Here is a 54,861-nt window from a genome sequence, read left to right on the forward strand (position 1 = left end):
CGGTCTCCTTTATGCTATGCCCGTACCTTTCAGCATGCCTTTCTTCTAGTTCGGTTTGGATGATAACATCTCGGTTTTTGCCTATCATTCTTGCGGAACCTTTGATGACAGGGTACTCGAAACCTTCGACATCGATCTTAATGTAGTCAATTTTCCCGATCTCAAAACGGTCGATCATTGCGTCTAAAGTGCTTAATTCGACTTCTATCGTTGCAGAGCTTTTCTTCGATATGCAGGTCTCGCCCGGATTGCTTTCATTGAACTGGATATCTACGGAGCCGAGCTGGCTACCGAGGGCGATGTTTACGGCTGTGGTGTTGATTACGTGGTTTTTTTCAAGGTTCCTTTGCAGATAGCGAAAGGTCGTTGGGTGAGCTTCGAAGGATATAACTCGCCCTGTCGGTCCTACGAGTTTAGAGGCTGGCAGGGTGTAAGTGCCTATATTAGCACCAGCATCGACGAAAACGCTGCCTGGTTTAAGATTTTTGCTGATGAATCGCCAAATGTCCGGGTCTCTAGCGCCAGCGACGCAGGTAACGAACGAGCTGTAGTTATTCGGCATACTGACGTACGATAGGCCATCTGGAGACGTGAACTCGATATCGCGTCCTCTCATTTCTGAATGCAGAAAACTTAAAGCGCGCTTCCACCTTTCTGTTTTTTTCTCATTGAAAAGGTCTGACTCATTTATCAAACGATATTTTGAGTATAGAGCTAGCAATCTGGAAGGCACGAATGGGGTAATTTTTTTCTTGAGGGAGCGCTCTGAGTCTACGGTGTTGGACTGCTTCTCATGCATCTAGGATACATCCGGGTAGCCACACGAGCATGCATCATGCACAATCAAATAAATTGACGCAATAAGGCTCAGAGAACGCCGAATTAAACCGGAACGCAACCTTCAGACCGCGCGGGCTCCGGTAAAGCCTCCTTTTGAATGCGAAGGTGCTCCGAACCGGCGCGCGAGGGCGCGAAGGAAAGCGAGCGCATGGCTACCGACAACCGTTCGTCCCGGTGGCGATCCGGCGGACTTTGCGATCCGGCCGCCGGGGGTCGTCAAGTGTCCAAGGTAAAAGACGTCGGTTTCCTGCTCTCGAAGCGCCACTCGGGAGCGGCAACGTCGGCTGTCCTGTCGTCACCCGCTGCCTTCGCGCAGGCCCCCGTGGGACTGACCGCCTCGACAGTCTCGTCATAGACCGTTTCCCCTGGTCATCGGCGACCGTGTTCCTGAACCTCAGTGTCTCAGGCTCATCCACGCAGGCAACCCGTGGGGACCAAACCCGGCTCGCCCAAAACGCCATTCCCGGCCATCCCGGCCGTGAACCAACGCAAACGCCTCATGTCCTCCGGGCACCCCATCACGGTCGCCGGCATCACCACGACGCTCGACCACGACACCGGCACCGCAACGGCGGTCGACGCGTCCACGACGCCGGTCTCGGGCAAAAGCTGGCAGACCATCACCATGACGCTGCCGGACCTCGCCGCGAACCTTCTCGGCCTCGTGCTGAACCCTACCTTCGCCGCCGCGAGCAGCCGAACGTCCAGCAGGCCGTCCTCACCATCAAGGCGGTGTCGACCGCGCTCGTCTGCGACGTTTCGGCCGGCTCGACACTCGCCAAGAGCATCGAAGCTCAGGTCGATGCCCACCAGGGCGTGACGAACCTGATCGACGTCTCGTCCACGACCGTCTGCGCCGCACCGCGCCGGCGCGCCGCGCACGGGAGGGGAATGACCATGCCCGACACCGAGATCAACGTCGTCAACCGGCCCGAGCGCGTGATCCGCACGGTCCTGAAGCTGTGGCCGATCGCGGCGGCCGTCGTGCTAACGGTCGTCACCGGCGCGCTCTGGCTCGTGCACCTCGAGGGGAAGGGCGGACACCAACACGTCCGACATCACCCGCGTGCAGGCCGCATTCGCCGTGAGCGACGTGCGCTGGAGCGCGGACCAGGCGGCGCAGAACGCCCGCGTCGACCGCATCGAAGAAGGGCGCACCGTCGGGCTGCGACGGCTGAGCGCGGTCGAGGAGGCCGTGAAGGGCCAGAAGGATATCCTCTGTGACATCAACGCCAAGCTCGATCAGGCGCGCATGGGCAGGCGGGCGCGCTGACGATCGTTTGGAACCGACGAGGGCGAAGGCCGTCCTCGTCCAACGAAGCCAAGCCGAAGCAAAGGCTTGACCTCGATTTTTTATCAGGGGGTCGCGGGTTCGATCCCTGCAACCGGCACCAACACCAACAGTGTCTTCGCATTGCCGTCTTGGCCGGTACTGCGGTCCGGGTGTGGGTTGTGGGAGCGGATGGGAAGCAGAGCCGCCGCGGACTGCCGCCGAAATGATTTTCTGCGGCAGCCCCAGCGCGTCGACGAACATTGCCGCATCGCTGCCGTTACCTCGCGGAGCCAGAGGGGCGCCTCGGCTCAGACGGCCGCGACGCGAGTCCCTCAGAGCGATCTCGTCGCGGCCGTTCACCATACTCCACCCGACCGTCGGATGACCGACCGTGTCGGTGCGTCCTCAGCCTTGGGGCCGAGGGGCGCGGCCGTCTCTCGCCCGGCTCTGCTCGGGGAACCGAGCGAGCCCCGGCCCGATTGCCTTCCGACAAGGAGGCACCCATGCCGTTGAACCCGCGACCGCTCCACCCCGACGATCAACCTGGCGCCGATCAGGAGCCGCGAGGCTTTCGGGAATGGTCCCACAAGGTCGGCGACGGCCCATCAGGTGTCGGCCAAGACCAGGTCCCTTTCGTCTCCATCGCCGACCTCCGCCACCCCTTCGTCAAGTTGGCTGCGGTTGCCTTCATCGGCTACACGCTGGCCAAGCTCATTCACGGTCGCCACTGACGGAGGGGCGGCACGCTTCCGAGCCCGCCTTGCAGTCGCCGCCGTCACCGTTCCGCGTCCTCCTGCGGCCGGTCGGCTCGCCGGGCCCGTCGGTGAAGGCGACCGCGACCAGGGTCGGGCTGGCGAACACGAGGACGACGGCGGCCCGGGTGAGGCGCCTCACGAGACGTCGCCGATCCTTCCCGTCGTCGGATCCACGATCTCGTCTCCGCGGTGGCCGGTGATCCCGGCCATGGCGGGTCGGACGACGGGAGCGGCAGCCGCACGGGTGGCGTGGGGCGGGGCACGTCGGGCCGTTCCCAGGCCCAACGGCCGGTCGGGCCGGGGTCGGGGCGCGGTGGCGGGGCAGAGTTCCGCCCGCCAGGCTCCTGTATCCCGACGAAGCTCCGGACCATCGTCACGGATCGGCCGCGCCGATCGGGTCACGCCGAAAGGGTTCAGCTGGCAGTCACGTACCGCGACAGAATGTCAGGCCAACAAGGGCGAACCGTGGAGGCAGACATGGCCGGCAAGCACAGCGACAAGGGCGAGACCGCCAAGCAGGCAGCGCAGAGCGCCGCGAAGGTCGTGTTGGCCAAGCACCCTGCCGTGGTGGCCGGGTCGGTCCAGCCGACCACGGTCCGGCAGGATGTCGCCTCTGCCGCGGTGCTCGATGTCGGCACCCGGAATATCGGTCGGGGGCTGAAGCGGTAAATCCGCCGATTCCTCACCGCCATCGCACGGACCGAAGATGGCGCGAGGCCCCGAGAGAACCGACCGGCGGCTCTCTCGGGAGCCGCCCGGGGTCGGGCGACGCGGGCGGCGAACTCGCGCCCGACGGTGGCGAGGGTGGGGCGCCGTGAATCCCGCTGTGCCATCGGCATGGGTGTCCTCTGGACGCCGACAGCCGTCGTCGACCTCCGAACGTTCCGTGAGGGTCGGGGCCGGTGCAAGGAGGGTAGCCTTGCCTTGGCCCGGTTTTTCCAACATCGTCAGTCCATGACGGGACCCATGGGCGACAGTGACAACAAGCGCGATCGAGGGCGACCCGCGACCGCTGCGACGCCGATCCTGGTGCAAGTGATGCCGTCCGACGTTGCTGGTCTCGATGCCTATATCGCAGCCCAGCCCGACCCGAAGCCGTCCCGTCCCGAGGCCATCGGCCTCGCGCTCCGCGGCTGGCTGACGGGGCTGGGCCACCTTTCGGCCGGCGAGGGTGCAGACGCGCCGCCCGACGTATCACGGGACGGTCCGGCGCCTGACCGCTACGCCGATGCCGACCCGAACGAGGGCGTCATGGTGACCGGCGTGGGCCCGATGACGCTGCGCCGCGCTGTCCGCAAGCTGCCGGACTGGCGCGAACATCATGGGCTCGGCCTGATCAACGTCTATCGTGGGGCCAACAAGCGACCGGGCCTGTTCGACGAGGCGGACTTGGGCAGGCTGGCGCAGATGGAGCAGTTCCGGTGAGCGAACCGTCGTCCTTCCGCCGCGAAGCCGTCCGCCGTGCCTTCGCCGACCACCTCGGCGTTGGGGGCTGCCGGCCGGCAGCCGCGCTACCCGGCGCCGGAGCATGAGCTCCAAGCCCGATCTCACCTTCGCCGTCCATCCCCGGCCGCCCGAAGCGATGCCGAAGTTGAGCGAGCCGGTGCTCGACCTGTCGCCTCCGGTCGGGCCGCCGCCGCCCGTGGCGGCCGTCGCGAACCCATCGGACGACCGCGACACCTTCCTGGCGAACCTTGCCTTTCTCGTGCGGTTCGCGTTCGGGCGGTACTGACGTGCTGAGCGGCTTCGGCGACCTCGCGGCCACCCGTGATCCTAAGGAGCGAACCGAATGGGCTGCCGACGCCGAGCCTCGCACCGCCAACCGTTCCTGAAGGTGACGGGGGCCGAGACGACCGCCGACATCGGCGCCCTCACCGATCGCCTGAGGCGTGCCCTCGGCGAGGCCGAGGTGCTGGGCCTGCAGGACATCAGGGGGCACCTCGACGAGGCGCTGAGACTCGCGGTTCGGCATGCCGCGAAGGACAGGGTGATCGCGGGAGAGGGCCCGGAAGCGCATTCCATCGGCCAGCACGAGCCGGCCGCGTGATGCGCGTCTACCGGGAGGTCCTGCTGGATGCTGCTCGCGCGCTCGCGGCCGATGGCGACCTCAACCTGCGCCTCAGCCGTGTCGCCTGCTGTCTGATCCAACTCGACGACAGCGATGTGCCGCCACGCGCCATGGAGGCTTTCGAGCGCGTGCGCGCCCCGCTGATCGACAAGCCGCTCGTCGTGCAGGGTCGGCTGGTGCCGCGTGATCTCGACGAGTTGAAGGGGAGATCGGTGGTGCGGGGTCTCGGTGATCTTGTGGTGGCGGAGCTGGGCGGGGCGTGAGGCGGCGCCACGGCTCACGAGACGGTCGCGATCTCGTGGATCGCCGCCTCGTGAGAAGCACGGCGTGTGGAACGCCGCGATGTCGGCGGGAACGACGGCCGTTCGGTGATCGCGTCCGACGTCCTTCATCGCGCGTCACCGACCCGACCTGCCCTCCGAGGATCGCCGACGAGGCGAGAACCCGCGGGTGCCGCCGGACCCACCTCCCGAGCGATGCGGCCCCGCGACCGGGAGCCCACGGCGCGCTGATCGCCGAAGGGGTCCGGCGATCGATGGCGAGGCCGCGATAGGCTGCCGCGAATCGGGAAGCGCTGCGCGACCTCGTCCGAGGTGAAGTGCACCGGGGAACCCTCACGATCTTCGGTCGGGTGCGGGCCACCGAGGTGGGCTGCCCGCCGGATGGAAGGCGACCGCCGCTCCACGCCGACGGCCTCGATCTTGCGGCGCGGCGCTCGCACAGCCGCAGGATCTGGCCGATGTCGACCACAATTGTTCCAGGACGAGACGCCGGCGAAGGGCAGGTGCACCACAGCTTCGCGGAAGCGCTCGTGTCGCACCCGACCACCGCCATCTCCCCGGCTGCCATGGCGTTGAGCGTCGTCGTGGCAGTCTGGGTGGAGAAGCTCGGCCAGCAGGTGGAGCTGAGGCGGACCACAACCGAACCCAAGCCGGCACGGCTGCCGCGGCGAGCACGGCCCTGACCCGCCGCCGGCCCGATGGGCCGCGACGGCTCGCCGACGCGCCCGCCAACGACGACGCCGAGGGCGCGATCACGCTGGACGACGTCCTGATCCTGGCATGCCTCGTCGTGATCTTCGTCGGCAGCCTGGGGCTGCTCGCCGACATGCTGCTCGACGGGTCGAGCGATGCGGTGGCGCTGCTGCGGCGGTGACGGGACAGGGGCGACGCGGTTTGAACCCGGTGCCACGGCCCTCGCGATGTACCGGCGGGGCAGGGGAGCGCCCGCCCGCTTGACGGGCAGGCCCGCGTCCTGCGATCGCAGGCCTCGCCATGTCGTTCTCCGCCCTCCTCCAGCTCGGCCTCGCCTGTGCCATCTTCGTCTCGGCCGCCGCCAGCGCCAAGGCCTGGGCTCTCGCGCCCGCCCTGTGGCGTCTGGCCCTGACGCTGGGGCTCTACACCGTCGGCAACCTCCTGATGCTGCGCCTCGTCGGCCTCATCGGCATGGCGACGGCCTTCAGCCTCTCGGCAGTGGTGCAACTCGTCGCCGTGAACCTCGTCGCCGTGCTGGTCTTCGGCGAGCGCGTCGGCCTCCTCGACGGGGCCGGCCTGGTCCTGGCCGTCGTGGCGGTGGCACTCATCACGCTCGGCCCCCGCCTCGGGGGATGACGGGCCGGGCCCGCCGGGTGCGCCCCGCGAACCTTGCGGGCGCCTCGCCCGGCCTTTATGCTGCGCCCGGTCGCGACGGTCCGAAGGGGCCGCGCCGATGGGGCGTAGCCAAGTGGTAAGGCAGCGGATTTTGATTCCGCCATTCGGAGGTTCGAACCCTCCCGCCCCAGCCATCGTTTTGGCGTTGGATTGCTCCTTTCGAGAGCGCTGCGGATCCGGTTTCTACAGCGTCTGTGCGGCCGGTTTTACAGGCCGTTACGCGGCCTCCCCGCAGGGGTTCCGGCCGTCCCTTCCAAGGCCGACACTGCCGTTCGGTCGACGCGCCGGACGGATCTCGCCGACCACGATGTCCATCGTCGCCGCGGCAACGACCTCCAGCATGTGGGCGATTCTGTCGACGCCGGCCTCCCACAGGTGCTCGTCGCGATGAAGGAAGGTCTTGTCCAGGATGCCCTGCAGATCGCCCACGCTGTGGCCCGCCATGGCGGCGATCTCAAAAACGCCCGTACCCGCCATGGCGAACAGCGTGGCCGCGGTGCCACGGACGTCATGGAACGTCCGGTTGACGACGCTGGCTTCGGACCTCACCTGGCCCATCGGTTCCGGAAGCCGTATTCCTTCCAAGCGCCGCCACCGCGAGCGATGACGAGGATGTCATCCTCATCGGCCGGCTCGCGCGGCAGCTAGCGCGGCGCGCGCCTTGTCGAGGGCAGCTTTTGCCGGCGCTGCCAGCTCCACGCTCACACGAGGTTTTGTCCCCCCTGTCTGCGCTCGACACGTGCGTCGGATCACTTCCAGCGCAGCACGGGCAAATCGCCTCGTCGCTGCCCGGAGTAGGGCGCGAGCGACGGCGGTTGTGAGGACGGTGCGTGATAGTCGGCTTGGCGAGCGCTGTCGACTCCGAACGCGTTGCACCAGTCCAGAAGGATCGCGCGGACACCCGTTCGTCGAGGATGCTGAACCGTTAGAGCAACATCGGCTTTTTCGGAAACGCCAAGGCGATTCCGATCCGACGAATTTATTCTCGATTCAAAGCTGGGGCGAATTGGCGGAAGGCGGAAGCGCACAAGATTTTTGGCAAAAAATGGTGCGCAGGCTGTCAAGCTTCATGCCGAGCTGACGCCCTCCTTCAGCTTACGTCCGATAACGACAACAGCCTCGCGCAGATGCAGACTACTGCAAATGCAATGTCGGGTGCAAGGCAGGTCGGACATGGATCCCGTCAGCGCTCCTTCGGATCGAAGGCTCCGCCAAGCGATCGGGGCGCCGATACTGGACCTGCAGCCCGACCGCCGCCGGCGTCCGGCCGCGTCGGGCCTGGAACCGCGACGGACGCCTTTCGGCGGTCAGCGGGTTGGGATAGGCCCATGATGGGCGGCCCCGCCCGTCCGAGAGCGTCATGACACCCATCTACATCGACTACCTCAACGCGCTCGACGTCGCGGAACTCGCCCTCACCGATGCGGAGATCATCGAGGCCGTCGAGGCCGGGCTCGCCGCGCAGGGGCGCTCGGAGGCCGTCATCGAGCCCCGGGTCCACCTCGTGCCGGGCCTGTCGCGCGGGCATTTCAACGTGCTGCGCGGCGCCATCGCCCCCATGGACCTCGCCGGCGTCAAGGTGGTGGGAGACTTCGTCGACAATTACCGGCAGGGCCTGCCGAGCGAGTTCGGCGTGCTCACGCTGTTCGATCCCCGCACCGGCGCGCCCCGGGCCATCCTCGACGCCACCGCCATCACGGAGATGCGCACCGGTGCCGTCACGGCGGTCGGCGCCAAGCATCTCGCGCCGCCGAAGCCACGCGTCCTCGGCCACATCGGCGCGCGGGGCACCGCCTATTGGAACGTCCGCCTGCTCGACCGCCTGTTCGATTTCGACGAGATCCGCGTCCATTCCCGCAGGCCCGAAAGCCGCGATCCCTTCGCGGCCCGGCTTTCGGCCGACCTCGGCAAGCCGGTGCGCGCCGTCGACAGCTGGGAAGCCTGCGTGCGCGGGGCCGACATCGTGGTCGAGGCGTCGCGGCTCGACGCGCCCGAACCGCTGCTCAGGACCGAGTGGGTCAAGCCGGGCGCGCTCGTCGTCCCCTATGGCACGATGAGCGCCGTCGAGCTTTCGCTCACGGACATCATGGGCAAGGTGGTGGTGGACGACTGGGGGCAGTGCCGCCAGGGACCCTTCGGGGCGCTGCGGGCCCATGTCGAGGCGGGGCTGCTGACCGAGGCGACGCTCCACGCCGAGCTCGGGCAGATCGTGGCGGGGCTGAAGCCCGGCCGCACCGCGCCGGACGAGACGGTCCTGTTCTGGCACCGGGGCCTGTCGCTCAGCGACATCGCGCTCGGCCACGCCATGCTGGAGAAGGGCCGGCGCCTCGGCATCGGCCAGCGGCTGCGCTTCGCATGAGCCCCGTCGTCCTCGGGGGCGGGACCGCGCTGTCGGTCGAGGACGTCGAGCGCGTGGCGCGGCACGGCGCCGCCGTGGCGGTCGCCCCCGAGGTCGCGCCCCGGCTCGCGCGGGCCCGGGCCGCGCTCGACGGGGCCGCCGCCGCCGGGCAGGCGATCTACGGCTACAACACAGGGCTCGGCGCCAAGAGCGGCACGCCGGTCGACGGCGACGCCGCGGCCTTCCAGCTCATGTTCCTCGACGGGCGGTCGGTCGCCATGGGCGAAGCCTTGCCCCGCGCCGTGGTGCGGGCCGCCATGCTGGCCCGGGCCGCCGGGCTGGCGCGCGGCGGATCGGGCCTGTCGCCGCCGCTCTTCGATGCCCTGGTGGCGGCGCTGAACGCGGGCGTCCACCCCGTCATGCCGGGGCTCGGCTCCATCGGCGCCGCCGATCTCGGCCTCATGGCCCCGCTGGGCCAGATGCTGGTCGGCCGGGGCGAGGCCGAGTTCCGCGGCGCCGTCATGCCGGCCGCCGCGGCGCTGCGGGCGGCCGGACTCGCGCCCGCGGTCCTCTGCCCCAAGGACGGGCTGTCGTTGATCAGCGCCGCCGCGGTGTCGATCGGCCACGGCGCCCTCGTGGCGGCCGAGGCGCGCCGGCTCGCCGAACGCCAGCTCGATGCCGCCGCCCTGACGCTCGAGGGGCTCGGCGGCAACCCCGCCGTCTTCGATCCCCGCATCCAGGAGGCCCGCCCGGCGCCGGGCCAGCGCGAGGCCGCGGCCGGCATGCGGGCGCGGCTCGCCGGCAGTGCCCTGCATGGCGCGGCCGTGCCGTTGCAGGACCCGTTGAGCCTGCGTTGCGTGGCGTCGATCCACGGCGCCCTCGTGTCGGCGGTGGCGGCGGCCGCGACGGCCGTGGAGCTCGAACTCGCCGCCGCGGCCGACAACCCGCTCGTGGTGGCCGAGGACGGCTTCGTGGCCTCGACGGGGAATTTCCACGGCCCCGCCCTGGCCCTGGCCTTCGAGGGGCTGGGCCTCGGCGTGGGCCAGGCGGCGGTGGCCTGCGCGGCGCGCTTCACCCAGCTCACCGGGCCGGGGCGCAACGGCCTGCCGCGCAACTTGTCGCGACGGGGCGGGGCTTCGGCGGGTTTCGTGTCGCTGCAGAAGACCGCCGCCGCTCTGCTGGCCGGCATCCGCCACGCCGCCCATCCCGTGGTGCTCGACGTCGTGCCGGTGTCGGAAGGGGTGGAGGACCATGCCACCCAGGCGCCTCTGGCCGTCGCCAAGGCTGCCGTCATCCTCGACCTGTGGCGCCGGCTCATCGCCCTCGAGACCATGGCGGCGGCCGAGGCCGTGGACTGCCGCGGCGCTTCCCGCCTCGGCACCGGCACGGCGGCCGTGCAGGCCTGGGTGCGGAGCCTCGTCGCCCCGCTCGATGCCGATCGGCCGCTCGGGCCCGAGGCCGAGCGGCTCGCCGCCGCCCTCGCTGCCGCGGGCGGCTGAGCACGGCCGAGGTCAGGGCGCGGCGAGCCGCGGCCCGGTGTCCTGCGGGCGCCGCCGCGGCTCCCGCTTCATCACCGTGCACAGCACCGACGGGTCGATGCCGGTCAGGTGCCGCGTCGCGATCGCGAGGCCGATCGCCACCGGCCCGTTGACGCCGGCCCACGCGGCCGCGACGCCGAGGGCGCCGAAGCGCGGTGCCGCCCAGGCGATGAGCGCCACCCGCACCAGCAGGGCGACGAACAGCACCCGCGAATACAGCCGCTCGTGCCCGGTCACCAGCAGCAGGCTGTTGGCGGGGCCGGCGAGCGCGGCGGCGAAGCTGCCCAGCGCCAGGGCCGCCAACACGGGGGCGCCCCCGGAATAATGCGGGCCGAACACCGCCAGGATGTGGCCGCCGCCGAGCAGTACGACGGCGAGGAGCGGCACCGTGATCAGGGCGGCGACGGCCATGACGGAGCGGAACACGTTCTGCAGCGCCGTCATCTGGCCGGTGAAGAACAGGTTGGCGGCATGGGACGACGTGTAGCCATGCAGTCCCGACCCCACCATACCGAAGATGCCGGCGATGCGGGCCGCCAGGAAGTACAGACCGGCGACGTCGGGCGAAACCAGCAGGCCGAGCATCAGCACCTCGGCATATTGCTGGGCGGCTTCGAGGATCGCCGACACCCACATGCCGCCGGCGCGCGACGCCCATTGCCGCGGCAGCACCGCGCTCTCGGCCGCCCCCACCGCGGCCGGGAAGCGGCGCCGCACCACGGCGAGCTGGATCGCGACGGCGAGGGCGAGACCGGCGGCGGCGGCGGCGTAGAAGGCCGTCAGGTCCAGCCCCAGCCACAGCCCGGCGAAGACGACGGGCAGCACCACGAGCCGCCAGGTCAGCTCCCGGTTGGTCTCCGACACCAGGAAGTTCAGGATCACCCGCGTGGTCTGGGCGGTGAACAGCAGCAGCACCTGCATGGCGAGGAAGGCGGCCGCCGCCGCCGCTTCGCCGGGCGGGACGCGCAGGAAGGGGTTGAGCACCGCGACCGCGAAGGTCAGCGCCGCGAAGCCCAGGGCCGAGACCACGACCACGCTCCCGCTGAAGCGGTAGGCGCCAAGCGCGAGGCCATGCGCGCCGGTGGTGGCGTATTCGCCCCAGCACCGCACCATCAGCAGGTCCTGGCCCAGCACGGCCACGACGGCCAGGAAGGACAGGGCGTTGAACGACACGGCGAGGTGGCCGAAGCCCATGGGCGACATGGACCGGGCGGCGAGGAAGAAGATGCCCATCATCAGCACGGTGCCGGCCACCTTCAGGCTCAGCGCGGCCAGCGAGCCGACGGCGGCACGCCGCTTGCCGATCTGCTCCGCCAGCAGCCGGCGCCAGCGGCCGGGCGCCGCATCTGTCCGGGGCGGGACGGCCGTCAACGCAGGCTCCTCAGCATCACCAGCAGAGCGTGTGGGTTGGTGACGAGGTAGCGCAGAAACAGGCGACGCGGCTCGAGCGACAGCCTGAACAACCATTCAAGCCCGGCCCTCTGCAGCGCCACCGGGGCGCGCCGCTTCGCCCCGGCGAGGAAGTCGAAGAGCCCGCCGGCCGTCTTGATGATGCCGACGCCGGCGAGGTCGGCGCGGTGGCGCCGGCAGAAGAGCTGCTCGCGCGGGGCGCCGAGCGCCACCCACAGGATGTCGGGCTTCAGCCGGGCGATCTCGGCCACGACGTCCCGTTCAGCGTCCGGCGACAGGTAGCCGTGCCGGGCTCCGACGATTTGGAGCCCCGGATGCGCGGCGCGGCTCCGCGCCACGGCCGCGGCATTGACGGCGGGGGTGGCGCCCAAGAGGTAGAAGGTGACGCCGCGCTCGGCGGCGAGGGCCGCCACCGCGGGATACAGGTCGGTCGTGGCGACCCGCTCCGGGATCCTCTGCCGGCCCATCAGGCGCGACAGCATCACCAGCGGCTGCCCATCGCAGTGGATGATGTCGGCCTCGGCGAAGAGCGACCGCACCTCCGGGTCGCCGGCGCAGAGGGAGATCACCTGACCGTTGACCGACGTCGACGTCACCGGCAGAGCGCGGCGCGGCCCGGCGCTGCAATAGTCGACCATGTCGGCGGCCGCGTCTCGCAGTGTCGAAGCCGTGACGGGGAGTCCGCAGACCTCGACGAGAGGCCAGCGACGAAGTCCGACGGCGATGGTTCGATCCAGCATGCTCACCAGAGTTCCGATCCGTGCAGGCTCCCACTCAACGGCGTCACCGTGAATGAAAGCTGAAGTCGATCTCGCATTTGGGAGCAGTGGGGTGATTTGCGCGGGCGTTACCACCGAGACCTTGCGTTAACCTCAACGGACGGTCGTGGTCAGAATGCGACGCGGGGGCGCGATGTGGCGTGCCGGGGCCGCAGCCGCGCCGCCATCCAGGGTCGCAGGATCGGCAGGCGGGGCATGAAGGCCGAGCCGTCGATGCATTCGAGCGGGCCCGCGCGGTTCAGCGTGTGGATGCGCCGCCCCGGCCAGGCCGGGCCCGCCTCGATGCGGGTCGTGACGGTTTCCTCGTAGTGGTCGGGGTCGAGCCGGTCGATGCGGGCCAGACCGAGTGCCCGCCCGTAGCCGCCCGTGCAGTCCTGGAAGGGGCGCCACAGCGCGCCGTCGCGTTCCACCACGGTGCCGCCGGGCCGCGCCGTCGCGATGTCCACCATGACGGGCCGCAGCCCGTGCTCCTCCCAGGGGCCGAGAAGGCGCGGCGCGTGCCAAAGCCGCAGCGTGTCGGAGAACCCGCCCGCCCCGTCACGCGTCACCGCCATCATCCAGTGGCGGCCGCCATGGCGGAACAGGGTGGCATCGGCCGCCTCGACGCCGCGGATGAGCGTGGCGCAGCGCTCCCACCGGGTCGGAAAATCGATGCAGCGGTAGAGCGGCACCTCGCCCGACAGCGACGCTTCCGGCACCATGTAGAGCGTCCCGTCCTCCACGAGCAGGAAGGGATAGGACAGGTGCCAGGCCTCCTCCAGCACCGGCACGACCGGGCCCGCCTGCCCCTCGGCGATCTCGCAGACCGACACGACCGCCTTGCCGATGCGGTGATCGAAGTCCTCGACGAACATCGCCATGCGCCCCTGCCAGACGATCGGGAAGGGGTCGGCGAAGAAGCGGTGGCCGGGGTCGGGCAGGGTTCGCCAGGCGGGACCCTCGAGGTCGTGCCGCTCGAGCACGCCCGGGCCCTCGTGCAGCCGCCATCCGACGCGCCAGTGCGGCGTATACATGCACAGCTTGTAGGCCGCGTAGGCGGCGTCGCGGGCGAGGGCGCGGGCCAGCACGGCGGCCGGCGCCCGGCCGGAATGGCGGCGCGACGCGTGGAAGGCGAGCGGCTTCGGGCGGCGGGGGGCCGCGATGAGGCTCTCGACGAGCACCAGGGTTCGCGACAGCACGGCATCGAGCCCGCCGGTGAGGCCGCCGCCGTTCTCCGGAGAGGGCTGGCCCGCCGCGAGGGGTTGCCTCGTGAGCCCGTCGAGGATGGCGATCTCCGGCATGGCGCCGGCCAGGAGCGCCGCCACCAGCGCCGCCTCGGAAGGGTCGCCGTCGAACACGGGCCGCAGCACGGCCGGGCCGCCGACGGCCCCGGCGGGCTCGCCGCCCCCCGTCAGGTCGACCACCACGTCCACGGTGGCGCCGGCCGACCACCAGGCCTCGGCGCCGGGGACGACGCGGTCGAACAGCGCGCCGGTGCCAGGCCGCGCCAGGGCGCGCTCGACCATGAGGAGCGCGGCGACGCCGCGCGGCAGGGCGGAAGCCTCGGGGCCGGCGCGGAAACGGACCTCCGCGCCGGGGATCGCCGTCAATCGTTCACGGAGACGCTCCTGCCAGCGCCGAAGGGCATGCCCGCTGACGACGATCGCGATGCGCAAGACGTACCGTCCCCCACGAGTTCGTCGATGAGACGAGCGTAGTCGTCGATCATGGCGTCGACCGGATAGCGCTCGGAGAGGCGCCTGCCCCTGGCGCGCAAGTTGTCCGCCAGGACCGGGTCGGTCAAGATGCTATCGACGGTCCCCGCCAGGGCCTCGGGGTCTTGAACGTCGGCGAAGAGGGCGCAGGGTTCACCGCCGGTTTGCAGAACTTCGCGCAGCACCGGAATGTCGTTGCAGATCACCGGCACCCCGGCCTGGGCGGCTTCCACCGGCGCGAGGCCGAAGGTTTCGGCCGCGCTGGGATGGAGAAAGGCGTCGAGCCCGGCCAGGAACACGCCGATCTCGCCGGGATCGAGTTCGCCGACGAAATGCAGCCGCTCCGTCACGCCGAGCGTCGCGGCCAGCTGTTCCAGGCGATCCCGGTCGCTGCCCTGGCCGGCGATGGTGAGGTGGTAGGCCGGCCGGATGGCGAGCAGGCGGACGGCACAGTCGAGCTGCTTCATCGGGTGGAGCCGCGATGCGCAGCCCAGCAGCGGCACGTCCTGGGGCAGGTTCAGCGCCGCGCGGGCGTCCCGGGCCGGCACGGAGGCGGTCTTGTCCTCGAAGCCGTGGTCGATGTGGCGGATGAGGCGTCGGTACGCGCGGGTGTGGCCGCTGTAGGCCGCCGCGGTCTCGTCCGAGTTGATGACGATGCGGCCGTAGAAGCCGAGCGATCCCAGGACGGCATCGGCCCAGGACACCAGCGGGTGGACCACGGCGCCGGCCGACACCTGGTTGGCGACGACGAAGCGGCACCCGGCGGCCCGCGCCACCGGCGCCCCGATGACGTTGCCGTAGTGCTGGAACGTCAGCACCACGTCGGGGCGTGCCTCGCGCAGCATGCGCCGCAGCCGGACCAGGAAGCCGAGCACCGCCCAAGGCGAGGACGGCCTCGTCCGGCACACCACCCGCGCGTTCTCCACCGCGTCGAAGGAGGCGGTGCGCCGGAAGAAGAAGATCTGCCGCACGGCATGGCCCCGCGCTTCCAGCCCGCGGGCGAGGATGCGGGAAATCTCCTGGGCGCCCGCATTCTCGGCCTGGGTCTGGACGAGGGCGATGCGCAGGGGTCGTCGGGACATGCGGCGGACTCGCGAAAGGATGGGGGCAGGGCGGTCTCGACCCCGCGGCGACGACGGGCCACGGCGAGGCCCTCTATAGACCGGCGCCGCCGACCCGTGTTCGGCCAAGTGGCAGGGCAGTTAACGGCGCGGTCAGACCGCGGCGGTGAGGCGCGACACCAGGGCGGCGATGGCGGCGACCGAGCTGAAGTTCTGCAGCGTGATGTCGGCGGCGGGGATCGCGAGGTCGAACTCGGCCTCGACGCCGAGCATGAGCTCGACCATGTCGATCGACGTCATGCCGAGGCGGCCGAGTTCGGCTTCGGGTGCGATCTGGTGGACCACGTCGTGCTTGGCGAGGACGTCGGACACGACATTGCCGATCCGGGACACGGCCGAAGCCGGAATGCGTTCGAGCATCGTTGCAGTCTCCAAAGGAAGCGACGTGCCTGTCGCATCGCTGCTGCCATGGCGGGAACCTGGATTTGCCGATGTATTTTGTCAAATGCTTTGCATCGGGTCGGACAGGGTCGAAGAAAACTGGTTTATTCCGGTTTTATATTTACTATCGGATCGTAGGGTGCATGTAAAGATTTCGTTCATCACGGCGCCGGTACGCAATCCTTAAGCGTGATTGCGATCGGCGCATGCGTGGAACGGCGATTCATCGTAAAGCCGGGCGGGATTGCTGGGCTGGCTGAAAGGGCGACGCGATGACGATGTTGGACGCATGGCGCGACCAGGGCTCGGGTGCGGAACCGGCCCGGTTCGAGGGCGACATCGCGGGTCGCGGGTCCCTGGCGCAGCGCGCCGACGCCGCCGCGGCCGTCGCCGCCCAGCATGCCGCGGCCGTGGACCGCGACGGCCGCTTCCCGGCCGAGGCGCTGGCAGCCCTCAAGGAAGGGCGGCTGATGGGCATGGCGGTGCCGCGCGCCTTCGGGGGCGAGGGCGCCGACATCGCCGCCGTGGCGGATGCCTGCTTCAGGCTCGGCCGCAGCTGCTCGTCGTCGGCGCTGATCTTCGCCATGCACCAGATCAAGGTCGCCTGCGTGCTGCGCCACGGCGCGGGCTCGCCCTTCCACGATCAAGTCCTGGCCGACATCGCCGCGCATCAGTGGCTGCTGGCCTCGTCCACGACCGAAGGCCTCAACGGCGGCAACGTGCGCAACAGCGCCGCCGCCGTCGAGGCGCTGGAGGACGGCAGCATCGCCCTCGACCGCGATTCCACCGTCATCTCCTACGGGGCCCAGGCCGACGCCATCGTGACGACGGCTCGCCGGGCCGTCGACGCGGTGGGGTCCGACCAGGTGCTGGTGGTGCTGCTGCGCGACCATTACAGGCTCGACCCCGGCCAGAGCTGGGACACGCTCGGCATGCGGGGCACGTGCAGCCGCGGCTTCAAGCTCCACGCCCGCGGGACGGCCGCGCAGGTCCTGCCGGTCGGCTACGACGTGATCCATGCCCGGACCATGACGCCGGTCGCCCACGTGCTGTGGGGCGCGGTGTGGAGCGGCATCGCGACGGCGGCGGTCGAGCGCGCCCAGGGCTTCATCCGCGCCGCGGCCCGCCGGGCCAAGGGACAGCTGCCGCCCGGCGCCGTCCACTACACCCGCGCCCAGACGGCGCTGCGCAGCCTCCGCGCCATGGTGCGGGACGGCGCGACCCGCTACGAGGCGGCGCTCGCCGACGAGACGCTGTTCTCTTCGCTCGACTTCAACGTCGCCCTGAACCTGCTGAAGGTCGAGGCGTCCGAGACGGCGGTCTCCGCCGTGATGAGTTCGCTGCGGGCCTGCGGCCTTTCCGGCTATCGCAACGACGGCGAAAGCAGCATCGGCCGACACCTGCGGGACGTGCTGTCCTCGCCGCTGATGATCAACAACGACCGCATCCTGGCGAGCCTCGCCACGCCGGCCCTGATGAGTGCCGTGCCGACCGGACTCATGGACTGACGCCGGTCCCGACCGACCCCCTTTTTCGCGGAGCCACACCGACATGAACGCGCCATTCCGGACCGAAGCCTCGTTCCAGGAGGTCGACGACCGCCTGACCAGCCTGATGGACGCGCTCTTCCACCCCACCGGCGTGCCCGGCGTCTACGGCCGCAAGGGCGTCTACGAGGGCGTGGTGGAACGCCTCGCCGCCTTCATCTCCGAGGCCCGGGAGGACGGCACCGAGGTGCTGCGCTTCCCGCCCGTCATGAGCCGCCGCACGCTGGAGCGGTCCGGCTACCTCAAGAGCTTCCCCAATCTGCTGGGCTGCATGTGCGCGCTCGGGGGCTCGGACGACGACATCCGCGCCGCCGTCGACACGTTCGAGTCCGGCGGCGACTGGACCGAGGCGCTCGAGGCCGGCGACCTCGTCCTCACCCCGGCGGCCTGTTACCCGGTCTACCCGATCGCGGCGCGGCGCGGCCCCCTGCCGGCGGGCGGGCTGCGCTTCGACGTCGCCAGCGACTGCTTCCGCCGCGAGCCCTCCCACCACGCGGACCGCTTCCAGTCGTTCCGCATGCGCGAATACGTCTGCATCGGTTCGGCGGCCGATGTTTCGGCCTTCCGCGACCGCTGGATGGAGCGCGCCAAGGGCCTCGCCGACCGGCTCGGCCTCAGCTACACGGTGGACCAGGCCAACGACCCGTTCTTCGGCAAGGTCGGCGTGATGATGGCGGTCATGCAGAAGCGCGACGCCCTGAAGTTCGAGCTACTCGTGCCGGTGCGCTCCGCCGAGAAGCCCACCGCCTGCATGAGCTTCAACAACCACAAGGAACATTTCGGCGAGGTTTGGGGCCTGCGCGACGCGGAGGGCGAGGTCGCCCACACCGGTTGCGTGGCCTTCGGCATGGACCGGCTCGCCGTGGCGCTGTTCGCCACCCACGGCGTCGATCCCGCCGCCTGGCCGGCGGCCGTGCGCGACGCCCTGCGCCTCTGAGGCGCGGCCCGGCCGGTCGGTCGAGCGCGAGCCGCCCGCGGCCGTCCCGCCCCCGGCCGGGACGGGGCCGCCGCGGGTCTGGAGGTGAGGCACGACGGAGGCGGCGGAGCGCCCGGGGGCGACGGCCCGTGCCAAGCGAAATGCGACGTCGGGATCCGACGTCGCCATCCGGTCTCTTGGGGACGAAGCCGGACGGTCGCTATGCGGTGTTGCCGGCGTCCACGGTCAGCACCGTGCCGGTGATGTTGCGGGCGGCGTCGCTCATCAGGAAGCCGACGGCAGCGGCGACGTCCTCCACCTCGACCAGCCGCTTCATGGCGCTGCGCTTGGCGATCTGCTCGCGCTGGCCCTCGCCGAGCGTACCGGTGAGCTCCGTCTCGACGAAGCCCGGCGCCACCGCGTTCACCGTGATGCCGGCCCGCCCGACCTCGCGCGCCAGCGACTTGGTGAAGCCCACCAGCGACGCCTTGGTGGCGCCGTAGACCGACAGGCCGTTGTAGCCCGTCGAGGCGATGATCGACGACATGTTGACGACGCGTCCCCGGCCCTCCGCCAGCATGCCCCGGACGGCATATTTGCTCAGCACGATGGGCGACACCGTGTTGAGTCGGATCAGCGCCTCGATCTGCGAATTGTGCATGGTCGCCAGCATGCCCTCGGTGCCGATGCCGGCATTGTTGACGAGGCCGAAGAGCGGGCCGTGCCGGCGGCGCAGGTCCTGCACCATCTCCGGGATGGCGGCGATGTCGGCGAGGTCGAGCGGGACGAAGTGGATCTCGCCCCGGCCCTCCGCCGCTGCGGCCTCGGCCGCGGCCGACAGGGCCTCGCTCGGCCGCCGCGCCACCGCGAGCACGCGGTGGCCGCTGGCCGCGAGAGTCCTGGCGATCCCCAGGCCGAGCCCGCGGCTGCCGCCGGTGACGATGACGTTACGCATTGTGTCGGGCGAGCTTTCCGGCCGGCGTCACGGCCAGCGCATCGGCGAAGCGCAGCAGGACGGGCACTTTGTGGGCGGGCAGCGTGGCGCGGCACAGGTCCAGGATCTCGGCCTTGAGCCCGGCCTGGGCGCGGGCCGCGTCGGTGTCGGGAAAGGTCCGCTCGATCACCACGTCGGCCACCACGATGGCACCCGTGATGGGGTTGCTCTTCGCCTTGACCAGGGACATGCGCACGCCGGCATGCCGGTTGATCACCGCCTCGACCTCCTCCGGATGGACCTTCAGCCCGCCGACGTTGATGACGCCGCTGCGCCGGCCGACGAAATGCATCCGGTCCCCGCGGCGCTCGACGAGATCGTCGGTGTCGACGAAGCCGTCGCGGTCCGCCAGCGCCCGGGCCGTGCCGCCGACGTAGCGGCTGGCCGTGCGGGTCGAACGGATGCGGAGCGAGCCGTCCTCCACCTTCATGGCCACGGCCCCGTCGGCGTCGAGCAAGGCGGCGGGGAAGCCCTCCCGCCCGTCCGTCACCTCGAACCCGACGCCCGCTTCCGTCGACGCGTAGGCGTGGCCGACGGCCACCCCCGGAAAGGCGCGGCGCAGCGAATCCAGCACCGCCTGGTCGGCGATCTCGCCCGACAGCCGCACGACACGCGGGTCGATCGACGCCGTTTCGGGCGTCATGAGGGCGCGGCGCCAGTGGGACGGCGTGCCCGACAGGTGGGTGACGCCCGCGGCCGCGAGCCGCGCCATGTGGTCGGCCATCGGCTCGCCCGCCTGGGACAGCACCATGGAGCCGCCCCCGATGAGCGCCCGCAGCAGGATCTGCAGGCCGCCGTAGCGCCGGATGTCGTAGAAGGTGCCCCAGACCGGGGCCAGGGCGGAAGGGTCGATGGCGCCGATCAGCCCGGCCCGGCTGTGGGCCACCATCTTGGGCAGGCCCGTCGTGCCGGAGGTCAGCAGCACCCATTCGGTGTCACGGACTTCGGCCGCGGCGGCATCGGGCAGCGGCACGCGAGGCCCGGGCACGGCGATCAGCACGTCCGGGCCGAAACCGGGGTGATCCCCGTCGCACAGCACGGCGTCGATGCCGGCGCCCGCCATCACGGCCGGGATGTCGGTGGGCTTCAGGTCCGGCGGCGCCAGGACGATGCGGCGCGCGAGCCCGTCGAGCTCGACCAGGGCCTCGGCGGCCGCGAGCTGGCTTCCGGTGCTGACCAGCACGTTCCGGTCCGCCAGGGCGCCGCGGAGCGCGCCCAGGCCGGTGGTGTCGGCGAGCGCGTCGAGCGTCAGGCGGGTGCCCGGCGCCAGGAGCGCCCGACCCCGACCCCGCTCGGCCTCAAGCAGCCAGCGTCGGAGCGGCTTGGCTGCGTGCTGCATCGTCGTAGAACCGGATGAAATCGCCGAGCGTGACGGGGAAGTAGACGTCGTCCGACAGCGTGAAGGGGTCGAAGCCGACCTCGTCCTCGAGCCGCGTCACCAGGATGGCGAAGCACAGCGAGTCGAGCCCCGACTCCAGCAGCACGAGGTCGTCCGTCAAAGGCCTCAGCGTCTTGCCCTGTTCCGCCGCCACGGCCTCGATCGCCGCGGTGATGACCGACTGCATGTCCATCGGCTATAGTTCCCCCATATCGACAGCGGACAGGCTACCATGCGATGCCGTCCAAACAATGCGAACGGGTCGTCATGGTGAACGATGTGCAACCGCGGGTGCGACGTCGGGAAATCGTGGAGGCGGACCTTCCCGGGGTCGTCGATGCCCTGGTCCGGGGCTTCCCGGGGCGCGACCGGGGGCACTGGGAGCGCGGCCTGCGGCGCATGGGGCAGCGGCCGAGCCTGACGGGGTGCCCACGCTTCGGCTTCCTGCTCGAAGCCGGCTCCGGGCCGGTCGGCGTGTCGCTCATGCTGTATGACGGCGTCGCGGCGGGGGACACGCTCACGCTGCGCTGCAACCTGTCGAGCTGGACGGTGGACCCCGCCTTCCGCATGCAGGCGCCGCTGCTCGTGGCCTCCGCTTTGAAGCGGCGCGACGTGACCTATACCAACATCTCCCCGGCGCCCCACACCTGGGCCACCATCGAGGCCCAGGGGTTCTCGACCTATGCCGTCGGCCAATATGTGGTTCTGCCGCTGCTGGCCCGCGCCCGCGAGCGGGTCCGCGTCCGGCGCGACGCCGCGGCGTGGCGGGACCTGCCCGAGGCCGGGCTGCTCGCCGACCATGCGGGCTACGGCTGCCACGTCCTCACGGTCGAGGCCGCCGACGGGCTGCACCCCTTCGTGTTCCTGCCCTTCCAGGCCCGGTCGGGCCGCGTGCCGCTCCCCCTCATGCAGCTGATCTTCTGCCGCGACATCGCCGCCGTGTCGCGCTTCGCCGCCGCCCTCGGCGCCGCCCTGGCGACGCGCGGCAGCCTCGGGCTGGTGATGGACGCCCCGCCGGAGCCCGGCGGGCCGCCGGTCCTGCGCCACGTCCGGCGCGGGCGCCGCTACTTCCGCGGCCCCAACCCGCCGCGCCTCGGCGACCTCAGCTATACCGAGCGGGTGATCTTCGGCGCGTGAGCGTCCGGGGATAAAGGCACCGGTGCCCGAACCGACGAGAACGCTCGCAGTCCTGTCCGAGGGCATTCGGGCACAGGCTCGGCACATCTCCCCAATTCGAGGCTTCCATGACCAGCATCGGCATCCTCGAGACCGGCCTGCCGCCGACCGATCTCGCGGCGCGCTTCGGCCGCTACGACGCCATGGTGCGCCGCATGCTGGGCGACCGCTACCGCTACCGCACCTACACGGCCCGCAGCGGCGAACTCCCGACCCGGCCCGAGGACCACGACGCCTACCTCGTCACCGGCTCGTCGGCCGGCGCCTACGAGGCCCTGCCGTGGATCCCCCCGCTCGAAGCCTTCATCAGGTCCGCCCAGGGCCGCGCCCGGATGGTCGGCCTGTGCTTCGGTCACCAGATCATGGCGCAGGCCCTGGGCGGCCGCGTGGAGAAGAGCGACAAGGGCTGGGGCCTGGGACTGCACCGCTACGCCGTGACGCGCGCCGAGCCCTGGATGGCGGGCGATGCCGGTGACGCCGCCCGGGACCTCGCCGTCGCGGCCTCCCACCAGGACCAGGTGGTGGTGGCGCCGGACGGCGCCACCGTGCTCGCCGCCAGCGGCTTCACGCCCCATGCGGCGCTGCTCTACGCGGGCGGGCAGGCCCTGTCGTTCCAGTTCCATCCCGAGTTCGAACGCGGCATGGCGGAAGCCCTGGTGGAACTGCGGCGGCCCCACCTGCCGGACGGCGCGGCGGACCGCATGCTGGCGAGCCTCGCCGCGCCGAGCGACGCGCCGCGCGTCGCCGGCTGGATCCGGGCCTTCCTCGATCGGCCCTGAGACCTGGCGGATGAAGGTTCAAGCCATCCACCGATGCCGAGCCGTGCGGCCCGGGCCGTCTCGCCTCAGGCGTGGGCGAAGTCCCAGTAGAGCTGCCGCGCCCGCGCCGCGACGGGGCCGGGCTGGAGCATGCGGTCGTCGACGCGGGTGACGGGCACGACCTTCGAGAAGTTGCCCGAGGTGAAGACCTCGTCGGCGGCGGCGACGTCGGCATAGTCCATCGTGGCTTCCACCACGGTCAGCCCGGCGCCCCGCAGCAGGCCGATGACCCGTGCCCGCGTGATGCCGGCCAGGAAGGTGCCGTTGGGGGCGGGCGTGAAGACGGTGCCGTCCTTGACGGTGAAGAGGTTGGCGTTGGCGAGTTCGGCCACGTGGCCGAGCCCGTCGCGCATCACGCAATTGTCGAAGCCGCGCCGCTTGGCTTCCGCCAGCGCGCGGGCGCCGTTGGGGTAGAGGCAGCCCGCCTTGGCCTCGACCGGCGCCGTCTCGGGCGTCGGGCGCCGGAAGGGCGACAGCGTGATGGCGAGCCCGGCGGGCCGGGGCATGGGGGCCTCGTAGACGCTGAGGCACCAGCGCGTCGTGGCGGGGTCGAACAGCACGCCGCCGCCATAGCCGCCCTCGGCCCAGTACATGGGGCGGATGTAGAGCGCGGGCGTCGCCCCGAAGCGCGCCACCCCGGCACGGGCCAGCTCCGCCCAGGTCTCGGCCGGCACGACGGGGTCGAGCCCGAAGGCCTCGGCGGAGGCGTTGATGCGGCGGCAGTGGAGGTCGAGGTCCGGCGTCACGCCCTCGAAGGCGCGCGCGCCGTCGAAGACCGACGAGGCCATCCAGGCGCCGTGGGTCCGCACCCCCATCATGGGCACGTTGCCCTCGTGCCAGGTTCCGTCGAGGAAGGTCCAGGTTGGCGAATGCATTGGGCGGCTCCCGCGCGCGACCGAGGCCGGCAGCCTAGGGACGAAGCGTCACCGAAGCCTCAACCCCGGCCGGGCTCGATCTCGCTCAGCATCGGCTGGCGCCGCAGCACCGCGCCGCGGCCCCGCACCACGACCCGCCACAGCGCGAAGGCCGCGAGGGCGCCGTGCGTCACGGCATTCTGCACGAAGAGCGCCGCCGCGCCGTAGCGCGCCATTAGGGCGGAGGCCAGGACCGGCGCCAGGATCGCGCCGACGCAGTACAGGAACAGGATGCCCGACGAGACCGTGACGGCATGGGCCGGCCCCGCCCGGTCGTTGGCATGCGACACCGCCAGCGTGTAGAGCACCATGGTGGTGGCGCCCACCGCGAAGCCGAGCCCGCACACGAGGCCGTAGGGCAGCGTCGACCCCAGCGCCAGGGCCACCTCGGCGAGGGCCCCCACGGCCGAGAAACCGATCAGCACGAGGCGCCGGTCGGCGCGGTCGGAGAAGCGGCCCACCGGATAGAGGGCCAGTGCCGTCCCGATGATGACGGCCGTGATGAACCCCGCGACGCCGCCGGAAGCGAAGCCGAGGCTCAGGCCGTAGACCGGCGCCAGCGCCCAGAACGAGCCGTTGGCGCAGCCGATCGCGAAGGAGGCGACGGCGGCGACCGGGGCCGTCCGGATCAGCCAGGGCAGGCGCAGGCTGACGGTGCGGGGCTTGGGCGGCGGCTCGGCCTGGGTGAAGGCCATGGGCAGCATGGCCAGGGCGAAGAGGCCCGCCGTGATGGAGAACAGCGTCGCCGAATGGGGGTCGATGACGGCCAGCATCTCCTGCCCGGCGGCCGTCGCCCCGTAGGTGACGACCTGGTAGGTGGCGTAGATGCGCCCGCGGTTGGCGTTGTCGGACTTGTCGCTCAGCCACGCCTCGATCACGGCATAGAAGCCCGAGAAGACGAAGCCGAGCCCGTAGCGCAGCCCGACCCAGACGGCGGGGTGGACGGCCGCCGGGTAGATCAGCGTCAGGATCACGGCGCCGGCCACGAAGGCCGCGAAGGCCCTGATGTAGCCGGCGCGGGCGATGAGGCCCGGGGCCGCCAGCGTGCCCGCCAGCATGCCGGCGAAATAGGCCGAGCCGAGCAGGCCGAGGGCCAGGTCGGGGAACCCTTCCAGCTTGCCGCGCAACGGCACCAGCGTGTTGATGAGCCCGTTGCCGGCGATCAGCACCAGGACGGAGGACAGGAGGGCGGCGATGGAGGAGACGGCGGCGGACATCGGCCTGCTGGGGTCGGGGAGGCGCGGCCGCGTGGGGCCGGGGGCAGGGGCGAGGATCGCCCGGCCCGGCCCGTCTTGCGTCCTTCAAGGCGGCGGAAACATGTTGGTGGGCGAACGGATCGCGCCGCCCGCGGGCTTTTCCCCCAAGTGTGGATTCCGGGCCGCGGTCTGGGCGGCCCGGCGGGAAGCCGTGCAGGAGCCTGTGCGGGCGGGGCTGGCGCCGCGGCGTCAGGGCCCGTCACCGTCCCGCAGGTGCGCCCCGACGCCCTCCGACACCATGGCGGATCCCGCGTCGACGTCCGGGTCGAGGGCGTTGGGGCACGCGCCCTCAGTCGAAGAACTCGACCACGCCGTCGTCGAGGTCGTATCGCGCCCCCACGATCTTGAGGCGGCCCAGGCGCTGGGGCTCCTGCAGCATCTGTTCGGTGGTGCGCAGCCGCGCGACGACGCGGGCGACGTTGTGGCGGACGGCGCGGTCGAGGACGTCCCCGTCGCCCTCGCGCCGGGCGCGCAGCACGGCCGGCAGGATGGGTTCGATCATCTGGCCGATGCTGCCGGGATAGTCCGTGTCGCGTTCGACGACGTTGAGCGCCGCCTGCACGGCGCCGCAGCGCTCGTGCCCCAGCACCACGACCAGCGGCGCCCCGAGCACGGCCACGCCGTATTCGATGCTGCCCATGGCGGCGAGGTCGACGACGTTGCCGGCATTGCGGACGATGAAGAGGTCGCCGAGGCTGCGGCCGAACAGCAGTTCCGGCGACACGCGGCTGTCCGAACAGCCGACCAGCACGCAGAAGGGCCGCTGCTCCTGCGCCAGGGCCGCCCGGCGTTCCGCGCCGAGGAGGTGGGGGCGGACGGTCCCGCCCTCGACGAACTGACGGTTGCCCTCCTTGAGGAGGGCGAGGGCTTCGTCGGGGGACAGGTGGGTCCCCGCCGGGGCAGTGAATGTCGCCATGGCCTTCGCTCCAGATCCGCGCCGGGCTGCGGACGGGCCCGCCGCCCCCTTCGCGCCGATATACCTCGTGCCGGTCCGGGTGAAAACCAGGTCCCGACACCGCCGGCCGGCGGGCCGATGACCGGAGGCGGCTGTGGATTCGCGTCAGCGCTGGTGTATAAGCGCCCGCTCGAAGGATGAAGCGAAAGGCCGCTGGCGCCTGGACATCGGCGCCGCGGGAGGTGGGTCATGGTTGACGATCGCAAGCTGTTCGCGGGCGGCGCCCAGGCGGACTGGTCCCCTGCGAGCTGGCGCTCGAAGCCGGTGGAACAGTCCCCGGTCTATCCCGACGCCGGCGCCCTCGCGGCCGTGGAGGCGCAGCTCGCCGGCTTCCCGCCCCTCGTCTTCGCCGGCGAGGCGCGCAAGCTCAAGCGCTCGCTCGGTGCCGTCGCCCGGGGCGAAGCCTTCCTGCTGCAGGGCGGGGACTGCGCCGAGGCCTTCGCCGAACACGCCGCCGATACCATCCGCGACTCGTTCCGCGTGTTCCTCCAGATGGCCCTGGTGCTGACCTTCGCCGGGGCCGTGCCGGTCGTGAAGGTGGGGCGCATCGCGGGGCAGTTCGCCAAGCCGCGCTCGGCACCGACCGAGACGGTGGACGGGGTGGAACTGCCGAGCTACCGCGGCGACATCGTCAACGACATCGCCTTCGAGGCCGCCGCCCGGGTGCCGGACCCGAAGCGCCAGCTCGACGCCTATCGCCAGTCCGCCGCCACGCTGAATCTGCTGCGCGCCTTCGCGGGCGGCGGCTACGCCAACCTCGAGAACGCCCATCGCTGGATGCTGGGCTTCGTGGCCGACAGCCCGCAATCGTCGCGCTATGCGGCGGTGGCGGACCGGCTGACCGAAAGCCTCGAGTTCATGCGGGCCATCGGGCTCGACGCCGAGCACCATCCGGAGCTGCGCCAGACGGAGTTCTACACCTCGCACGAGGCGCTGCTGCTCGGCTACGAACAGGCCCTGGCGCGCGTCGATTCGACCTCGGGCGACAGCTACGCCACCTCGGGCCACATGATCTGGATCGGCGACCGCACCCGCCAGCCGGACGGTGCCCACGTGGAGTTCTTTCGCGGGGTCAAGAACCCCATCGGCCTGAAATGCGGCCCGTCGATGACGGCCGACGGCCTGCTGCGCCTGGTCGACCTGCTCAACCCGGCCGACGAGGCGGGGCGCCTGACGCTGATCTGCCGCTTCGGTGCCGACAAGGTCGGCGATCACCTGCCGGCGCTGGTGCGGGCGGTGGAGCGCGAAGGCCGGACGGTCGTGTGGTCCTGCGACCCCATGCACGGCAACACCATCAAGGCGTCGAGCGGCTACAAGACCCGGCCCTTCGACCGCATCATGGGCGAGATCCGCGGCTTCTTCGACGTGCACGCGGCCGAGGGCACCGTGCCGGGCGGCATCCACCTCGAGATGACGGGCAAGAACGTGACGGAATGCACGGGCGGGGCCCGCGCCATCTCCGACACCGACCTGCACGACCGCTACCACACCTATTGCGATCCGCGCCTCAATGCCGAGCAGTCGATCGAGGTGGCGTTCCTGGTCGCCGAGCTGCTGAAGGCTGGGCGCCGGGGCCGCACCACGCTGCCGCGGGCCGACGCCGCCGAGTGAGACGGCGGCACGCCGCCCCCGCGGCGGCGTGCCGTCAGCCGACTTCGGCCGTCAGCCGACTTTGGCCTCTTCTTCCTTCACCGTCATGGAATTGCCGCGCCAGACGAAGTCGTCGGTGAGCAGTGCCGTGGTGAACAGGAACGGCAGGAGGCAGTCCCGCAGCAGCCAGATGAAGGGGGACGCCCAGGTCAGGCGCCAGCCCGCCGACCAGGCCAGGACGGCTTCGGCCGCCATCCACACCGCCGCCACCGCCAAACCCGCCAGCACCGGGTCGTAGCCGTAGGCCGCGGCCGCGAAGGCGGCGGCGAGCGAGGGGAACAGGCAGCCCACGAAGACTTCCAGCAGGAAGAAGGGCAGGAAGGTCACGCGCCGCAGCCGCGCCCACCGGAGCTGACGCCCCCAGACCTCGGCGAAGGTCCTGCGGCCGAGCGGCTGCTCGAAAGGATTGTCGGCGAGCCCCACCTTGAGCCCCTGGCGCCGTACCAGCTTGGTGGCGGCGGCGTCCTCGGCGATCTCGGCCCCCAGCGCCTCGATGGAGCCGTGGCCGTCGAGCACCGGCCGGTGCCACAGCATGGACTTGCCCTGGGCGAAGCCGAATCCGATGGCTTCGGCGGCATATTGCCAGCGCGCCTGGAGGGTGTTGAGGAAGCCGCATTCGACCTCGGCCCAGAAGCTCTGCGGCCGCGAGCCGATCGGCGTCGAGCAGACGAGGCCGGTGTCGGGCCGGTAGCGCTTGAGCAGGCGCTGGATGTAGTCGGGCGGCATCAGGACGTTGGAATCCGCCATGATGATCCAGTCATGGGCGGCGCCGTGCCAGCCCTTGACGCAATTGTTGAGCTTGGGGTTGGCGCTGATGTCGTCGCGCCCGACGAGGATGCGGCTCTGGACGTGCGGATGCGCGGCGATGAGGCGACGGATCAGCGGCAGGACCGGGTCGTCCGCCTCCTCGCAGCAGAAGATCAGCTCGTAATGCGGGTAGTCGAGCCGGAAGCTCGAGCCGAGCGTCTCCTCCTCGAAATTGTCCATGCCGCACACGGGGCGCATGAGGCTGACCGGGGGAGCGTCGTGGGGAACCGGGAAGGCTTCGGGGATCTTGCGGCAGCGATAGGCCGCGACACCGGTGCTGAACAGCTGCGCGCCCGTCATCAGAACCGAAAAACCCGCCGCGCATTCGGCTACCGTCATGATCGACCTTCCCTGCCGCCCCTGTCGCCCGCTCCCGGCGCCGCGATCCCATGTCCCGGCCCGGGAAAACCCGCGGTCGCCCCGCAGGTTGCCTGCCCGAATCGAGGCGGCAAGTCCAGCCGATGGGCACGGAAGCTCCGCGGCGGCGACGTCGTGTTGCCGCAGAAACACGGGAACTGCGACGATCCGTCAGCGAGCGGTGGCGAAAACCGGGCGACATCGCGGCGGGCCGCGTTCATCGACGGTGCAGACTTTCCGGGCTAATCAACCCCGATCCGCGTGGCACGCCGCCGCCGCGGACCGCTCGATCCCAAGGGGTGAGGACATGCTCAAGACCATCAGGCTCGCGGCCGCCGCCGCCGTCATCATCGCCGCCCTGCCGTTGTCGGCCGAAGCCTTCCCGGTCGCCACCGCGCCGGTGGCCGGCCCCGATGCCGGCGTGACCCTCGTCGCCGGCGGCTGCGGCCCCGGCTTCCACCGCGGCCCGCTCCTCGGCTGCCGCCCGAACGGGTTCCGCCGGCCCTTCGTGCGCCCGTTGGTCCGCCCCTTCGTGCGCCGCCCGTTCTGCCGCACGGTGCTGCTGCCGCTGCCGCACCGCGTTTGCCGCTGAACGGCAGTTTCGTTAACCACGTCGGACGGCGCGCGCTCGAGGGCGCGCGCCTTGCCTTGATCTAGAACAAAACAAGAACGAAAATGCTTCGGCCCGAGGAGGCCGGAGGATCATTCCATGTTGCGACGCTTGGCGGCCGATGCCGTCGAACTCCTGGCCCTGGCGGCCTTCCTGTGCTGCGTCGCCATGCTGGCGCATTGGCCCTGAGGCGGGCCGCCATGCCGCTGTGCACGGACCGCCACCGCCCCTCGACTCGCGGCTCCGGCCGGCGCATGGAATGCCGCTCGACGACGCGAGGGGGCTCACAGTGACGACGACCACCGGGCCCGGCTTCGTTCACCTGCACGTCCACACGTCCTTCTCGCTGCGCGAGGGGGCGCTGACCATCGCCAAGCTGACGAAGCTGGCCGTGGCCGACGCCATGCCGGCGCTCGCCATCACCGACACCAACAACCTCTTCGGCGCGCTCGAATTCTCCGAGAAGCTGTCGAAGGAGGGCGTTCAGCCCATCACCGGCATCCAGCTGACGGTCGACTTCGGCGACGGCGCCCTGTTCGGCCGCGACGTGGCGCGCAACGCCCGCGGCGCCGTGGTGATCCTGGCGGCGAGCGAGGTCGGCTACACCAACCTGATGCGCCTGGCGTCCGAAGCTTATACGCGGCCCGAGCCCGGGGACGAGCCGCACATCGCCCTCGACCGTCTGGACCTCGGCACGGAAGGTCTGATCCTGCTCACGGGCGGGCCCAACGGCGCCATCGACCGCGTGCTGGCCTTGGGCAAGCCGGAGCCGGCGGCGGCCCGCCTCGACCGGCTGGTCGCGCTCTTCGGCGACAGCGACGTCTACGTCGAGCTGCAGCGCCACGGCCTGCCGGAGGAGAAGCGCATCGAGGGCCAGCTTCTCGATCTCGCCTATGGCCGGCGCCTGCGCCTCGTCGCCACCAACGAGCCCTTCTTCGCCGCCACGTCGGACCACGAGGCGCATGACGCGCTGATCTGCATCGCGGAAGGGCAGGTGCTGGGCACGCCCGACCGACGTCAGCTGTCGCCGGAGCACCGCTTCCGGACGCGGGCCGAGATGGTGGCGCTCTTCGCCGACCTGCCGGAGGCGACCGCCAACACGGTCGAGATCGCGCGCCGCTGTTCCTACCGGCCGCGCACCCGCAAGCCCATCCTGCCCAATTACACCGCCCCCGACGGGACCGTGCTCGACGCCGAGGCGGCGCTGCGCGAGCAGGCCGCCACGGGCCTCGCGGCGCGGCTCGCCGCCCATGGCCCGGCCCCGGGCTTCGCCGAGGACGACTACGACCAGCGCCTCGCCTTCGAGCTCGACGTCATCTCGAAGATGAAGTTCCCCGGCTACTTCCTCATCGTGTCGGACTTCATCAAATGGGCCAAGGCCCACGACATCCCGGTCGGGCCGGGCCGCGGCTCGGGCGCGGGATCGCTCGTCGCCTATGCCCTCACCGTGACGGACCTCGACCCGATGCGCTTCGGGCTGCTGTTCGAGCGCTTCCTGAACCCCGAGCGCATCTCGATGCCGGATTTCGACATCGACTTCTGCCAGACGCGGCGCGAGGAGGTGATACAATACGTCCGCCACCGCTACGGGCTCGACCGCGTGGCGCAGATCGTGACGTTCGGGTCCTTCCTGGCGCGCGGCGTGCTGCGCAACGTCGGGCGCGTGCTGGAGATGCCGCTCGGCCAGGTCGACAAGCTGGCCAAGCTCGTCCCCCAGAACCCCGCCAACCCCGTCACGCTGGCCCAGGCCATCGAGGGCGAGCCGCGGCTGCAGGAAGCCGCCGCCGAGGACGAGAAGGTCGAGAAGCTCCTCGCCATCTCGCGGACGCTGGAGGGGCTCTATTCCAACGCCTCGACCCACGCCGCCGGCATCGTCATCGGCGACCGGCCCCTGCACGAGCTCGTGCCCCTGTACAAGGACCCCAAGTCCGACATGCCGGCGACCCAGTTCAACATGAAATGGGTGGAGCCGGCCGGCCTCGTGAAGTTCGACTTCCTCGGCCTGAAGACGCTGACGGTGATCGACGTGTGCCTGAAGCTCATCGCGCAGCGCGGCATCAGGCTCGACATCTCCAAGATCCCGCTCGACGACGCGCCCTCCTACGCCATGCTGGGCCGGGGCGAGACCGTCGGGGTGTTCCAGGTGGAATCGGTCGGCATGCGCAAGGCGCTGGCCGAGATGAAGGCGGACCGGCTCGAGGACATCATCGCGCTCGTCGCCCTCTACCGGCCCGGGCCCATGGCCAACATCCCGGTCTATTGCGCCCGCAAGCTCGGCGAGGAGGTGCCGGAATACCCGCATCCGAAGCTCGAGCCCGTGCTGAAGGAAACCTTCGGCGTCATCATCTACCAGGAGCAGGTGATGCAGGCCGCGCAGGTCCTGTCGGGATATTCGCTCGGCGAGGCCGACATGCTCCGCCGCGCCATGGGCAAGAAGATCAAGGCCGAGATGGACGCCCAGCGCGTCCGCTTCGTCGACGGCGCCGTCGAGCGCGACGTCCCCCGGGCCAAGGCCGACGAGATCTTCGACCTCCTGGCGAAGTTCGCCGACTACGGCTTCAACAAGAGCCACGCCGCCGCCTACGCGCTGATCTCCTACCAGACCGCCTTCCTCAAGGCGAACTACCCGGTCGAGTTCCTGGCCGCCTCGATGACGCTCGACAAGGCCAATACCGACAAGCTGTCCGAATTCCGCCAGGAAGCGCAGCGGCTGAAGATCACGGTCGAGCCGCCGTCGGTGAACCTGTCGGGCGTCGACTTCGAGGTCGATGCCGAGAAGCGCACCATCCGCTACGCGCTGTCCGCCGTGAAGGGTGCGGGCGAGGGCCAGGTGGCGGCGCTGGTGCGGGCGCGGGGCGGCAAGCCCTTCGCCGGCCTCGGCGACTTCGCGGCCCGCATCAACCCGCGGGAGGTCAACAAGAAGGTGCTGGAAAGCCTCGCCGCCGCCGGGGCCTTCGACGAGCTGGAGGAGGACCGCGCCGTGGTGTTCGGCGGCATCGAGACCATGATGGCGGAGGCCAACCGCATCCACGGCGAGCGCCAGGCGGGGCAGAGCGCGCTGTTCGGCGGCGCCGACGAGGTCCCCACGCTGCGCCTCGACCGGACCCGGTCCTGGCCGGCCGCGCAGCGGCTGAAGCGCGAGTTCGACGCCATCGGCTTCTTCCTGTCGGGCCACCCGCTCGACGATTACGGCCGCGTGCTGGACCGGTTGAAGGTGGAACGGTGGGCGAACTTCGCCCGCGCCGTGAAGGCCGGCGCGTCCGGCGCCCGGCTCGCCGCCACCGTGCTCGACCGCAACGAGCGCCGCACGAAATCCGGCAACAAGATCGGCATCGTCAACCTGTCCGATCCGACGGGCCAATACGAGGCCATCATGTTCCAGGAAACGCTGAACACCTACCGGGACCTGTTCGAGAAGGGCAATGCCGTGCTGCTCGACGTGCAGGCCAGCGCGGAGGGCGACGAGGTCCGGGTGCGGATCGTCAAGGCCGAGGGGCTGGAACAGGCCGCCTGCCGCATCGGCAAGGGCCTGCGCATCCACCTGCGCGACGCCGGGCCGATCGGCGCCATCGCATCGACGCTGACGCGGCGCGGCGATGGCGAAGTCTGCTTCCGGGTGCCGTCCGACGGCGGCCGGCGCGAGGTGGAGGTGAAGCTGCGCGAGCGCTTCGCCGTGTCGCCCGAAGTCGCCAATGCCCTCCGGGTGCTGGCCGGGGTGACGCAGGTCGAGAACCTGTAGGGCAGGCCGGGCGGCTTCAGCCGCGCATCACGGCGCCGGTCGCGAGATAGCGGTCCCGCACCCAGCCGCGGGTGCCGCGGCGTTCGACGCGGCACCAGCCGCCCTTGGCGAGCTTGCGGCAGCCCAGCGTGACGACCCGCAGGGCCCCGGACTTGAGATAGCCGACCTTCGGGGAGGCGGGATCGGGGGCGCGGTGCATCCAGGCGACGTGGCCCGGCGCGACGGCGATCACGCGCCGGTAGGTGGCGGCCTCGGCGGGGCTGGCCCCGAGCGGGGCCAAGATCGGGGCCAGGAGCAGGGCGAGGGCGGCGAGGCGGGGCAGGGCGTTCGGCAGGCGCATGGCGATCTCGGCCTCTGTCGTGGGCGGAATGCCGACGATCCCCTCCCCAACGTGACGCCGGGCGGCTAGGTTCAGAGCCGCGCCGGTGCCGCGGGCTCGACCTCCGGGAGATTGCGGGTCGGCAGCCCCGACGACGCCGTCGGACCCGCTCCCGCGTCGCCGCCCGCGTGAATGCACCCCACCACCGAACGCCGAGCCAGGATCCGAATGGTGCCGCCCCTCGACGAAGACAGCCTGATCGCCCGCTTCTTCGCCCCCATCGCGGGGCCGGGCGGGCTCGGGCTGAAGGACGATGCGGCCGTCGTGGTGCCGCCGCCCGGACAGGACCTCGTCGTCACGGTCGACGCGTTGGTGGCGGGCGGGCATTTCTTCGCCGAGGATCCGCCCGCCAGCATCGCCCGCAAGGCCCTGCGGGTGAACCTGTCCGACCTCGCCGCCAAGGGCGCGGAGCCGCTCGGCTTCACGCTGGCGCTGGCGCTGCCGGCCGGCTGGACCGCCGACTGGCTGCAGGACTTCGCGCGGGGGCTCGGCGAGGACGCGGCCGGGTTCGCCTGCCCGCTGCTCGGCGGCGACACCGTGAAGGCTGCCGGCGCCCTGACCCTGTCGATCACGGCCTTCGGCGCCGTGCCGGCCGGCCGCATGGTGCCGCGCACCGGAGCCCGCGCAGGCGACCGGCTCTACGTGTCGGGCACCATCGGCGATGCCGCGCTCGGGCTGCAGCTGCGGCTCGGCCGCGGCGCCGCAGCGCCCGGGAACGAGCACCTCCTCGACCGCTACCTCCATCCGCAGCCGCGCCTGGCCCTGCGCGACGCGCTGCGCCGGCACGCTTCGGGCGCCATGGACGTTTCCGATGGGCTGGTGGGGGACCTCGCCAAGATGATGCGGGCGTCCGGCGCCTCGGCCGAGGTGGACCTCGCGGCGGTTCCGCTGTCGCCCGCGGCGCGGCGCGCCTGTGACGGGGACGCGGCGGCCTTCGACATCGCCGTGACGGGCGGTGACGATTACGAGATCCTGGCGAGCGTGCCCGAGGGCGAGGCCGAGGCCTACGAGGCGGCGGCGGCGGCGGCGGGCGTGCCGGTGGCGGCCATCGGCCGAGTGGTCGCCGGCTCGGGGCCGGCGCTGTTCCGCGACCGCGGCGGCACGCCGAAGGCGTTCGCGCGCGGCTCCTTCAGCCATTTCTGAGCGTCAGGGCAGGCCGGAGGCGAGGCCGCGGCCGACCGTGACGTCGAAGGCAAGGGTGGTGTTGCCGGTGAGCGCATAGGCGAAGCCGGCCCCGACCCGGGGCGCGGCATAAAGGTTGCCGGCGCCGTTCATCAGGTCGTTGACACTGTCCGTGGTGCCGCCGACGAGGCCCGGCCCAACGACGGGCCTGGCGACGAGCAGCCCCGCCGTGACGAAGGGCGTGACGCGGCCCATCGGATAGCCGACCTGCGCGCTGGCCTCGCCGAAATCGAATCCCTTGAGGCCCGGCCGGCCCCAGACCGACGGCGTGTAGCCGGTCGTGCCCTGGAGGCCGAGCAGCATGCCGTTGGACAGGACGCGGTCGTAGCCGGCGTAGACGTAGCCGCCGATGCCGCCCTTGATGCCTCGGCCGCCGACGCCGACGATTTCGGAGCCGATGTAGAGCCCGTGGTAGATCGACTCCGGCACCTGCGGGTCGAGCGCCATGCCGGGCAGGGGGGCGGCGGCCGTCGCGGCGAGGGACGGCGTCGTGGCCGGGGGCGGCACGGCGATCAGCAGCGGCAGGGGTTCGGCGGCCCGGGCCGCCGCGGGGATACCCGCCGCCAGAACTGCCGCCAGCATCAGCGCGCGCCTCATCGTCGAACACTCCGACACGTCATGGAGCTTCAGCTTTGCCCGGGGTGCTGGGCGGAAGCAAGGCCGGCCGGGGGAGCCGGCTTGCCCTGACACTAGGCAGCGGCGACACTTCGTTCCGATCCGAAGCGTCCCGGGACCCCGTCATGCGATTCGTTGCCCTCGCGCTGCTCACAGTTCTCGCCGCCCCGCTCCCGACCCGGGCGGCCGAGCCCGAGCCCTATATTTTCGACGTGCTGGCGCTGCAGCCCTACAAGGGCAACTTCGCCCGGCTGGTGAAGCCAAAGACGGTCCCGGACTGGGTCAAGGCCATCTCGGTGCAGGGGGCGGGCACGGCCGGTCCCATGAAGACCGTAAATGTCGGAGGCACGCCCTACCGCCTCGACCGGGTGTGCCGGGTGGATGCCTGCGCGGACAACAGGATCGACGTGCTCTGGGCGCCGCGTGGGGCCCGGGTCTGGGCCGCGCTGGTCGAGGACGGCCAGCCGCCCGTGATGCTGGGCGAACCCAAGGGCCCACAGGCCAAGGCATTGGAAACGGCGGCGGCGGCGGCTCCGGCCCAAGCCACTGCGGCTCCGGCCATGCCCGCCACCCCTGCAGCTCCAACCGCGCCCGCGGCTCCGGCCTCGCCTGCCGTCACCGTGGCTCCAGTCGCGCCCGCCGCCCCTGCGGCTCCTCCGGCGGCGCCCGCCGCCCCTGCGGCTCCGGCGACGCCCGAGCCCGTTCAGGCCACCCCAGCGGCGCCGAAGTAGCGCGATTCGGCTACTCCGCCGCCTCCGCCACGGCCGCCGCCTTTATGGGGCGGCGCAGGTCGGGCGCCACCGCTTCCTCGACGAGGGCCGCCAGCACGGCCTCGGCCGTGCCGGAGGTCTGGTTCGGCGAGCCGAGCCGGCGCATCGAGACGGTGCGCTCGGCGGCCTCCTTGCGGCCGGCGACGAGCAGCACGGGAATCTTGGCCAGCGAATGCTCGCGGACCTTGTAGTTGATCTTCTCGTTGCGCAGGTCGCCCTCGACGCGCAGGCCCATGCGGCGCGCCTCGGCGATCAGCTCCAGCGCGTAGTCGTCGGCTTCCTCGGTGATGGTCGCCACCACCACCTGCACGGGCGACAGCCACAGCGGCATGTGGCCGGCGAAATGCTCGATCAGGATGCCGGTGAAGCGCTCCAGCGAGCCGAACATGGCCCGGTGCAGCATGACGGGCGTCACCTTCTCGCTGCTCGGCCCGATGTAGAAGGCGCCGAACCGGCCCGGCAGGTTGAAATCCACCTGCAGCGTGCCGCATTGCCAGTCGCGGCCGATGGCGTCGCGCAGCACGTATTCGAGCTTCGGCCCGTAGAAGGCGCCCTCGCCGGGGTTGACCGACGTCGGGATGCCGCGCGCCGCGACGTTCTCGATCACCCGGCCGAGCGCCTCCTCGGCCTTGTCCCACACCTCGTCCGAGCCGACCCGCTTCTCGGGCCGCGTCGACAGCTTGATGGTCACGTCGTCGAAGCCGAAATCGGCGTAGATGGAGAGGATCAGGTCGTTAACCTTGATGCACTCGGCCATGATCTGCTCGTCGGTGCAGAAGATGTGGGCGTCGTCCTGCGTGAAGGCTCGCACCCGCATGACGCCGTGCAGGGCACCGGACGGCTCGTAGCGGTGGACGGTGCCGAATTCGGCGACCTTGAGCGGCAGGTCGCGGTAGCTCTTCAGGCCGTTCTTGAAGATCTGCACGTGGCCCGGGCAGTTCATCGGCTTCAGGGCGAAGACGCGCTCGTCCTCGGTCGTCGTCACGAACATGTTGTCGCGGTAGGTCTGCCAATGGCCCGACGTTTCCCAGAGGGAGCGGTCGAGGATCATCGGGGTATTGACCTCGATGTAGCCGGCCTGCTCCTGGCGACGGCGCATGTAGCCGATCAGCGTCTGGAACAGGCTCCAGCCCTTCGGGTGCCAGAAGATCGTGCCGGGACCTTCCTCCTGGAAGTGGAACAGGTCCATCTCGCGGCCGAGGCGGCGGTGGTCGCGCCGGGCCGCCTCCTCCAGGCGCTTGAGGTGGGCGTCGAGGTCGTCCTGCTTGGCGAAGGCGGTGCCGTAGATGCGCGACAGCATGGGGTTGTTCGAGTCGCCGCGCCAATAGGCGCCCGCCACCTTCATCAGCTTGAAGGCCGTGCCGACCTTGCCGGTGGACGTCATGTGGGGGCCGCGGCAAAGGTCGATCCACTCGCCCTGGCGGTACATCTTGAGGTCCTGGTCGGCCGGGATGGCGTCGACCAGCTCCACCTTGAAGGCTTCGCCGCGCGTCTCGAAGAAGGCCTTCGCCTCGTCGCGGCTCCACACCTCCTTGGTGAAGGGGCGGTCGCGCGCCACGATCTCGCGCATGCGCTTCTCGATCGCGGCGAAGTCGTCCGGCGTGAACGGCGTGTCGCGGAAGAAGTCGTAGTAGAAGCCGTCCTCGATCACCGGGCCGATCGTCACCTGGGTGCCGGGGAACAGCTCCTGCACGGCCTCGGCCAGCACGTGGGCGGCGTCGTGGCGGATCAGCGTCAGGGCGCGGGGGTCGTCCCGGTTCAGGAACTCGACCGCGCTATCGCCGTCGATCGGGTCGGACAGGTCCACCACGACGCCGTCGCGGGCCAGCGCCACGGTCCGCTTGGCCAGCGAGGGCGAGATCGCCTTGGCGACGTCGAGACCGCTCGTGCCGGCGGGGTACTGGCGCGTGGCGCCGTCGGGAAACGTGAGGGTGATCAAGGCCGTGCTCCTCGAAGCTCAGTCGCCGAAACAGGTCGGCGTAAGCGGGGGCACCGGGCGGGCGGAGGCCCGGCGCGGGAGCCAGACGCGCTACAGCATCGGGACGGCGAGTGCAATCGGGGCGGCGGGCCGCCGGCCGGCCGTCATGGCCTGCCGTCATGGCGCGGTGTCGGACGGCTCCCTCCGGCGCGGCGCGGGCGCCTGCCGCAGCATCGTGTCGGTCACCAGCGCGCCCGAGACGAGGCAGAAGAGCCCCCAGACGAGCGCGAAGAGCGCGTAGGACGATCCCGCGAATCCCTGCATGACCGGCACCCTCCGGGCCGGGGGTGCTGCCGCACTCTCTCCAGCCCCCTGTTTCACCCCGTGCCGACATGATAGCCGATCTCGCGGGACTATGCTCAGATCTTTTGCCATCCTGCCGCTTCGGTCCGCACATCGTGACGGCAGTGCCTGAAAAGTCGCCACATCGGCGCATCGGCGGAGCCTGGGAGCCGGCCACCTTTGCGGGCGGCCCGGCCTGGGCTAGGCTCGGCGCGTCAACGAAGCCCACACCATGAACGCGCTCCGCCTCGTCTTTCTGGTCCTCGCGGCCGGCGTCCTCGGCATCGTGGGGTGGCGATCCGTGGTGCCCGGGCCGGAGCCCCGTCCCGCCGCGCCGAAACCCCTCGCGCTGCTGCGTGGCGCCATGCAGTCCCCGGCGCCCGGAGCCGTCGCGTCGCTCCCCATGCCGGCCGATCCCGCCCCGGTGCCGCAGCCCGCCCCCGTGCCGGTCGCGCCGGCGCCGTCCCTGGAAGCGGCGGCTCCGGCACCCGCCGCGACCTCGTCGCCTGCCGCGACCCCGTCGCCTGTCGAAGCGCCGGCCGAAGCGCTCCTGGCGCAGGTTCCGGAATTCTCGGGGTTCTACGACCGGCTCAGGACCGACTTCCCGCGCGACTACGGCGCCCTGGTGAAGCGGCTCGACCACGGTTCGGCCCCGCCGCCTCGCGCCACCGCCGCCATCTGGGAGGCGCTCCGCGACCTCGAACAGTCGCAGGGCGTGCTGGCGGCCGAGGCCGATCCTCCGGCGCTCGACCGCTTCTTCGACGCGCGATCGGCCGTGCTGGAGGGGCTGGCGCCGCTCAACGCGCGCCAATGCGTCGATTTCCTCTACGGCATGGCCGATGCCTCCCTGGCGGACTTCACCGAGGCGCATCGCGGCCTCGTGGCGACGCTCGCCGACCGCACGCTCGACGCCATCACGGATGGGCGTGGCCAGCACCGCGACCGGGCCGCCCCCACGGCGGCGGACCTGAACGGCCTGACGGCGGGCCTCGCCGCCCGTGGCCTGTCGCCCGCCGAGATCGGCCTGCTGATCGACGGGACCACGCCCGAGACGCCGCTGCCGGACGCGCGCCTGTGCGACATCGGCCGCACCTACCTCGCCGTGCTGCACGGCCTGCCGGGCGACGCGCGGGCGCGCATCTACGGCCTTGCGGCGCTGCTGCTCGCGCGGTCCTGATCCTCGGCGGCCGCGGCCGGCATGCGCCACACGCCGTAGCGCCAGGGCCGCGTGGCCGGAACGGCCGCGCAGGTGAGCGGCACGGGATCGTAGCCCCAGGCCCCGAAGGGATGGCAGCGGCACAGCCGGGCCGTCGCCATCCAGGCGCCGGGCCACACGCCGTGGCGGACCACCGCTTCGGCGGCATAGTCGGAACAGGTGGGCAGGAAGCGGCAGCGCCGGCCCAGCACCGAAGAGGCGGTCAGCTGGTAGGCGCGGATCGCCAGCAGCACGCCGCGCCGGGGCAGCGACAGGCGCGCCACGCGGGGTTCAGCCGGCGGCCGGCAGGGGCGCGGGCATGCGGGCCGCCAGCGCCTTCTCCACCGCCTCGAGCGTGGCGTCGAAGGTCAGCAGCGTCGAGGCATGCCGGGCCTTGTAGTCGCGGACCGGCTCCAGGACGGCGCATTCCGCCCAGCGCCCGGCCGGCGGCGCGGCATTCTGCTTCAGCATGGCCCGCATGGCGTCGCGCAGTCCGCGCAGGTCTGCGGCATCCGCCCCGATCACCTGGCCGGCCATGATGGCGGAGGAGGCCTGCCCCAGCGCGCAGGCCTTCACGTCATGGGCGAAATCCGCCACCCGCCCGTCCGGGCCGAGCGCCACATCCACCGTGACGGTGGAGCCGCAGAGCTTGGAATGGGCGGTCGCGCTCCCGTCGGGCGCTTCCAGCCGGCCGATGCGCGGCAGGTTGGCGGCGAGTTCGAGGATGCGCTTGTTGTAGATGTCGCTGAGCATGGACGTTTCGCGGACTGCGCCTCGGTGAACCCCTATATAGGGGCGGCGGGCCGGGCCCGCGAGACCGGAGGGCGGCATGACGGGCGAGCGGGCGAACGCGGGACGCGACGGGGCGGCGGCCGACACCGTGGAGGAGACCCGGCGGTTCACACCCCGGTTCGACGCCGCCGGCCTGATCACCTGCGTGACGGTGCGGGCCGCGGACGAGCGGGTGCTCATGGTGGCGCACATGAACGCCGAGGCCCTGCGGCGCACGCTGGACAGCGGCATCGTGCACTACTGGTCACGCTCGCGCGGCGCGCTCTGGCGCAAGGGCGACACGTCCGGGCAGCTCCAGCACCTCGTCGAGCTGCGGGTCGACTGCGACCAGGACGTGCTGCTGGCGCGGGTGACGGTGGGGGGCGACGGCGGCGCCTGCCACACCGGCCGGGCGACCTGTTTCTACCGCGTCGTCGCGCGCGACGGCAGCACGCTGACGCCGGCGGAGGACTGAGCCGGCGCCGCCGTCCCGGCGCGGCGCCGATTCACGCCGTGCCGATATAGTCCAGCATCGCCTGGCGCTCGGTCTCGATCTCGGCGATGCGGTACTTCACGAGGTCGCCAATCGAGACGAGGCCCTTGAGGCGGTCGTGTTCGACGACCGGGATGTGGCGGAAGCGGCCTTCCGTCATGCGCTCCATGAGCTGGAGCACCCCGGTGTCCTCGGTGGCGGTGACGACGCGCGACGTCATGTGCTTGGACACCGAATCGTCGAGCGCATCGGCGCCCAGCGCCAGCACCTTGACGACGTCGCGCTCGGAGAAGATGCCGAGCACGATGCCGTCCGCGCCCGTCACCACCACGGCGCCGATGGCCTTGTCGTGCAGGACCTTGGCGACCTCGCGGACGGTGCGGTGCGGCGCCGTGGTCACCACGTCGCGGCCCTTCTGCGACAGAATCAGCGACAGCGTCGACATGTTCGGCCTCCCCCGGTGCCGGACCCGTCCCGCCTGCGGGCAGATCCACTTGGTGGAGCGCAGCATGAGCCTCTCCGCCGCGCCCCGCAAGCCCAAACGGGCGTGCTTCTACTTGCCTGGCCGGATCAATGGGCGAGGATCGCCAAGAGCAGCAGCGCGACGATGTTGGTGATCTTGATGGCGGGGTTCACGGCCGGGCCGGCCGTGTCCTTGTAGGGGTCGCCGACCGTGTCGCCCGTGACGGAAGCCTTGTGGGCCTCCGAACCCTTGAGGTGGCGCACGCCGAGCTTGTCGACGAAGCCGTCCTCGAAGCTCTTCTTGGCATTGTCCCAGGCGCCGCCGCCCGACGTCATCGAGATGGCGACGAAGAGCCCGTTGACGATGACGCCGAGCAGCATGGCGCCGAGCGCCGCGAAGGCCGAAGCCTTGGAGCCCGACAGGAACAGCACGCCGAAATAGGCCACGAAGGGCGCCAGGACCGGCAGGAGCGAGGGCACGATCATCTCGCGGATGGCGGCGCGCGTCAGCATGTCGACGGCGCGGCCGTAGTCGGGTCGGTCCGTTCCCGCCATGATGCCGGGCTTCTCCTTGAACTGGCGCCGCACCTCCTCGACCACCGCCCCGGCGGCGCGGCCCACCGCCGTCATGGCGATGCCGCCGAAGAGGTAGGGGATGAGGCCGCCGAAGATCAGCCCCGCCACCACGTAGGGGTTCGACAGGTCGAACGAGACCGTGCCGACGTCGCGGAAATACGGGATCGTGTCGCCGTGCGCGGTGAAGAAGGCGAGGTCGTTGGAATAGGCGGCGAAGAGCACCAGCGCGCCGAGGCCGGCCGAGCCGATGGCGTAGCCCTTGGTGACGGCCTTGGTGGTGTTGCCGACGGCGTCGAGCGCGTCGGTCGAATGGCGCACGTCCTTGGGCAGGCCCGCCATTTCGGCGATGCCGCCGGCATTGTCGGTGACGGGGCCGAAGGCGTCGAGCGCCACGATCATGCCGGCGAGCCCCAGCATGGTGGTGACGGCGATGGCGGTGCCGAAGAGGCCGGCGAGCTCGTAGGTCGAGATGATGCCGGCGATGATGACCAGCGCCGGCAGGGCGGTGGATTCCAGCGACACCGCCAGGCCCTGGATCACGTTGGTGCCGTGGCCCGTGACGGAGGCCTGGGCGATGGACACGACCGGGCGCTTGCCGGTGGCGGTGTAATATTCGGTGATGACGACGATGAGGCCGGTGACGACCAGCCCGACGAGGCCGGAATAGAACAGGTGCAGCCCCGTGATGTCGCGCCCGGCGACCGCGCCGACGAGGCCCCAGCCCGTGACGGTCTGGGTCGCGACGGCGAGGCCGGCGACCGACAGGAGGCCGGTGACGACCAGCCCCTTGTAGAGCGCCCCCATGATGGAATTGCCGGCGCCGAGGCGGACGAAATAGGTGCCGAGGATCGACGTCACGATGCAGGTGCCGCAGATCGCCAGCGGATACACCATCATGGCGCCCAGCACCGGCGCGCCCGCGAAGAAGATCGACGCCAGGACCATGGTGGCCACCACCGTCACGGCATAGGTTTCGAAGAGGTCGGCCGCCATGCCGGCGCAGTCGCCGACATTGTCGCCGACGTTGTCGGCGATGGTGGCGGGGTTGCGCGGGTCGTCCTCCGGGATGCCGGCCTCGACCTTGCCGACGAGGTCGGCGCCGACATCCGCGCCCTTGGTGAAGATGCCGCCGCCGAGCCGCGCGAAGATGGAGATGAGCGAGGCCCCGAAGCCCAGCGCCACGAGGGCGTCGATCACCTCGCGGTCGAGCGTGTTGTCGGGGCCGATGCCGTGGCCGAGCGGGCCGGTCAGCACCGCGTAATAGCCGGCGACTCCGAGCAGGGCGAGGCCCGCCACCAGCATGCCGGTGACGGCGCCGGACTTGAAGGCGATGTCGAGCCCGCCCGCGAGGGAGCGGGACGCCGCCTGCGCGGTGCGGACGTTGGCCCGCACCGACACGTTCATGCCGATGAAGCCGGCGGCGCCCGACAGGACTGCGCCGACGAGGAAGCCGACCGCCACGGGCCAGGACAGCAGGAACCCGAGCCCCACCACGATGACGAGTCCGACGACGCCGATGGTGAGGTACTGCCGCCGCAGATAGGCCTGGGCGCCCTCCGCGATGGCGCCGGCGATCTCCTGCATGCGCGGCGTGCCGGGATCGGCCGCCATGACCTGGGTGATGGTGACGGCGCCGTAGGCGACCGCCAAGATGCCGGACAGAATGATGAGCCAGATCGGATTCATCGTGCCTCGCCTCCCCGCGGGGCGCGCCGCTTCGACGCGCCCTCATGTCGGGGCGACACCGCCGATTGCCGTCCGGCGCGCCCCGTTGACGGCGAGGATGCGACGGACGCGACCCCTCCGCAACAGGCTTGAGGGGCGCCGGCGGGCCGGTCGCGAAACCAACCCGCGCGCCCGTTCGTTCGTCCGACGACCGCCGGAGCCCGACCATGCCCTTCGACCCTTCGCACTATCGGCTCTGCCTCGTGACCGACCGGGGCCTCGCCCACGGGCGGTCGCTCGTCGAGGTGGCGATGCGCGCCGTGATGGGCGGCGTCACCATGGTGCAGCTCCGCGAGAAGGTCGCCACCACCCGGGCCTTCATCGAGGAGGCCCGCGCCCTGAAGCGGCTCCTGTCCGACCACGGCGTGCCGCTCATCATCAACGACCGGGCCGACATCGCGCTCGCGGTCGGGGCCGATGGCGTGCATGTGGGCCAGACCGACCTGCCGGTCGCGGCCGTGCGGGCGCTGGTCGGCCCCGACCGGCTGATCGGCCTGTCCATCACCGATGCCGAGCAGATGGGCCGGGAGGATGCCGGCGCCGCCGACTATCTCGGGATCGGGCCCCTCCACCCGCAGAAGACCAAGCCCGACGCCGCGACGCCGCTGGGCTTCGGCGGCTTCGCCAAGCTGCGCCGCATGACAACGAAGCCGGTGTTGGCCATCGGGGGCATCAAGCCCGACGACGTTCCGATGCTGGTCGAGGAGGGGGCGAGCGGCGTCGCCGTCGTCAGCGCCATCATGGCGGCCGAGGACCCGGAGGCCGCGGCGCGGGCCTTCAGGGCGGCCTGGGCGGCGGAAGCGGGCTGACGCCCGCCTATCCCGCGCAACGGTGGACGACGCCGGTGCCGGCCTCGGCGGGCCTTGCACGCGACCTCCGACGGGTTCAGCATCGCTTACCGTGCACCGGTGACCGTTCTCCGTCCCCGCGCGACGAGCGGACCCGACGGGAGAAGGACAGCGCCATGAAATGCACGCTCGAAGTCGATTGCACGCCGCTCGAAGCGCGTCAGTTCTTCGGCCTCCCGGACGTCCAGCCCATCCAGGCCACCATCATGGCGGAGGTCGAAAAGAAGATGCTGGCCGAGATGGACCGGTTTTCGCCCGATGGCGTGCTGAAGAGCTGGCTGTCCATGTTCGCCCAGACGCCCGAGCAGTTCCAGCAGGCCTTCTCCAAGATGATGTTCACCGGCATGAACCGCCCCAAGGGCTGATCCTGCAGGCGTGAGGGCCTCTTGACCGCAAACCTGGAGCGATCGTCCAGCGTTTCCGGAGTGCATCAAGGCCCGAGTTCGAGAGCCCCGGCGCCGAGGGTGCCGCGAGGCTCACGGCTCCAGGACGTAAACCCTTGCTTCGTACGGCCTCAGTTCGGCCGCGGCGTCGTCGGGGTAGTTGCCGAGCAGCAGGCTGCGGGCCGTGTCGGCGATCTCCGGCAGCGGGATGGCGTCGGGCGCGAAACTGCACAAGACGAGGAGCCGCGTCCCGGCGAGACTGCGCGTATAGGCCCAGAGGCGGGGGTCGGTGTCGGCGACGAGGTCGTAGCGGCCGTCGACCACCACGGGATGGCTTTTGCGCAGCGCGATGAGCGCGCGGTAGTGGTTGAGCACCGAGCCCGGCTGGTCGCGCTCTGCCGCCACGTTGACGGTGGCGTGGTTGGGGTTGATGCCGATCCAGGGCGTGCCGTCGGTGAAGCCGGCTCCGGGCGAGCCGTCCCACTGCATCGGCGTGCGGGCATTGTCGCGCGAGCGGAACCGCAGCTTGTCCAGCGCCGCGTCCGGGGCGATCCCCTGATTGTCGACGAGGTCGCGGTAGCCGTTGAGCGATTCGAGATCGCGGAACTCCGAGATGGCGGCGAAGGGCATGTTGGTCATGCCGATCTCCTCGCCCTGGTAGACGAAGGGCGTGCCGCGCAGGAGGTGCAGGCAGGTCGCCAGCATGGTGGCGGATTCGCGCCGGTAGCGGGTGTCGTCGCCGAACCGCGACACGGCGCGGGGCTGGTCGTGGTTGTTGAGGTAGAGGCTGTTCCAGCCGCGCTCCGCCATAGCGGACTGCCAGTGTGTCAGCACGGCCTTCAGCCGCTCCGGCCGGAAGGGCACGCGGTGCCACTTCGTCGCGAAGCCATGCTTCTCCATGTCGATGTCGACGTGTTCGAAGGACAGCACCATGTCGAGATAGCCGGTGTCGGCGTCCGTCACCGCCACGGCGTGGTCGACGGTGCCGAGCGCCGCCTCGCCCACCGTCATGAGGTCGTAGTGCGACAGGACTTCGCGCTTCATCTCGGCGTAGAACTCCAGCAGGCGGGGGCCCTGCATGAAGAATTCCGGCGCGAAGACGTAGCGGCGTCCATCGGGGTTCGGCCCGTCCGGAAAGCTCTGCACCTTCGACAGGGCGTTGATGACGTCCATGCGGAAGCCGTCGACGCCGCGGTCGAGCCACCAGCGCATCATGTCGTAGACGGCGGCGCGCAGCCCCAGGCTTTCCCAGTTCAGGTCGGGCTGTTTCTTCGAGAAGAGGTGGAGGTAATAGTCGCCGGTGGCCTCGTTCCACTCCCAGGCCGAGCCGCCGAAGATGGCCGCCCAGTTGTTGGGTTCGGCGTTGTCGCGGCCCTCGCGCCAGATATAATAGTCCCGGTACGGGCTGCTCTTCGACGCGCGGGCCGACACGAACCACGGGTGCTCGTCGGAACTGTGGTTGACCACGAGGTCCATGACGATCTTCATGCCGCGGGCATGCAGGCCGGCCGCGAGCGCGTCCCAATCGGCCAGCGTGCCGAATTGCGGGTCGATGTCGCGGTAGTCGCTGATGTCGTAGCCGTTGTCGTCGTTGGGCGACAGGTAGACCGGCGACAGCCACACGACCGTGACGCCGAGGTCCTGCAGGTAGTCGAGCTTCTCGACGATGCCGCGGATGTCGCCGACCCCATCCCCGTCCGAATCCCGGAAGGACCGCGGGTAGACCTGGTAGACGACCGCGTCCTTCCACCAGGCGGGACGGGGCTGCGCGGTCCGGTGCTGGCTCATGGGGTCGATCCTCGTGGTCGGGGGCGGCGGGGCGGTGGCCGGGTCTCGTCCTTCAATGCACGCCCGCCGATCCGGGTCGGCCGGTCGGCCCGGCCGTCAGGTGCCGCGGCACCGCGCGTCCGTCCGGCCCGAAGACGTGGCAATGGGCTTCGGGCAGCGTCACCGCGACCGCGTCGCCGGGCGCGACACCCGTGTCGCCGCCCTGGCGCACGGTGAGGAAGCCGTCGCGCGCGGGCGTCTCGAGGTAGAGGTAGGACGCTTCGCCGAGCTGTTCGACGTGGCTGGCGCGCCCCGCCAGCGCGCTGGTGCCGTCGGCTGGCGCGAGGCCGACGTGTTCGGGCCGGATGCCGAGCGTCACGGTCGCGTCCGCGGGCAGCGTCGTGGCGTCGACGCGCGCGCTCGCCCGCGTGCCGTCGCGCAGCACCAATTCGGCGCGCTCGGGCGTGGCACCGGCCAGCGTGGCCGGCAGGACGTTCATCCCGGGCGAGCCGATGAAGCCCGCCACGAAGAGGTTGGCGGGGCGGTGATAAAGATCGAGCGGCCGGCCGACCTGGGCGATGGAGCCGTCGCGCCGCATCGCCTCGCCGGCGTTCAGCAGCACGATCCTGTCGGCCAGCGTCATGGCCTCGACCTGGTCGTGCGTGACGTAGATCATGCTGGCGCGCAGGCTGGCGTGCAGCTTCGCGATCTCGATCCGGGTCTGGACGCGGAGGGCCGCATCGAGGTTCGACAGGGGTTCGTCGAACAGGAAGACGCCGGGCGAACGGACGATCGCCCGCCCGATCGCGACGCGCTGACGCTGCCCGCCGGACAGCTCCTTCGGCAGGCGCTGCAGCAGCGGGCCGAGCGCCAGGATGTCGGCCGCCCTGCGGACGCGGGCGTCGATGTCGGGCTTGCCGGTCCGGGCGAGCTGCAGCCCGAAGGCCATGTTGTCGTAAACCGTCATATGCGGGTAGAGGGCGTAGCTTTGGAAGACCATCGCCACGCCGCGGGCCGAGGGCGGCAGGCGGGTGACGCGCTTGCCGCCGATGTCGAGTTCGCCCGTGGTGATCTCCTCGAGCCCCGCCACCATGCGCAGCAGCGTGGACTTGCCGCAGCCCGAGGGCCCGACGAAGACGCAGAACTCCCCGTCGGCGATGTCGAGCGACACGTCGTTGATGACCTGGACGCCGCCGAACCGCTTGTTGACGTTGCGCAGCCTGATCTCCGCCATGCCCTCATCCTTTCACGGCGCCGGCCGTGAGGCCCGACACGATGCGGCGTTGGAAGACCAGCACGAGCGCCACCACCGGAACGGTGACGACGACCGAGGCTGCCATGATGGGGCCCCAGGGCAGCTCGTGCTGGCTGGCACCGCTGAGCAGCGCGATGGCGACCGGCACGGTGCGCTGCTCGGGGCTGAGCGTGAAGGTGAGGGCGTAGAGGAACTCGTTCCAGGCGCCGATGAAGGCCAGCAGGCCCGTGGTGACAAGCGCGGGCCAGAGCAGCGGCAGGAACACCCGGCGCACGATGACCCAGGGGGTCGCGCCGTCCATGATGGCCGCCTCCTCGAGTTCCTTGGGGAGTTCGCGCATGAAGGTCGTCAGCACCCACACCGTAAAGGGCAGGGTGAAGATGAGGTAGGCCAGCATCAGGCCCGGCAGCGAATTGTAGAGGCCGAGGGCGCGGATCAGCTCGAACAGCCCCGACAGCACCGCCACCTGCGGGAACATCGACACGCCGAGCACGCTCAGCAGCAGCAGCTTGCGGCCCCGGAACCGCACCCGCCCCAGCGCGTAGGCGGCCGTGACGCCGACGCCGAGCGACACCGCCACCACCACGACCGCCACCACGACCGAGTTGAACAGGTCCAGCAGGAAGACACCCTGGCCCAGGACGGCGGCGTAATTGTCGAACTGGATCTGCGGCGGGATCAGTCCCGGGTCGAAGAGCTGCTGCCCGGTCTTCAGCGACGACACGATCGCGTAGTAGAACGGGAACACCGAGTAGAGCACGATGAGCGAGGCGAGCCCGTAGAGCCCGAGGCGGGGCAGGACGCGCCTCATCCGGCGGCGCCTTCAAGACGGACGCGGCCGAGCGTGATGGCGAGCGCCGTGCACAGCGCCACCGTGCCGAACAGCACCGTAGCGGCCGCGGAGCCGAGGCCGACCTGCTGGAAATCGACGAGCTGCTGGCGCGCGTAGATCGACATGCTCATCGTGTCCCTGCTGTTCGACGTGAGCACGTAGACGAGGTCGAAGACGCGCAGGGCGTCGAGGGCGCGGAAGATCACCGCCACCATCAGGGCCGGGCGGATGAGGGGCAGCGTCACCCGGACGAACACCGTGACGGGGTGGATGCCGTCGACCCGCGCGGCCTCGTAGCAATCCGTCGGCAGCATCTGCAGGGCGGCCAGGATGAGCAGCGCCATGAAGGGCGTCGCCTTCCACACGTCGACGGCGATCACCGACCCGAGGGCCAGCGACGGGTCCGCCACCCAGGCCAGGGGCTGCGAGATCAGGTGCGTCGTCATGAGAACATGGTTGATGACGCCGAACTGGTCGTTCAGCATCCAGGCCCACATCTTCGCCGACACGACCGTGGGGATGGCCCAGGGCACCAGCACGGCAGCGCGCACGACGGAGCGGCCCGGGAAATCCGCATCGAGGACCAGCGCCACCACGAGGCCCAGCAGAGTCTCGATCGCGACCGAGACGCCGGCGAACAACAGCGTGTTGCCGACGGCCCGCCACCAGTCCGGGTCGCGCAGCACGCCGAACTCGCCGGTGTAGTTGTCGAGCCCGACGAAGCGCGCGGCCCCGAGGTCCTTGAGGTCCGCGTCGGTCAGGCTGAACCACAGCGTGCGGCACAGCGGCCAGCCCGCCACCAGCACCATCAGGACGACGAGGGGGGCGAGAAAGAGCCAGGCGGCGCGGACCCGGCTCTCCGCCAGGGTGGGCGGGGCGGGGGCGCGGTCCTGGGTGCAGGCGACGGGGACGGCGGCCATGCGGGGCTCCTGCGGTTCAGGCCCGCCCGCGCGTCACCACCTGCCGCCCCGGCTCAACCGGTTCAGCCGAGCCTGGAGGCTCGCGAGGCTGTCCTTGGCCGTCGCCTTGCCGGTCAGCGTGTCCGACACGGCGTTCCAGAAGGCGTCGCTGACCTGGTTGTACTTGCCGCCCGTCGCCGTCGAGGGACGCGCCACCGCCGAGGTGAAGGCGGGAAGCAGATCCTTGAAGAACGGATTGGCGGCGAGGAGTTCCGGGTCCTGGTACAGGGCCGGGATGGCCGGAAAGTAGCCGCCCTGCAGGGCCCACTGGCGCGCGGACGCCTTCGACGTCATGAAGACGACGAGGTCGGCCGCCAGGGCCTGGTGCTTCGAATACCGCGACACGGCGAACTGCCAGCCGCCGAGCGCCGCGGCGTGGCGCCCGTCCGGTGCCGGCCCCGCCGGCAGCACCGTCACCCCCACCTTGCCCTTCACCGGGCTGCCCTCGCTCTGCGACAGCGGCCAGGCGTAGGGCCAGTTGCGCATGAACACGGCATGGCCGGATTGGAAGACGCCGCGGGTCTCCTCCTCCGAATAGTTGAGCACGCCCTGGGGCGCGAGGTCCTTCATCCAGCCCGCCGCCATGTCGAGGGCCTGGGCGGCCCGGGGATTGTCGATTGTGATTTTGCCGTCCGGCGCCACCACCGTGCCGCCGCCGTAGCTGGCGATCCATTCCAGCGCGTCGCAGGTGAGCCCCTCGTAGGCCTTGGCCTGGAACACGATGCCCCACAGGCCGGCCTGGCCGGCCCGACGCTCGCCGTCCTGGATCTTGCGCGCCGTCGTCGTCAGCGCCTCCCAGGTGGCCGGAACCGCCTCGCCGTATCGTTCGAGCAGGTCCTTGCGGTAGTACAGCAGCCCGGCATCGGTGTAGATCGGCATGGCGACGAGCTTCCCGTCGCGCGTGTTGTTCTCCAGGATGGCCGGGAAAGCGTCCTTCTCGGCGCCCTTGGTGTAGGGGGCGAGGTCGATGAAGTGCGAGCCCAGGATGCCGGGCCAGATCACGTCGATCTCGAAGACGTCGATGTCGGGCGACCCCGCCGCCAGCAGCTGCTGGTAGAGCGCCAGGCGCTCGGTCGTCGAGTTGGGCGTCGACACCACGTTGACGCTGTTGCCGGTGTTCCGAGCCCAGGCGTCGGACAGCTTGCGGCAGACATCGAGTTCCTGGCCGACCGCCCCGCAGGCGATCGACACCGTGTCGGCCTGGGCCGGGCGGGACGTGGCGGCGACTCCGGCGATCGTCAGCAGAGCCGCGAATGCGGTGCCGCATGCTGCGTTCCAAGCCATGGCCCGTCCTCCACCTACGCTCACCGGTCGTTGCACGCCGATGATGTCGCTCGCGCCATGTTGCAACGGATCCGGCCGCCCGGCCAGCCCTAAATCGCAACCCAGCGGTGGGTTTGGAACGCCTCGAGTTTCAGAAGGCCTTGAAGGTGATGACCGTGCGGGTGTCGGCGATGCCGGGGATCGGTTGCACCTTCTCGCCGACGAAATGGCCGATGTCGGTCTCCTTCGGCACGTAGAACTTCGCCAGGATGTCGTAGTCGCCCGCGATGGAATAGATCTCGGAGGCGATCTCGGCCTCGGCCAGCGCGCTCGCCACCGCGTAGGTGCGGCCGAGGGCGCATTTGATCTGGACGAAGAAGCACTGCATGGGCGGATTCCTGTGAGAGGCGCGGCCGGCCGCGACGGGCGGTTGCGGCGAAGCCATCTGCGGCGAAGCCGCCGTCAATGGGCCATCACCTCGACGTCGCTGTCGCGGGCGGACTGGACCTTGAACTCCGATTGAAAGGTCCGGCCGTCGTGGCGGGCGATGGCGACGTAGTCGCCCTCCGCCAGCACCAGCGACGGGAAGGCGCCGATCAGTTCGCGGATGACGTCGCCGCCGGGGGTCAGCACCGTGAAGGAGGTGTTGGCGAGGGCCTCGCCGCCCGGGGCCTTGACGAGCTTGAGGGTCAGCATGGCGGCGCGGTGCTTCACGGTGGCCTGCAGGAGCTTGCCGGCCTGCACCCGCAGGTCGGCCGCCACGGTCGAGTTGGTGCTCGAGACCGGCGTCAGCGAGCCGACGCCCTCGGTGTCGAGATAGGTCGACACGATGTGGTAGCTGCCTTCGGGCAGGCAGACCACCTGCCCGGGCTTGGCGGCCGCCACCACGAGCTTGGCTTCGGGATTGTTGTGGTCCGGCACGTAGATGGCGATCGACAGCCGGTCGGCCGGGATGGCGGCGTCGCCGAGCGTGCCGTCCACCTCGATCGCGCCGGCGTTGAGGTTGAAGCGCTCGCTCGACACCCGGTCGGCGATGTCGACGCGTTTCATCGTGCCGGCATAGCCGTAGGTGGCGTGGACGATGTAGCGGCCGTCCGGCAGGTCGAAGCTCGGCTGCGCGTCGGCCGATTGGGCCACCACCTTGTGGGTGCCGTCGGGCTGGGCCGCATCGGCGAAGACGCGCCATTGCAGGCCGCTGCGCACCAGCGGCGGGTCGGCCGTGAGGGTCGCCGACAGGTGCAGGATGCCGTGGCCGGGCTTCGGCGTTTCCCCGGCCGTCCCGGGGCCGGGCGCGGCGGACTGCACCTGCGGCGCCGGCAGGCCCGGCGGGGCGACCTGGCCGGGCAGGGGCGGCTTCGCCGGCACGGGCTGGACCTCCTGCGCCGATGCTGCGGGGACGCCCACGGCGAGCGTCAGCAGGGCCGCGAGCGATGCGGCCGGCAGGAGCGTGATCTGGGCGGGGCGAAGCATCGGGGGCGGGCCGGGACAGCGGGGGGACGGGCGGGCCCATGACGCAGCATTCCGCCGGCATCAAGGCGCCGGGCGCCCCCGCCTTGATGCGGCCGGACGGCCGTGCTTTGCAAGCGCCATGACCGAACCTTCGCCCGATCCCGCCTCCGCGACCCTGTCGGCAGCCGTGCCCGACGCCGTCGCGCTGCTCCGCCGCCGCCGCTCGGTTCCGCCCCTCACCATGACGGGGCCCGGCCCGACGGCCGCCGAGATGGACACCATCCTGTCCCTGGCGGCCCGCGTGCCGGACCACGGCAAGCTTGCGCCCTGGCGCTTCATCGTGTTCGAGGGCGAGGGCCGCGACCGGGCCGGCGAGGCCATCGCGGCCGTCCATGCCGGGCGGGACCCCGCCGCCACGCCCGACAGGCTCGCGCTCGAGCGCCGGCGGCTGACGCACGCCCCGGCCGTGGTGGCGGTCGTGTCGCGCGCCGCGCCCCACGCCAAGATCCCCGAATGGGAGCAGGTGATGTCGGCCGGCGCCGTGTCCATGAACCTCGTCGTGGCCGCTAACGCGCTCGGCTTCGTCACGGCCTGGCTCACCGAATGGTACAGCTACGACGCGGAGGTGGCGGCGGCGCTGGGCCTGACGCCGCAGGAGCGCTTCGCCGGCTTCGTCCACATCGGCCGTCCCACCGTCGCCGTGGAGGACCGGGTCAGGCCCGTGCTGGCCGAGCTCGTCACGCGCTTCTGAGCCGGCGGGACCGCCGGAGCCCGTCAGGCCGTCGTTGCAGGACACCTGCAACCTGCGCCTGTGGGCGCCCGGGAGTCGGCGGGCGTCGCGCAGGCGTGTGTCGGCGAGGGCCCGACACGCGCCGAAATAGGATGGGCCGTCCCGCCGTCCCGCGATCTCCCTGAAGCTCCCTCCGCGACGACGGCGCGCACGCCGCAGGCCCGGAGCGGATGCGCCGAGGCGGGTGCGCTCTAACATGGGTTAACCGATTATTTACCACGGATGGAGATTCTGAGGGTCTAGCCGGACCGACGTTCCGCGGAGATCCCATGCTGAACCGCCAGTTCCTGACCTGGGCCGATCGTGCTTCGGCGGGCGAGCGCGCCGATGCCGCCCGGGACCTCGCCCGCGCCTTCCTTTATGCCGACATCGACCCGATCGAGGCGGGCGAACTCGAGCGGTCGATGACCTGCCTGCTCGACGATCCCTCGCCCCTGGTCCGCCGGTCGCTGGCCGAAGCGCTCGCCGGTGCCGCTCACGCCCCCCACCACATCGTGTCGGCCCTGGCGGCCGACCAGCCCGACATCGCCGCCGTGGTGCTGGGCCGGTCGCCGATCCTGTCCGACGCGGAGCTGATCGACGCCGCCGCCCTCGGCGAGACCGAGGCGCAGAGCGCCATCGCGGCCCGGCCGGGCCTGTCGGCCGCCGTCGCCGGCGCGCTGGCGGAGGTGGCGAGCCGCGACGCCGTCCTGGTGCTCTGCGGCAACCACGATGCGGTGCTGGCCGAAGTCACGTTCGGGCGGATCCTCGAGCGCTTCGGCCGGGACGGCGACGTGCGGGAAGCCCTGGGCCATCGCCCGGGGCTGGACCCGGCGCTCCGCTACGACCTCGTGGTCGCCACCGCCGAAGCGCTGCGCCGTTTCGTCTCCGATTGCGGCTGGATGGCGCCCGACCGGGCCCGCCGCGTCGCCGGCGATGCCGGCGCGCGTGCGGCCGTGTCGCTCGCCGGCCAGGAGGACCGGCCCCGCTTCGTGGCACATCTGCGCCGCTCGGGCCACCTCACCCCCGCGCTGGTGCTGCGCGCCCTCATGAGCGGCGACACGCCCTTCTTCGAGGCTTCCCTGGCCGAACTGGCCGGCCAAGGGCCGGGCCGCGTTGCCGGGCTGGTACGCCGCCCCGAGGGGCTCGCCTTCGCGGCCCTGGTGCGGAGCGCCGGGCTCCAGGACGGGCTGCTGCCCGTCATCCGGGCGGCGCTGGAGGGGCGGCGGCCGGACGGCGTACAGGCGCAGAAGCGCCTGCGACGGGAGGTCGTGACGCGGGCCATCGCCAGCTACGACCAGGGGGGCGACCGTCCGGTTCCGGGGCTGCTGGCGCTCCTGCGGCGCTTCGAGGCCGAGGCCGCGCGGGACGAGGTCCGCGCCGCCCCGCCCGTTCCGCCGATCTCGGCGCCCCCGTTCACCGCCTCGGGACCCGCCTTCCGCCGCACCGAGCCGCGCTTCGACGTGGTGCTGGACCTCGCGGTCGCGGCCTGATCCGGCCCCCGCTGGGCGGCGTCGGCCCCGCTGGGCGGCATCGGCTCCGCTAGGCGGCGTCGAGCGCCGGGCCGCGCGTGGTGTCGAGCCCATCTACCTTCGGCAGGGCGACCGGCTGTCCGGTCTCGGCCGAACGGTAGATGGCGTCCATGATGCGCTGGTCCGCCAGGCCTTCCTCGCCCGGCGTGCGCGGGCGGCGGCCTGTGAGGATGCACTCGGCCATGTGGTCGAGCTCGAGCGCGAACTGGTTTTTGGCCGCGAGCCGCCGGTCGACCACCGTCTCGGCCTGCCCGTCGCGCTGGGCGACCTGCAGCCGCTGGCCCGTGTAGGCGAAGGCGTTGTCGAAGGCCACCGCGGCGCCCGGCAGGCCGATCCCGAGCCTGCGGTTCTCGTGCAGCCCGTAGGAGGCCGCGCAATTGGCCACGAATCCGCTCGGGAACCGCATCGTGAAG

57 protein-coding genes and 1 tRNA gene (2 of these 58 running past the window's edge) are annotated in these 54,861 nt (G+C 71.1%); 27 read left to right on the plus strand and 31 right to left on the minus strand.

What is annotated here, in order from left to right; translation table 11 throughout:
- Both D3272_RS21045 and D3272_RS21050 read right to left on the minus strand, forming a co-directional pair.
- Positions 1–799, minus strand: partial view of an FkbM family methyltransferase gene (locus D3272_RS21045; protein ID WP_129221180.1) — the 5' portion only. 110 nt of this gene lie to the left of the window's left edge; the window shows 799 of its 909 coding nt (coding positions 1–799); it begins with the start codon at positions 797–799; the stop codon falls past the left edge of the window.
- A 449-nt stretch (positions 800–1,248) separates the two neighbouring features.
- Positions 1,249–1,650 carry a hypothetical protein gene (locus tag D3272_RS21050; RefSeq protein WP_129221181.1) on the minus strand — a complete coding sequence of 134 codons (402 nt, stop codon included), beginning with the start codon at positions 1,648–1,650 and terminating at the stop codon, positions 1,249–1,251.
- A gap of 256 nt (positions 1,651–1,906) precedes the next feature.
- Between D3272_RS21050 and D3272_RS21055 the strand changes: the two genes are divergently transcribed.
- The 10 genes from D3272_RS21055 (at position 1,907) to D3272_RS21100 (ending at position 6,719) form a co-directional block, all read left to right on the plus strand.
- The gene (locus D3272_RS21055; protein ID WP_129221182.1) at positions 1,907–2,113 is read left to right on the plus strand and encodes a hypothetical protein; all 207 of its coding nucleotides are present in this window, start codon (positions 1,907–1,909) and stop codon (positions 2,111–2,113) included.
- A 503-nt stretch (positions 2,114–2,616) separates the two neighbouring features.
- Entirely contained in the window at positions 2,617–2,844 is a 228-nt protein-coding gene (locus tag D3272_RS21060; RefSeq protein ID WP_129221183.1) for a hypothetical protein, read from the plus strand.
- Between the two features lie 501 nt (positions 2,845–3,345).
- Entirely contained in the window at positions 3,346–3,537 is a 192-nt protein-coding gene (locus tag D3272_RS21065; protein WP_129221184.1) for a hypothetical protein, read from the plus strand.
- Between the two features lie 369 nt (positions 3,538–3,906).
- The gene (locus D3272_RS21070) at positions 3,907–4,293 is read left to right on the plus strand and encodes a hypothetical protein (RefSeq protein WP_129221185.1); all 387 of its coding nucleotides are present in this window, start codon (positions 3,907–3,909) and stop codon (positions 4,291–4,293) included.
- 103 nt (positions 4,294–4,396) lie between these two features.
- Entirely contained in the window at positions 4,397–4,600 is a 204-nt protein-coding gene (locus tag D3272_RS21075) for a hypothetical protein (RefSeq protein WP_129221186.1), read from the plus strand.
- Between the two features lie 57 nt (positions 4,601–4,657).
- Positions 4,658–4,915 carry a hypothetical protein gene (locus D3272_RS21080; protein WP_129221187.1) on the plus strand — a complete coding sequence of 86 codons (258 nt, stop codon included), beginning with the start codon at positions 4,658–4,660 and terminating at the stop codon, positions 4,913–4,915.
- A complete protein-coding gene (locus D3272_RS21085) occupies positions 4,912–5,199 on the plus strand; it encodes a hypothetical protein (protein ID WP_129221188.1) in 288 nt (95 codons plus the stop codon). Before D3272_RS21080 ends, D3272_RS21085 begins: the two co-directional genes overlap by 4 nt.
- Before the next feature lie 476 nt (positions 5,200–5,675).
- The gene (locus tag D3272_RS21090; RefSeq protein WP_129221189.1) at positions 5,676–5,900 is read left to right on the plus strand and encodes a hypothetical protein; all 225 of its coding nucleotides are present in this window, start codon (positions 5,676–5,678) and stop codon (positions 5,898–5,900) included.
- Between the two features lie 310 nt (positions 5,901–6,210).
- Positions 6,211–6,546 carry a hypothetical protein gene (locus tag D3272_RS21095; protein ID WP_129221190.1) on the plus strand — a complete coding sequence of 112 codons (336 nt, stop codon included), beginning with the start codon at positions 6,211–6,213 and terminating at the stop codon, positions 6,544–6,546.
- A 98-nt stretch (positions 6,547–6,644) separates the two neighbouring features.
- Positions 6,645–6,719, plus strand: a tRNA-Gln gene (locus D3272_RS21100).
- An 82-nt stretch (positions 6,720–6,801) separates the two neighbouring features.
- Here D3272_RS21100 and D3272_RS21105 read toward each other — a convergent pair.
- Positions 6,802–7,134 (minus strand): site-specific integrase, encoded by a 333-nt coding sequence (locus D3272_RS21105; RefSeq protein WP_129221191.1) that lies wholly within the window; start codon positions 7,132–7,134, stop codon positions 6,802–6,804.
- 811 nt (positions 7,135–7,945) lie between these two features.
- Between D3272_RS21105 and D3272_RS21110 the strand changes: the two genes are divergently transcribed.
- Positions 7,946–8,944, plus strand: coding sequence for an ornithine cyclodeaminase family protein (locus D3272_RS21110; RefSeq protein ID WP_129221192.1), 999 nt, complete (start codon positions 7,946–7,948; stop codon positions 8,942–8,944).
- Entirely contained in the window at positions 8,941–10,422 is a 1,482-nt protein-coding gene (locus tag D3272_RS21115) for an aromatic amino acid lyase (RefSeq protein WP_129221193.1), read from the plus strand. Before D3272_RS21110 ends, D3272_RS21115 begins: the two co-directional genes overlap by 4 nt.
- 12 nt (positions 10,423–10,434) lie before the next feature.
- On the opposite strand, the gene D3272_RS21120 is transcribed toward D3272_RS21115, so the two are convergent.
- From D3272_RS21120 to D3272_RS21140, 5 genes are all read right to left on the minus strand, one after another.
- Positions 10,435–11,832: a lipopolysaccharide biosynthesis protein gene (locus D3272_RS21120; protein WP_129221194.1), complete on the minus strand. Its 1,398-nt coding sequence runs from the start codon at positions 11,830–11,832 to the stop codon at positions 10,435–10,437.
- Complete coding sequence (locus tag D3272_RS21125; RefSeq protein ID WP_129221195.1) at positions 11,829–12,611, minus strand: WecB/TagA/CpsF family glycosyltransferase; 783 nt, start codon at positions 12,609–12,611, stop codon at positions 11,829–11,831. The genes D3272_RS21120 and D3272_RS21125 overlap by 4 nt, the downstream gene beginning before the upstream one ends.
- Before the next feature lie 149 nt (positions 12,612–12,760).
- A complete protein-coding gene (locus D3272_RS21130; RefSeq protein ID WP_129221196.1) occupies positions 12,761–14,239 on the minus strand; it encodes a glucosamine inositolphosphorylceramide transferase family protein in 1,479 nt (492 codons plus the stop codon).
- Complete coding sequence (locus D3272_RS21135; protein ID WP_245496710.1) at positions 14,236–15,426, minus strand: glycosyltransferase family 4 protein; 1,191 nt, start codon at positions 15,424–15,426, stop codon at positions 14,236–14,238. The genes D3272_RS21130 and D3272_RS21135 overlap by 4 nt, the downstream gene beginning before the upstream one ends.
- A 132-nt stretch (positions 15,427–15,558) precedes the next feature.
- Complete coding sequence (locus D3272_RS21140) at positions 15,559–15,825, minus strand: phosphopantetheine-binding protein (protein WP_129221197.1); 267 nt, start codon at positions 15,823–15,825, stop codon at positions 15,559–15,561.
- A 293-nt stretch (positions 15,826–16,118) separates the two neighbouring features.
- Here D3272_RS21140 and D3272_RS21145 point away from each other — a divergent pair, with 293 nt between their 5' ends.
- Both D3272_RS21145 and D3272_RS21150 read left to right on the plus strand, forming a co-directional pair.
- Positions 16,119–17,354, plus strand: a complete 1,236-nt coding sequence (locus D3272_RS21145; RefSeq protein WP_245496711.1) for an acyl-CoA dehydrogenase family protein — start codon at positions 16,119–16,121, stop codon at positions 17,352–17,354.
- Positions 17,355–17,397: 43 nt separating this feature from the next.
- Positions 17,398–18,330 (plus strand): amino acid--[acyl-carrier-protein] ligase, encoded by a 933-nt coding sequence (locus tag D3272_RS21150; protein WP_129221198.1) that lies wholly within the window; start codon positions 17,398–17,400, stop codon positions 18,328–18,330.
- 199 nt (positions 18,331–18,529) lie between these two features.
- On the opposite strand, the gene D3272_RS21155 is transcribed toward D3272_RS21150, so the two are convergent.
- From D3272_RS21155 to D3272_RS21165, 3 genes are read right to left on the minus strand one after another with little or no spacing between them, the layout of a single operon-like run.
- Positions 18,530–19,264: an SDR family NAD(P)-dependent oxidoreductase gene (locus D3272_RS21155; RefSeq protein WP_129221199.1), complete on the minus strand. Its 735-nt coding sequence runs from the start codon at positions 19,262–19,264 to the stop codon at positions 18,530–18,532.
- Positions 19,257–20,642, minus strand: a complete 1,386-nt coding sequence (locus D3272_RS21160) for an AMP-binding protein (protein WP_129221200.1) — start codon at positions 20,640–20,642, stop codon at positions 19,257–19,259. Before D3272_RS21160 ends, D3272_RS21155 begins: the two co-directional genes overlap by 8 nt.
- Positions 20,602–20,874, minus strand: a complete 273-nt coding sequence (locus D3272_RS21165) for an acyl carrier protein (RefSeq protein ID WP_129221201.1) — start codon at positions 20,872–20,874, stop codon at positions 20,602–20,604. Before D3272_RS21165 ends, D3272_RS21160 begins: the two co-directional genes overlap by 41 nt.
- A gap of 98 nt (positions 20,875–20,972) precedes the next feature.
- Between D3272_RS21165 and D3272_RS21170 the strand changes: the two genes are divergently transcribed.
- Both D3272_RS21170 and D3272_RS21175 read left to right on the plus strand, forming a co-directional pair.
- Positions 20,973–21,818 (plus strand): hypothetical protein, encoded by an 846-nt coding sequence (locus D3272_RS21170; RefSeq protein ID WP_129221202.1) that lies wholly within the window; start codon positions 20,973–20,975, stop codon positions 21,816–21,818.
- A 107-nt stretch (positions 21,819–21,925) separates the two neighbouring features.
- On the plus strand, positions 21,926–22,636 hold the full coding sequence (locus D3272_RS21175; protein WP_129221203.1) for a glutamine amidotransferase-related protein: 711 nt from the start codon (positions 21,926–21,928) through the stop codon (positions 22,634–22,636).
- 65 nt (positions 22,637–22,701) lie between these two features.
- On the opposite strand, the gene D3272_RS21180 is transcribed toward D3272_RS21175, so the two are convergent.
- The 3 genes from D3272_RS21180 to D3272_RS21190 form a co-directional block, all read right to left on the minus strand.
- On the minus strand, positions 22,702–23,550 hold the full coding sequence (locus tag D3272_RS21180; RefSeq protein WP_129221204.1) for a branched-chain amino acid aminotransferase: 849 nt from the start codon (positions 23,548–23,550) through the stop codon (positions 22,702–22,704).
- A 59-nt stretch (positions 23,551–23,609) separates the two neighbouring features.
- The gene (locus D3272_RS21185) at positions 23,610–24,806 is read right to left on the minus strand and encodes an MFS transporter (protein WP_129221205.1); all 1,197 of its coding nucleotides are present in this window, start codon (positions 24,804–24,806) and stop codon (positions 23,610–23,612) included.
- A 328-nt stretch (positions 24,807–25,134) separates the two neighbouring features.
- Positions 25,135–25,761: a carbonic anhydrase gene (locus tag D3272_RS21190; RefSeq protein ID WP_129221206.1), complete on the minus strand. Its 627-nt coding sequence runs from the start codon at positions 25,759–25,761 to the stop codon at positions 25,135–25,137.
- Between the two features lie 228 nt (positions 25,762–25,989).
- On the opposite strand from D3272_RS21190, the gene D3272_RS21195 reads away from it, so the two are divergent.
- On the plus strand, positions 25,990–27,411 hold the full coding sequence (locus D3272_RS21195) for a class II 3-deoxy-7-phosphoheptulonate synthase (RefSeq protein WP_129221207.1): 1,422 nt from the start codon (positions 25,990–25,992) through the stop codon (positions 27,409–27,411).
- A gap of 51 nt (positions 27,412–27,462) precedes the next feature.
- On the opposite strand, the gene D3272_RS21200 is transcribed toward D3272_RS21195, so the two are convergent.
- The gene (locus D3272_RS21200; RefSeq protein WP_129221208.1) at positions 27,463–28,596 is read right to left on the minus strand and encodes a ceramide glucosyltransferase; all 1,134 of its coding nucleotides are present in this window, start codon (positions 28,594–28,596) and stop codon (positions 27,463–27,465) included.
- A gap of 325 nt (positions 28,597–28,921) precedes the next feature.
- On the opposite strand from D3272_RS21200, the gene D3272_RS21205 reads away from it, so the two are divergent.
- Together D3272_RS21205 and dnaE are read left to right on the plus strand one after the other, a co-directional pair.
- Entirely contained in the window at positions 28,922–29,206 is a 285-nt protein-coding gene (locus D3272_RS21205) for a GCG_CRPN prefix-to-repeats domain-containing protein (RefSeq protein WP_129221209.1), read from the plus strand.
- 277 nt (positions 29,207–29,483) lie between these two features.
- Positions 29,484–32,963, plus strand: coding sequence for a DNA polymerase III subunit alpha (gene dnaE / locus D3272_RS21210; RefSeq protein ID WP_129221210.1), 3,480 nt, complete (start codon positions 29,484–29,486; stop codon positions 32,961–32,963).
- Positions 32,964–32,979: 16 nt separating this feature from the next.
- On the opposite strand, the gene D3272_RS21215 is transcribed toward dnaE, so the two are convergent.
- A complete protein-coding gene (locus tag D3272_RS21215) occupies positions 32,980–33,303 on the minus strand; it encodes an SH3 domain-containing protein (protein WP_129221211.1) in 324 nt (107 codons plus the stop codon).
- 207 nt (positions 33,304–33,510) lie between these two features.
- Here D3272_RS21215 and thiL point away from each other — a divergent pair, with 207 nt between their 5' ends.
- Positions 33,511–34,485 (plus strand): thiamine-phosphate kinase, encoded by a 975-nt coding sequence (thiL, locus tag D3272_RS21220; RefSeq protein ID WP_129221212.1) that lies wholly within the window; start codon positions 33,511–33,513, stop codon positions 34,483–34,485.
- A 3-nt stretch (positions 34,486–34,488) separates the two neighbouring features.
- On the opposite strand, the gene D3272_RS21225 is transcribed toward thiL, so the two are convergent.
- Positions 34,489–35,121, minus strand: coding sequence for an outer membrane protein (locus D3272_RS21225; protein WP_129221213.1), 633 nt, complete (start codon positions 35,119–35,121; stop codon positions 34,489–34,491).
- A 143-nt stretch (positions 35,122–35,264) separates the two neighbouring features.
- Here D3272_RS21225 and D3272_RS21230 point away from each other — a divergent pair, with 143 nt between their 5' ends.
- The gene (locus D3272_RS21230; protein ID WP_129221214.1) at positions 35,265–35,870 is read left to right on the plus strand and encodes an Ivy family c-type lysozyme inhibitor; all 606 of its coding nucleotides are present in this window, start codon (positions 35,265–35,267) and stop codon (positions 35,868–35,870) included.
- Between the two features lie 10 nt (positions 35,871–35,880).
- Here the strand turns inward: D3272_RS21230 and thrS are convergent, their stop codons facing one another.
- Together thrS and D3272_RS27475 are read right to left on the minus strand one after the other, a co-directional pair.
- Entirely contained in the window at positions 35,881–37,848 is a 1,968-nt protein-coding gene (gene thrS, locus D3272_RS21235) for a threonine--tRNA ligase (RefSeq protein WP_129221215.1), read from the minus strand.
- A 156-nt stretch (positions 37,849–38,004) separates the two neighbouring features.
- A complete protein-coding gene (locus tag D3272_RS27475) occupies positions 38,005–38,151 on the minus strand; it encodes a hypothetical protein (RefSeq protein WP_165361455.1) in 147 nt (48 codons plus the stop codon).
- A gap of 250 nt (positions 38,152–38,401) precedes the next feature.
- Between D3272_RS27475 and D3272_RS28230 the strand changes: the two genes are divergently transcribed.
- Complete coding sequence (locus tag D3272_RS28230) at positions 38,402–39,346, plus strand: hypothetical protein (protein ID WP_207210274.1); 945 nt, start codon at positions 38,402–38,404, stop codon at positions 39,344–39,346.
- On the opposite strand, the gene yidD is transcribed toward D3272_RS28230, so the two are convergent.
- Both yidD and D3272_RS21250 read right to left on the minus strand, forming a co-directional pair.
- Complete coding sequence (gene yidD / locus D3272_RS21245; protein WP_428978007.1) at positions 39,310–39,648, minus strand: membrane protein insertion efficiency factor YidD; 339 nt, start codon at positions 39,646–39,648, stop codon at positions 39,310–39,312. The two genes, D3272_RS28230 and yidD, sit on opposite strands and share 37 nt — an antisense overlap.
- Before the next feature lie 7 nt (positions 39,649–39,655).
- The gene (locus D3272_RS21250; protein WP_129221216.1) at positions 39,656–40,117 is read right to left on the minus strand and encodes an iron-sulfur cluster assembly scaffold protein; all 462 of its coding nucleotides are present in this window, start codon (positions 40,115–40,117) and stop codon (positions 39,656–39,658) included.
- 76 nt (positions 40,118–40,193) lie between these two features.
- Here D3272_RS21250 and hisI point away from each other — a divergent pair, with 76 nt between their 5' ends.
- Positions 40,194–40,610 (plus strand): phosphoribosyl-AMP cyclohydrolase, encoded by a 417-nt coding sequence (hisI, locus tag D3272_RS21255; RefSeq protein WP_129221217.1) that lies wholly within the window; start codon positions 40,194–40,196, stop codon positions 40,608–40,610.
- 31 nt (positions 40,611–40,641) lie between these two features.
- Here hisI and D3272_RS21260 read toward each other — a convergent pair whose 3' ends face one another.
- Together D3272_RS21260 and D3272_RS21265 are read right to left on the minus strand one after the other, a co-directional pair.
- The gene (locus D3272_RS21260; protein ID WP_129221246.1) at positions 40,642–41,073 is read right to left on the minus strand and encodes a CBS domain-containing protein; all 432 of its coding nucleotides are present in this window, start codon (positions 41,071–41,073) and stop codon (positions 40,642–40,644) included.
- A 125-nt stretch (positions 41,074–41,198) separates the two neighbouring features.
- Complete coding sequence (locus D3272_RS21265; RefSeq protein WP_129221218.1) at positions 41,199–43,352, minus strand: sodium-translocating pyrophosphatase; 2,154 nt, start codon at positions 43,350–43,352, stop codon at positions 41,199–41,201.
- A 206-nt stretch (positions 43,353–43,558) separates the two neighbouring features.
- On the opposite strand from D3272_RS21265, the gene thiE reads away from it, so the two are divergent.
- Positions 43,559–44,200 (plus strand): thiamine phosphate synthase, encoded by a 642-nt coding sequence (gene thiE / locus D3272_RS21270; RefSeq protein ID WP_129221219.1) that lies wholly within the window; start codon positions 43,559–43,561, stop codon positions 44,198–44,200.
- Between the two features lie 155 nt (positions 44,201–44,355).
- Complete coding sequence (locus tag D3272_RS21275) at positions 44,356–44,604, plus strand: DUF6489 family protein (RefSeq protein WP_129221220.1); 249 nt, start codon at positions 44,356–44,358, stop codon at positions 44,602–44,604.
- Between the two features lie 111 nt (positions 44,605–44,715).
- On the opposite strand, the gene D3272_RS21280 is transcribed toward D3272_RS21275, so the two are convergent.
- The 7 genes from D3272_RS21280 to D3272_RS21310 form a co-directional block, all read right to left on the minus strand.
- The gene (locus D3272_RS21280; protein WP_129221221.1) at positions 44,716–46,410 is read right to left on the minus strand and encodes an alpha-glucosidase; all 1,695 of its coding nucleotides are present in this window, start codon (positions 46,408–46,410) and stop codon (positions 44,716–44,718) included.
- Between the two features lie 52 nt (positions 46,411–46,462).
- Positions 46,463–47,623, minus strand: coding sequence for an ABC transporter ATP-binding protein (locus D3272_RS21285; protein WP_129221222.1), 1,161 nt, complete (start codon positions 47,621–47,623; stop codon positions 46,463–46,465).
- Positions 47,624–47,627: 4 nt separating this feature from the next.
- Entirely contained in the window at positions 47,628–48,455 is an 828-nt protein-coding gene (locus tag D3272_RS21290; RefSeq protein ID WP_129221223.1) for a carbohydrate ABC transporter permease, read from the minus strand.
- The gene (locus D3272_RS21295; protein WP_129221224.1) at positions 48,452–49,396 is read right to left on the minus strand and encodes a carbohydrate ABC transporter permease; all 945 of its coding nucleotides are present in this window, start codon (positions 49,394–49,396) and stop codon (positions 48,452–48,454) included. Before D3272_RS21295 ends, D3272_RS21290 begins: the two co-directional genes overlap by 4 nt.
- Positions 49,397–49,429: 33 nt before the next feature.
- A complete protein-coding gene (locus D3272_RS21300; RefSeq protein WP_129221225.1) occupies positions 49,430–50,719 on the minus strand; it encodes an ABC transporter substrate-binding protein in 1,290 nt (429 codons plus the stop codon).
- A gap of 130 nt (positions 50,720–50,849) precedes the next feature.
- Positions 50,850–51,086, minus strand: a complete 237-nt coding sequence (locus D3272_RS21305; protein WP_129221226.1) for an Lrp/AsnC ligand binding domain-containing protein — start codon at positions 51,084–51,086, stop codon at positions 50,850–50,852.
- A gap of 74 nt (positions 51,087–51,160) precedes the next feature.
- Positions 51,161–52,168: a hypothetical protein gene (locus D3272_RS21310; protein WP_129221227.1), complete on the minus strand. Its 1,008-nt coding sequence runs from the start codon at positions 52,166–52,168 to the stop codon at positions 51,161–51,163.
- Positions 52,169–52,286: 118 nt separating this feature from the next.
- On the opposite strand from D3272_RS21310, the gene D3272_RS21315 reads away from it, so the two are divergent.
- Both D3272_RS21315 and D3272_RS21320 read left to right on the plus strand, forming a co-directional pair.
- Positions 52,287–52,898 (plus strand): nitroreductase family protein, encoded by a 612-nt coding sequence (locus D3272_RS21315; protein ID WP_428978008.1) that lies wholly within the window; start codon positions 52,287–52,289, stop codon positions 52,896–52,898.
- A 308-nt stretch (positions 52,899–53,206) separates the two neighbouring features.
- On the plus strand, positions 53,207–54,409 hold the full coding sequence (locus D3272_RS21320; protein ID WP_165361456.1) for a DUF2336 domain-containing protein: 1,203 nt from the start codon (positions 53,207–53,209) through the stop codon (positions 54,407–54,409).
- 49 nt (positions 54,410–54,458) lie between these two features.
- Here D3272_RS21320 and D3272_RS21325 read toward each other — a convergent pair whose 3' ends face one another.
- Positions 54,459–54,861, minus strand: the end of a protein-coding gene (locus D3272_RS21325; RefSeq protein WP_129221229.1) for a Gfo/Idh/MocA family protein. It continues 869 nt past the right edge of the window; the window shows 403 of its 1,272 coding nt (coding positions 870–1,272); its start codon lies off the right edge, out of view; the stop codon is at positions 54,459–54,461.

This window comes from Lichenibacterium ramalinae, from assembly GCF_004137085.1.
GTDB classification, from domain to species: Bacteria; Pseudomonadota; Alphaproteobacteria; order Rhizobiales; family Beijerinckiaceae; genus Lichenihabitans; species Lichenihabitans ramalinae.

Bases quoted from the DNA above. Each gene is read 5' to 3' on its own strand.
- D3272_RS21060 (WP_129221183.1), top strand. From the start codon at position 2,617: ATGCCGTTGAACCCGCGACCGCTCCACCCCGACGATCAACCTGGCGCC.
- D3272_RS21065 (WP_129221184.1), top strand. From the start codon at position 3,346: ATGGCCGGCAAGCACAGCGACAAGGGCGAGACCGCCAAGCAGGCAGCG.
- D3272_RS21070 (WP_129221185.1), top strand. From the start codon at position 3,907: ATGCCGTCCGACGTTGCTGGTCTCGATGCCTATATCGCAGCCCAGCCC.
- D3272_RS21075 (WP_129221186.1), top strand. From the start codon at position 4,397: ATGAGCTCCAAGCCCGATCTCACCTTCGCCGTCCATCCCCGGCCGCCC.
- D3272_RS21080 (WP_129221187.1), top strand. From the start codon at position 4,658: ATGGGCTGCCGACGCCGAGCCTCGCACCGCCAACCGTTCCTGAAGGTG.
- D3272_RS21090 (WP_129221189.1), top strand. From the start codon at position 5,676: ATGTCGACCACAATTGTTCCAGGACGAGACGCCGGCGAAGGGCAGGTG.
- D3272_RS21095 (WP_129221190.1), top strand. From the start codon at position 6,211: ATGTCGTTCTCCGCCCTCCTCCAGCTCGGCCTCGCCTGTGCCATCTTC.
- D3272_RS21110 (WP_129221192.1), top strand. From the start codon at position 7,946: ATGACACCCATCTACATCGACTACCTCAACGCGCTCGACGTCGCGGAA.
- D3272_RS21115 (WP_129221193.1), top strand. From the start codon at position 8,941: ATGAGCCCCGTCGTCCTCGGGGGCGGGACCGCGCTGTCGGTCGAGGAC.
- D3272_RS21125 (WP_129221195.1), bottom strand. From the start codon at position 12,611: ATGCTGGATCGAACCATCGCCGTCGGACTTCGTCGCTGGCCTCTCGTC.
- D3272_RS21135 (WP_245496710.1), bottom strand. From the start codon at position 15,426: ATGTCCCGACGACCCCTGCGCATCGCCCTCGTCCAGACCCAGGCCGAG.
- D3272_RS21140 (WP_129221197.1), bottom strand. From the start codon at position 15,825: ATGCTCGAACGCATTCCGGCTTCGGCCGTGTCCCGGATCGGCAATGTC.
- D3272_RS21145 (WP_245496711.1), top strand. From the start codon at position 16,119: ATGACGATGTTGGACGCATGGCGCGACCAGGGCTCGGGTGCGGAACCG.
- D3272_RS21150 (WP_129221198.1), top strand. From the start codon at position 17,398: ATGAACGCGCCATTCCGGACCGAAGCCTCGTTCCAGGAGGTCGACGAC.
- D3272_RS21155 (WP_129221199.1), bottom strand. From the start codon at position 19,264: ATGCGTAACGTCATCGTCACCGGCGGCAGCCGCGGGCTCGGCCTGGGG.
- D3272_RS21160 (WP_129221200.1), bottom strand. From the start codon at position 20,642: ATGCAGCACGCAGCCAAGCCGCTCCGACGCTGGCTGCTTGAGGCCGAG.
- D3272_RS21165 (WP_129221201.1), bottom strand. From the start codon at position 20,874: ATGGACATGCAGTCGGTCATCACCGCGGCGATCGAGGCCGTGGCGGCG.
- D3272_RS21175 (WP_129221203.1), top strand. From the start codon at position 21,926: ATGACCAGCATCGGCATCCTCGAGACCGGCCTGCCGCCGACCGATCTC.
- D3272_RS21180 (WP_129221204.1), bottom strand. From the start codon at position 23,550: ATGCATTCGCCAACCTGGACCTTCCTCGACGGAACCTGGCACGAGGGC.
- D3272_RS21185 (WP_129221205.1), bottom strand. From the start codon at position 24,806: ATGTCCGCCGCCGTCTCCTCCATCGCCGCCCTCCTGTCCTCCGTCCTG.
- D3272_RS21190 (WP_129221206.1), bottom strand. From the start codon at position 25,761: ATGGCGACATTCACTGCCCCGGCGGGGACCCACCTGTCCCCCGACGAA.
- D3272_RS21195 (WP_129221207.1), top strand. From the start codon at position 25,990: ATGGTTGACGATCGCAAGCTGTTCGCGGGCGGCGCCCAGGCGGACTGG.
- D3272_RS21200 (WP_129221208.1), bottom strand. From the start codon at position 28,596: ATGACGGTAGCCGAATGCGCGGCGGGTTTTTCGGTTCTGATGACGGGC.
- D3272_RS21205 (WP_129221209.1), top strand. From the start codon at position 28,922: ATGCTCAAGACCATCAGGCTCGCGGCCGCCGCCGCCGTCATCATCGCC.
- dnaE (WP_129221210.1), top strand. From the start codon at position 29,484: ATGCCGCTCGACGACGCGAGGGGGCTCACAGTGACGACGACCACCGGG.
- D3272_RS21215 (WP_129221211.1), bottom strand. From the start codon at position 33,303: ATGCGCCTGCCGAACGCCCTGCCCCGCCTCGCCGCCCTCGCCCTGCTC.
- thiL (WP_129221212.1), top strand. From the start codon at position 33,511: ATGGTGCCGCCCCTCGACGAAGACAGCCTGATCGCCCGCTTCTTCGCC.
- D3272_RS21225 (WP_129221213.1), bottom strand. From the start codon at position 35,121: ATGAGGCGCGCGCTGATGCTGGCGGCAGTTCTGGCGGCGGGTATCCCC.
- D3272_RS21230 (WP_129221214.1), top strand. From the start codon at position 35,265: ATGCGATTCGTTGCCCTCGCGCTGCTCACAGTTCTCGCCGCCCCGCTC.
- D3272_RS27475 (WP_165361455.1), bottom strand. From the start codon at position 38,151: ATGCAGGGATTCGCGGGATCGTCCTACGCGCTCTTCGCGCTCGTCTGG.
- D3272_RS28230 (WP_207210274.1), top strand. From the start codon at position 38,402: ATGAACGCGCTCCGCCTCGTCTTTCTGGTCCTCGCGGCCGGCGTCCTC.
- D3272_RS21250 (WP_129221216.1), bottom strand. From the start codon at position 40,117: ATGCTCAGCGACATCTACAACAAGCGCATCCTCGAACTCGCCGCCAAC.
- hisI (WP_129221217.1), top strand. From the start codon at position 40,194: ATGACGGGCGAGCGGGCGAACGCGGGACGCGACGGGGCGGCGGCCGAC.
- D3272_RS21260 (WP_129221246.1), bottom strand. From the start codon at position 41,073: ATGTCGACGCTGTCGCTGATTCTGTCGCAGAAGGGCCGCGACGTGGTG.
- D3272_RS21265 (WP_129221218.1), bottom strand. From the start codon at position 43,352: ATGAATCCGATCTGGCTCATCATTCTGTCCGGCATCTTGGCGGTCGCC.
- thiE (WP_129221219.1), top strand. From the start codon at position 43,559: ATGCCCTTCGACCCTTCGCACTATCGGCTCTGCCTCGTGACCGACCGG.
- D3272_RS21275 (WP_129221220.1), top strand. From the start codon at position 44,356: ATGAAATGCACGCTCGAAGTCGATTGCACGCCGCTCGAAGCGCGTCAG.
- D3272_RS21280 (WP_129221221.1), bottom strand. From the start codon at position 46,410: ATGAGCCAGCACCGGACCGCGCAGCCCCGTCCCGCCTGGTGGAAGGAC.
- D3272_RS21285 (WP_129221222.1), bottom strand. From the start codon at position 47,623: ATGGCGGAGATCAGGCTGCGCAACGTCAACAAGCGGTTCGGCGGCGTC.
- D3272_RS21290 (WP_129221223.1), bottom strand. From the start codon at position 48,455: ATGAGGCGCGTCCTGCCCCGCCTCGGGCTCTACGGGCTCGCCTCGCTC.
- D3272_RS21295 (WP_129221224.1), bottom strand. From the start codon at position 49,396: ATGGCCGCCGTCCCCGTCGCCTGCACCCAGGACCGCGCCCCCGCCCCG.
- D3272_RS21300 (WP_129221225.1), bottom strand. From the start codon at position 50,719: ATGGCTTGGAACGCAGCATGCGGCACCGCATTCGCGGCTCTGCTGACG.
- D3272_RS21305 (WP_129221226.1), bottom strand. From the start codon at position 51,086: ATGCAGTGCTTCTTCGTCCAGATCAAATGCGCCCTCGGCCGCACCTAC.
- D3272_RS21310 (WP_129221227.1), bottom strand. From the start codon at position 52,168: ATGCTTCGCCCCGCCCAGATCACGCTCCTGCCGGCCGCATCGCTCGCG.
- D3272_RS21315 (WP_428978008.1), top strand. From the start codon at position 52,287: ATGACCGAACCTTCGCCCGATCCCGCCTCCGCGACCCTGTCGGCAGCC.
- D3272_RS21320 (WP_165361456.1), top strand. From the start codon at position 53,207: ATGCTGAACCGCCAGTTCCTGACCTGGGCCGATCGTGCTTCGGCGGGC.